Origin of the sequence: Dysosmobacter acutus, assembly GCF_018919205.1 — a bacterium.
Classification (GTDB): Bacteria; Bacillota; Clostridia; order Oscillospirales; family Oscillospiraceae; genus Oscillibacter; species Oscillibacter acutus.
The window spans coordinates 230,285-287,955 of the sequence record NZ_JAHLQN010000001.1 but is presented as its reverse complement, the minus strand read 5'-3'; the positions used below and the strand labels follow the sequence as shown (position 1 = coordinate 287,955).

Sequence of the window (57,671 nt, the reverse complement as noted above, 5' to 3'; positions counted from 1 at the left end):
CCGCGGCGTGCGCGTTGGCGGCGGTTTGCCTGACGGCCTGCGGAGCCTCCGGAGGCGGTACGGTTAAAGAAGGGCTGTACTACGACGCCTCCGGCATCTGCCCCGACGCGGTGCTGCTGACGGTCAACGGACAGGATGTGGCGGCGCAGCGGTATTTTTACTGGCTGACCTACACCTGCGACTATGCGGCCCAGGCCCTGGGCGATGGTCTGGACTGGAGCGAGGAGCGGGAGAGCGGTACGCTTGCGGACTACGTAAAAGAGGAGGCCCTGCGCCGCACAGCCCTCTACGCCGTGGTGGAGCAGTGGGCCCGCCAGGCGGGATGCGGGTTGACGGCTGAGGACCAAACCGCCATCGACGGCCAGTTTGCGGCCAACGCCCAGCAATACGGCGGCGAGGAGCAATACCTTACCCGGCTGGCTTCCATGGGTCTGGACCGGGAGAGCGCCGACTCCCTCAGCGCGGACTACTATCTCTACGGCCACCTGAAAGAGGCTTATCCCACCTCGTCGCTCTGCCCCGAGGGCAGCAGTCTGGAGGAGTATAAGGCCCGCTGCGCCACTGTCAGCTGGTGCGCCGTGCCCGCCGCGGCGGGAAAGAGCGCCCGGGCCAGGGCCGACGAGATCGCCGCGTCCGTCAACGGCGGCAGGCCCTTTGCAGAGGCCACCGCCGCTCTGGGCGGCGAGAGCGCCCAGAGCGTCACGCTGACGCCGGAGGACGCGCTGTGTGCCCAGGCGGCTGCGATCGCGGAGGGGAGCTGCGGCGCGGCGGAGACGGCGGAGGGAGTCTTTGTGCTGCTGCGCCAGCCCCTGGAGGAATCGGCGGCGGCCGGGGCCTTTTTTGATGAGGCGCTGAGCCGGGCCGCGGAAGAGGCGGAGATCACCTATGCCGACACCTGGGACACCATTGACGCCGCCTCCTACTATGAAAAGGTGACCGCCCTTCGGGAAAAGCTGTAAACGGTCCCCCTGGTTTTCGTCAAGTTGACGAAAACCAGGGGGTATTTGTCAATTATTTAACAAAATTTGAGGGGAGGACCAACACGCCCTTGACGGGAAAAGGATTCTTCTGTATAATAGCCACTGTAAGAGTTTGATAATAATTTAACAAAAGTAATCGTATACCTGAAGGAAAACCGCAAGAAACAGCATGAAATTCCCGTCAGACGGTTTGAAACGACACGGCAACTGTGATACACTGGCTCTAATAGCACTGGTACGCTTTGATACCGGATGAATTTTTAAAAATGGAGGACAATCATGAAAGATCTGTATGTTGTCAACTGCTGCAGAACCGCAATTGGTTCCTTTGGCGGCGCACTGAAGAACACCCCTGCCGCCGATTTGGGCGCCATCGTGGTGAAAGAAGCGCTGAACCGCGCCGGCGTCAGCCCTGAGCAGGTGGACGAGGTGATGTTTGGCTGCATCCTGACCGCCGCCCAGGGACAGAACGTGGCCCGCCAGGTGGCCATCAAGGCCGGCGTCCCTTACAGCGTTCCCGCCTACACGGTGGGCATGGTCTGCGGCTCCGGTATGAAGTCCGTTATCGAGGGCGCCCGCTCCATCCTGGCCGGTGACTCCGACGTGGTGGTCTGCGGCGGCACCGAGAACATGAGCGCCGCTCCCTTTGCCTCCATGGACGCCCGCTGGGGCGCCCGCATGGGCGACAAGAAGCTTGTGGACACCATGATCAAGGACGGCCTGTGGGACGCTTACAACAACTATCACATGGGCACCACCGCTGAGAACATCTGCGACATCTGGGGCATCACCCGCCAGGAGTTGGATGAGTTTGCCGCCTCCTCCCAGCAGAAGACCGAGGCCGCCCAGAAGGCAGGCCGGTTTGACGATGAAATCGTCGCGGTCCCCGTGAAGGTCAAGAAGGAGATCGTGGACTTCAAGGTGGATGAGTTCCCCCGGGCCGGCGTCACCGCCGAGGGCATTGCCAAGCTGAAGGGCGCCTTCCCCATCGGCCCCGAGTCTCCCAACCCCCAGGTGGTCCATACCTTTGAGCCCACCGGCGTGCAGGATGCCGCCGACAAGGGCACCCAGCGCGTCACCGCTGCCAACGCCTCCGGCATCAACGACGGCGCCGCCGCCATCGTGCTGGCCTCCGGCGAGGCTGTGGAGAAGTACGGTTTGAAGCCCATGGCCAAGTTAGTTGGCTGGGGCCAGGGCGGTGTGGATCCCAAGATCATGGGCGTGGGCCCTGTCCCCGCCTCCCGTCAGGCCATGGCCAAGGCCGGCGTGACCATCGAGGACATCGACCTGGTGGAGGCCAACGAGGCCTTTGCCGCCCAGTCTGTTGCCGTGGCCCGCGAGCTGCACTTTGACATGAGCAAGGTCAATGTCAACGGCGGCGCCATCTCCCTGGGCCACCCTGTGGGCGCCTCCGGCGCACGCATCATTGTCACGCTGCTCCACGAGATGCAGAAGCGTCCCGAGGCCAAGAAGGGTCTGGCCACGCTGTGCATCGGCGGCGGAATGGGCGTTGCCACTGTGTTTGAAAAGTGCTGATTGCTTCACCCTGAAAAAGAGGCGTCCGGCTTAAGCCGGACGCCTCTTTTGGCCGTAAAGCACCAATTACCCCGCTGCCATGCTCCTGAGCTGCGCGCGCAGGGCCTCCAGGTTGCTGCTGCAGAGAACCGGCAGGAAATCCGCCAGCCGATCCGGCTCAAACTCCCAACGGCTCAGGGCAAGCAGCAGGGAGATCAGCTCCCCATCAAACCGCTTTTTGATGGGCCTGGCCGAATTGCGCGTCCCGTAATGGTGAATTTATGCCTCAAACCGGCCGCGGATCAGGTGCCGTCCTTCCCAGACGGCCCGCTCTCCCTTGGCCACCACGCTCTCCACGGAGAAATCCTGACCGTAGATCACGAAGTCCGCGTCGGCGCCGGGGACCACGGAACCTTTGACGCCGCTTTTGTCCAGAACCCCTGCGGGGTTGGCAGTAACCAGGGTCAGCGCGTCCTCCAAAGGCAGCACCTCCTGACATACCAGGGCCTGGATCAGCTGGTGGAGCCCCCGGGGAGTGGAGTAGGTCAGACCGACGCACTCGCCCTTCTCATTGAACCGGGGCTGGCTGCCGTAGCCGTCGCTGGAGACAGTGAGGCCGGAAAGGGGCATGCCCTGCTCCAGGCAGTAGCGGATGTGACCGGCCAGGGTGACGTTTTCCTCCATGGTGCCGCCGGCGGTAAAGTCCATGGTTCCGCCCATCTTCACCAGGCGGATGCCGTCGTCCATCAGTTCTCTGCCGCGGAAGTTCATGTGGGTGGGCAGGAAGGTCTTGGCGGGCACATCGGAGTGGTCCAGGGCATAGAACACGGGGTCCAGCCGGCCTTTGCCGCTGCCCATGTGCATGGTCAGCAGGCCGCAGCAGGGGGCCAGCAGCCCGGCGCGGCGGACCGCGGTGGCCAGGGCGATCAGATCCTCGCCCTGGGGGTTGGAACTGCGGTGGTCGGATACGGCGATCTTGGCGCCGATAATCTCGGGGATGAGCACCATATCCCGCTCCACGCTGCCGGTGAGGGTGGTGGTGGGCCAGCCGTAGGAGCCGGTGAGCATATAGCAGGTCAGCCCTTCCTCGGTCAATGCCCGGGTCTTGGCCAGCAGATTCTCCAAACTGCGGGAGATGCCGTCGGTGCCCAAAAGGCCCACCACGGTGGTGACGCCGCAGTCCAGCAAAGTGGAGATGGAGGCCTCCGGCGTCCGGGAGGCCGGCCCCTGCTCACCGCCGCCGCCGGTCACGTGGACATGGAGGTCGATATAGCCGGGCACCAGGCGCTTTCCGCCCAGGTCAAAGCGCTCCACATCCGGGGCGCTGTCATAGTCCGTGATGGCGTCGTCGATGCGCGCGATGCGGCCGCCCTCCACAAGAATATCTTTTTTCCCAAGGTGAGATGGCGCATAGACATCGGCGTTTTGGAACAGTTTCAAGCTTGTTTCCTCCTATTCAAATGTACCCCTGACCAGAAGCTGTCCCCTTTGGAGCATAACGCGTCCGCGGGCGACCACGGTGGAGAGGGTAAAGTCGGGATTGAGCAGCAGAAGGTCGGCGTCGGAGCCGGGGCGCAGCGCGCCCTTGGCCGGATACAGGCCGTTGGCCTCCGCCACGTTCCGGGTGCACACGCCAAGGGCCGTCTCAAGAGGGACAGCCTGCTCCGTGACGGCGGCGCGCAGCTCCTCAAGCAAAGAGGACTGGGGGACCACCAGCAGCCGCCGGACATGGCCCTGCTCATCGTGGACCGCCATGGAGCCGTTGCCGTCGGAGCTCATGGTCACATGGCTCATGGGCACGCCGCCCTCCAGGCACAGCCGGATGGCCGCGGCGGGGGAGACGCAGCCTTCAAACCCGTCGCAGGCCCGAATGCCAGAGGTCAGGTCGATATAACCGCCCTGTTTGGCAAAGGCCATGCCCTCCTCCATCAGCCGGGCGGAGCGGTTGACGTGGGTGGGGATCAGGTGGCGGGCCGGAATCTCCGTCTCGTCCAGAAGGCGGAAGAGCATGGAGAGGCCCGCCTCCCCCACACCCATGTGGAACTGCACCACGCCGGCCTTGCCGGAGAGCATGCCGCCCAGGCGCGCCTGGGTCACCAGGCGCTTGAGCTCGCTGAGAGTGGGCTGGGAGCTGCGGTGGTCCGAAAGTGCGATCTCCCCCACGCCTAACACCTTGTCGACAAGGATGATGTCCCGGCGGACGTCCCCGGTCATGGTGTGCACCGGCAGCTCGTAGGAGCCGGTGAGCATATAGGCGCTGATGCCCTCGGCCTCCAGGGCCCGGACCTTAGCCAGCAGACTTTCGCCGTGGCGGGAGGTGCCGTCGGTGCCCAGTACGCCGATGACCGTGGTGACACCGGAGCTGATGACGGTGGAGAGCTGTACCTCCGGGGTGCGGCTGTAGGGACCCGCCTCGCCGCCGCCTCCAATGGCGTGGAGATGCTGGTCCACCAGACCCGGGCAGGCGATGAGCCCGGAGGCGTCGATCTCCTCCACCTTCAGGGCGGAGCAGCTCAGGTCAATGTGCTCCTCCATGGCCAAAATGACGCCCTGGGCAATCAGCAGGTCCCGGACGCCGATGTGCTCAGGCGAATAGACGTCCGCGGAACGGATCAGGAGCATGGATCAGTCCTCCTTTGCCATTTCCTCCGGTGTCAGCTTTTTGATGCCGATGCCGGTGAAGCCGTAGAAGATGGCAAACAGGAATCCGGTATAGCACAGCACGGCCCAGGGCAGATACTCCAGGGTCTCCACGCCCAGGGTGGCGGTCATATAGGCGCCCGCCGCGGACCAGGGGACAATGGGCACGGCCACGGTGCCGGCGTCCTCCAGGGTGCGGGAGAGGTTGACCGCGGCCAGGCCCCGCTTCTTATAGGCGTCGCGGAACATCTCGCCGGGGATCAGGATGGAGAGATAGGAGTTGCCGGTGGTCAGGGCCATGGTTAGGCAGGCCACCACGGTGCTGGCGATCAAGCCGCCGGTGGACTTGACCACGCTCAGCAGGTTCTCCAGCACCACGTCCAGGCATCCGGCGCAGCTCATGATGCCGGCAAAGCAGAACGCACAGAAGACCAGCAGCGTGGTGGACATGATGCTGGTCATGCCGCCGCCGTTGATAAGGCGGGTGACCTCCCAGATGACGGCGGAGGGGTCAAAACCCTCTGCGGTGACCATGGAGACGTCGAAGCCGCCCACGGTGGAGGAGAGGATGTTGGCCAGGGAGATGTGCTGGAAGGCAAAGGCCATGACGCCCGCCACGGCCGAGGACCCTAACATGACGGGGATGGTGGGCAGCTTCATTACGGACCCGGCCAGAATGATGACGGCGGGCAGCAGCAGAAGGATGTTCCAGTTGTACATGGTGTCAAGGGTGGAGAGCATGGTCTCCACGGTCTCGGGGTTGGGCACGGCGGCAACGCCGGTGCCGGAGCCCACGATGGCGTAGACGATCAGGGAGACCACGGTGGCGGGGATGGTGGTCCAGAGCATGTGCTTGATGTGGCTGTAGAGCTCGCTGCCGGCGGCAATGGGCGCAAGGTTGGTGGTGTCGGACAGGGGGGAAAGCTTATCGCCGAAATAGGAGCCGGCAATGACGGCGCCGGCGGTGGCGGGTAGGGACACGTTCAGGCCGGAGGCAATGCCCATCAGGGCCACGCCCATGGTGCCCACGGAGCCCCAGGAAGTGCCGGTGACGATGGAGACAAGGGCGCAGATCAAAAACGCCGTGACCAGCAAAAACTTGGGGTTGACGATCTGGATGCCGTAGTAGATCATCATGGGAATGGTGCCGGAGGCCTTCCAGGTGCCGATGAGGGCGCCCACGGAAATCAGAATCAAAATGGCGGGCATGCCCTTGGCGATCTTATTGGAAATTTCATTGAGCATCTCGTCCCAGGTGCAGCCCACCCGGACAGCAATCAGGGCGGCAATGGCCGCCACCACAATCAGCAGCGGTTCAGTGGACCAGCCCTTCAATCCCTTGCCGTAAAACAGGATCACCAGCATGGCGATGATGGGGATCAGCGCTTCCAGCAGGGTGGGCTTGCGCTTCTGGCGGACTTTTTTCTCTTTCATGGCAATTCTCCTTTTCTCTTTGATCTATCATCAGAACTTGGGGCCGCAGCGCTCCGCGCGGCGCATTCTTTATTTAGCAAAATGCGTGCCAATTTATAAAAACCAGAAAAACAGGGAGTTGATAAAAGTTTGTCCTGATTATTTTAACTAAAGATAGACAATATCGGACAAAAAATGGTACAATCCAATGGGAGGGATGAAGATGAAACGCTTGACGATCCTGTTGCGGGACCAGGGGACCGCTCTTCACACCGGGAAGCAGATGCGGGAGATCTTCGGCGAGGTGGCCAGGGTGAAGGTGGTAATAGCCGGGCCCATGGTGGCGGAGGGCTCGGTGGACGCCGACCTGGTGGTGATTTCCCGCCAGATGGAGGAGTTGATCCGGTACGTTCGGCCCGGAACCCGGGTGCTGGTGGCGGACCGGGCGGTGAACCCGGATCAGGTGCGGCGGCTGTTTGCCCTCCCCGCCGACTCCGATGTACTGGTGGTGAACACCACCCGGGAGCTGACGGAGGAGGCTATCGAGCAGATGGAACTCTATGAGGTGGAGGGGCTGCGCTACCACCCCTATTACCCGGGGATCCGGGAGTACCGGAAAAACTGCCCGTATGCGATCACCTTTGGGGAGATGGACGCGGTGCCGCCGGGAGAGTACCGCTCCGTGACGGACCTCCACAGCCGCTTGCTCAGCATGGAGGCCTGCGTCCTTATTGCCAGGGAGCTGGGTCTCTATGAGCAGCTGCGTGGAACGCTGACCGCCGGAAACATCCGTCCGATGATCCGGCTGACCCAGGATTTGGCGAAACTCCATATCAAGTATGCCCATACTTCCGAGGATTTACAAAAAATTATCGCCCTGATGGAGGACGGCGTCCTGGTGCTGGATCAGCAGATGCGCCCGATTTTCATCAATCCCATGGCAGAGAAGATGCTGGGATCCGGGGAAGGCCGCCTGCGGGCCCTGGTGGAGGAGCTGCGCGCCCACGGGGAGGATCCGCACTTTTTCCACCGCACCGGCAGCGACAGCTATTATGTGGAGCGGATATCCTCCTCCGGCGGCCGGGAGCGGACCACCATTGTTATGCTGCGGGATGTGAAGAAGATTGAGCGCATCGAAAACAGCTACCGCCGGGCCCTGACGGAAAAGGGGCTGGCGGCCAAATATGAGTTTAAAGACATCATCTACCGCTCAGCGGCCATGGGAGAGCTGATTCAAACCGCCCGGGAGTTTGCCCGGGGGGAGTCCACCGTGTTCCTCCACGGGGAGTCGGGCAGCGGCAAGGAGCTGCTGGCCCAGGCCATCCACAACGCATCGCCCAGGCGGAACGGGGCGTTTGTAGCGGTGAACTTCGCCTCCATCTCCCTTTCTCTCAGCGAGTCGGAGCTGTTCGGCTACGCCGACGGCGCCTTCACCGGCGCCCGGCGGGGCGGCAGAAAGGGGCTTTTTGAGCTGGCACACAAGGGCACGATTTTTCTTGATGAGATCGGCGATGCGCCGCTGGAGCTGCAGAAAAAGCTGCTTCGGGTCATTCAGGAGCGGAAGGTGCTTCCGGTGGGAGGGAGCAAGCTGATTCCCGTGGACGTGCGGATCATCGCCGCCAGCAATCAGGACATGGGGGCGCTGGTGGAGCGCCGGGAGTTCCGGGAGGACCTGTACTACCGGCTCAATGTGCTGCCGCTGTATCTGCCGCCGCTGCGGCGCAGGAGGGAGGACATCCTCCCCCTGTTCTCTCACTTCCTGAAGGAGTTCCGTGTGGACGGCGGGGAGCTTTCCCGGCAGGTCCGGACGGAGATAGAGGACTACCCCTGGCCGGGCAATGTGCGGGAGCTGCGCAATGTGGCGGAGTATGTCTCCAACTTTGCCCGCTTCGACCCCAATTGGCCGGACCGGCTTCCCGGCGTACTCCACCCCCTCTCCCACTCGGACGGGGCGCGGGAGGCGCAGGAAGGGCAGGGGACGCAGGAGGCACAGCAGGAGACGGACGATCCCCGGAGCGTCCGGGCGGTGCTGGAGCTGCTGGACCGCCCGCCCTACCGATTCTCCCGCCAGGTCCTGACCCGGGAGCTGGCGGAAGAGTATGGACTGTCCCTCAGCGAGAGCCAGGTCAAGGGCCTGGTGGGCCGGCTGAAGGACAGGGGCCTTGTAAACGCGGTGACCGGGCGGGGAACTTTTTTGCAGGCTGCGGGCCAGGAGCTGCTCCGCCGCTGGAGGGCCCGGGAGAAGCAGCTTTGAGCCTGGGGCAAAACCTCTTTTGTCCCGGAGAGCGCTTTTTAAGGCGCGGACCGGATGGAAGAGGGGGACAAAAGCGGCAAAAAGAGAAGGAGCGGCGTTCTCGCCGCTCCTTTTTTGCATGTCCGCAGGAAGTGCTCAATATATTATAAGGTATCGTTGTCCCACGGTTCACCGGAGTCGCCGCTGAGCGGATCGGAGCTGCCGTATCCCCGGCCCACGCCGCTGCTGGCCTTGGCCAGCTCATAGTAGCCCAGGTTGGTGGTGATCAGATAGGGGCGGACCCACAGGGCCACCAAGCCGGAGAGCACGCCGCAGATCACCGTCAGCACCGGCAGGGACAGAGGCATCGCCACATCATTCAAGATCATGCTGTTGACCACGGTATAGGGCAGCGTCATCAAAAAGCCCCATCCGATGAAGGAGAGGTCCAGCGTCAGAAGGGACAGCTTATAGCCGCTGGTCTGGCGTTTGCTCATATTCAGGGCGTCAAAGGCGCTGAGAGACGGGTCCTCACAGAGATTGTAAAAGGCAAAGCGGTAGCGGTACATAGCCACAATACCGGGGAAAAAGAACAGCATGGACCACAGGGAGATGAAGACGCCCTCTGCAAGAAACAGCAGGATGATCTTTCCCACAAAGGAGAATCCGTCAAAAAGAGTGGACAGCTCCATGTGCACGCTGTGGCGCACGCCAAGGCAGTAGACGGTCAGCCCCATGCCCAATACAAGCTCCACCAGATAGACAAAAATGGTGATGAAGGTGGGCAGCATCCCGGCGCCTGAGAGCACCGCCATGGCGCCTCCGGAAACCACACTGTCCAGTGTATCCAGCCCCAGGCAGATGGCAAGATACAGCGCCGTGATGGCAATGGGGGAGACGCTGGCCCCCTGGAGAATGGACTTGGCTTCCTCTTTCAGACGGCGACGATCAATGTACATGAAAACCTCCTGTGCCCGCGGCGGGCAGCTCTCTTATTCAGCGGCGGCACGGTTCCGGCGCCGCGCAAACAGTATCTGTTTCCTGGTAGCGTATCACAGATTGGGGGAAATGGCAAGACATGTTTCGAAAGGTAAAATTTGAAATCTTACCGGAAAAGTGGAGGAAGAAAAGGATTGTCTGTTACAAAAAATGTGACAAAAGTTTCACGAATCCGACAGGAAATCGCCGGAAACGTATGGACAACCACCTGAAATTGGTGTATGATTTAGCACAGTATGGGGCAGCGTGGCTGCCCAGGAGAAAAATGAGGTGAAGACAATGGCACAAGCTTTCTTTGGCGGCGTTCATCCCCACGACATGAAGGCCGCTACCAATGAAAAGGCCATCGAACAGCTGCCCGCCCCGGCAGAAGTGGTGATTCCCATGTCGATGCACTTTGGTGCACCGTGCACGCCGCTTGTCAAGGCTGGAGACCGCGTGAAGATTGGCCAGAAGATCGGTGAGTTCCACGGCTTGGGAGCCCCGATCCATGCCAGCGTTTCCGGTACGGTCAGGGCTGTGGAGCCCCGCCCCTATTCCATGGGCGGCGACATCACGTCCGTAATCATCGAAAACGATTTTCAGGACGAGATCAGCGAAGAGGTCCACGCTCCGGCGGACCCGGAGGCTCTCAGCGTGGACGAGATGGTGGAGATCGTCAAGAACGCGGGCATCGTGGGCATGGGCGGCGCCACGTTCCCCACCCACGTCAAGATTTCCGGCGGACTGGGCAAGGTGGATACCGTTATCATCAACGGCGCCGAGTGCGAGCCCTACATCACCGGCGACCACCGGGCCATGCTGGAGCGGCCGGAGGAGATCATCGGCGGCGCCGCCTATCTGGCCAGAATGTTCGGTGTGGACAAGGTGGTCATCGGCGTGGAGGACAACAAGCAAAACGGCATCGACGCCATGAATAAGGTCATCTCGGAGAAGAAGGCCCCCGTGGTGGTGGAGTCCCTGCGCTGCCGCTATCCCCAGGGCGGTGAAAAACAGCTCTGTCAGGCCATCACCGGCAAGCAGGTGCCCCCGGGAGGACTGCCCTCCAATATCGGCTGCGCCGTGTTCAATATCAACACCACCTGCGCCATCTACCGGGCCATCACCACCGGTATGCCCGTGGTGAGGAAGGTGGTTACCGTCTCCGGCTCCGGCGTGGTGGAGCCCAAGAACTTGGAGTGCCCCATCGGCACGCCGGTATCCAAACTCTTTGATGCCTGCGGTGGGCTGAAGGACGGCACCTATAAGATCATCGCCGGCGGCCCCATGATGGGTATGGCCCAGTATACCGCGGACATCTCCGTGGCCAAGGGCACCGGCTCCGTCCTGGCCTTTTGCGAGGACGAGGAGCAGACCGTGGAGAATCCCCAGTGCATCCGCTGCGGCAAGTGTGTGGACGCCTGTCCGGTGCACCTTGAGCCCCTCTTTTTATATCAGTATGCTGCCAAGGGCATGGTGGATGAGCTGAACGAGGCCAACATCATGGACTGCATGGAGTGCGGCGCCTGCGCCTACGTCTGCCCCGCCCGCATGCATCTGACCCACATGTTCAAAACCGGCAAGCAGCTGGTGAAGAACAAGGCTGCCGCCGAGCGGGCTGCCGCCGAGGCGGCCAAGAAGGCCGCGGAAGAGAAGAAGGAGGCGTAAACAAATGACAGACTACAAAAATTTGAAGCTGATTGCGACTTCTTCTCCCCACATCCGCTCCGCTGAGAACACCAAGTCCATCATGCTGGATGTGATCATCGCCATGATCCCCGCCCTGGCCTTCGCCGTTTACAATTTCGGCTGGGGCGCGCTGACGCTGACCGCAATCAGCGTGATCGGCTGTATATTCTGGGAGTGGGCCTACCGCAAGGTGCTGAAGAAGCCCCAGTCCATCGGCGACCTGTCCGCTGTGGTCACCGGTATGCTCATCGCGTTCGTGTGCCCCCCCCCCACCCCCTATTGGATGATCCTCATCGGGGACTTCTTCTCCATCGTGGTGGTCAAGCAGCTTTTCGGCGGCATCGGCAAGAACTTCATCAACCCCGCCCTGGCCGGCCGGGCCTTTTTGCTGGGCAGCTATGCCAGCGTCATGACCACCTGGATTGCCCCCGGCTCCAAGTTGGGCATTTTTGGCTCTGCGGCGGACGCCGTGACCGCCGCCACCCCCATGAAGTACCTCCACGGCGGTGATCTCGAGGGCCTGAAGGCGGCCGGAGTCAGCATCAACGACATGTTCGTGGGCACCATCGGCGGCTCCTTGGGCGAGGTCTCCGCGCTGATGCTGCTGTTGGGCGGCGTGTACCTGATCATCCGCAAGGTAATCACCTGGCACACCCCTGTGGCTTACATCGGCACCGTGGCCGTGCTGACCTATCTCTTCCCCAAGGGCGGCAGCGCCATGGAGTGGATGCTCTACAACATTTTGGGCGGCGGACTGATGTTGGGCGCCTTTTTCATGGCCACCGACTACGCCACCTCGCCCGTCACCCACAAGGGACAGCTGATCTTCGGCATCGGCTGCGGACTGTTCACTGTGTTTATCCGTTATTTCGGCTCCTACAACGAAGGCGTCTGCTACTCCATTATGGTTATGAACCTGCTGGTGGCCCTGATTGACAAGAACGTCAAGCCCGCTCGTTTTGGCGTCGTGAAATCCGACAAGAAGAAGGAGGCGGCTGCAAAATGAGTGCGCAAGTCAAAGAAAAAGTGGACATGGATCCCAAGTACCTCATCAAGCTGACCGTGACGCTGCTGGTCACCTGCATCATCGTGGCGGGCCTTCTGGGCCTGGTCAACAGCGTGACCAAGGGGCCCATTGAGCAGATCAATCTGGAAAAGACCAATGCGGCGCTGTCCTCTGTGTTCCAGAGCGCGTCCGCCCCTGAGTTCCCCAAGATGGAACTCACCGACGATATGAAAGGGGCGGTCGCCGCCACCGGCGCCACGCTGAAGGAGGTCTATGAGGCCAAGGACGGCGGCGCGCTGATCGGCCATGCCTTTAAGGTGGTGGCCTCCGGCTCCCAGGGCAACATTGAAATGGTGGTCGGCGTGGACGCCGAGGGCGCCGTCACCGGCGTATCCATTGTGAACCACTCTGAAACCTCCGGCATCGGCACCAAGGTCATGGACAACGAAAACGGCGTCCTTGATCAGTTCGCCGGAAAGAACGCCGCGGACGGCCAGCTTGAGGTGGGGGCCAACGTGGACGCCATCTCCGGCGCCACCGTGTCCAGCAGAGGCGTCACCACCGGCGTCAACGGCGCGCTGGCCGCGGCCGGCCAGATCGGCTGAGAGAGGGGAGTGGAATCATGAATTTTAAAAAGCAGTTTAAAGAGGGTCTGATTACCAACAACCCCGTCCTGGTCCAGGTTTTGGGCATGTGTTCCGCCATGGCCATCACCACGTCCTTTATGAACGGCCTGGGCATGGGCGTCAGCGTGCTTATCATTCTGACGCTCTCCAACATCGTCATCGCCGCCATCCGCAAGGTGGTGCCTGACAAGATCCGCATCGCCATGTTCATCGTGGTCATCGCCGGATTTGTCACCTGCGTGGATCTGCTGCTCCAGGCCTTTTTGCCGGATGTGGCGAACTCCCTGGGCGTGTTCATCCCCCTGATCGTGGTGAACTGCATCATCCTGGGCCGCGCGGAGTCCTTTTCCTACAAAAACGGCGTGCTGGCCTCTGCGGTGGACGGCATCTGCCAGGGCATCGGCTACACCGCCGTGCTGATGATTATGAGCATTGTCCGCGAGCTGTTGGGCGCCGGCACCTTCGGCGCCGGGCTCTTAGGGCCTGAAGCCAAGGGCATTCAGATCCTGCCCGCCCAGTTTCCCGCTGGTATGCTGACGATGCCCGTGGGCGGCTTCCTGGTGCTGGGCTGCCTGATCGCGGCCATGCAGTGGGCGCTTGCCAAGTCCAAAAAGAAGGAGGAAAGCAAGTAATGGAATGGGAAAAACTTCTTTCCATCACACTGGGAGCAATCCTGGTCAATAACTTTATCTTCTCCCAGTTCTTAGGTATCTGCCCGTTCTTGGGCGTGTCCAAGAAAGTGGATACCGCCGTGGGCATGGGCATCGCCGTGACCTTCGTCATGGGCCTTGCATCCGCCATCACCTGGGCGGTGAACCAGTTCATCCTGGTGCGCTTTGACCTGATGTACATGCAGACCGTGGCCTTCATCCTGGTCATCGCCTCCCTGGTGCAGTTCATTGAGATGTTCCTGCAAAAGTCCATGCCCGCGCTGTATACCGCCCTGGGCATCTATCTGCCTCTGATCACCACCAACTGCGCGGTGCTGGGCGTTGCGCTGCTGAACATCCAGAACAACTACACCTTCATTGAATCTGTGGTCTACGGCATCACCGGCGGCTTGGGCTTCCTGCTGGCCATCGTGCTCTTTGCCAGCATCCGGGAGCGGCTGGTGTTCGCAGACTATCCCAAGGCGTTCGAGGGCTTTCCCATCGCCCTGATCACCGCAGGTCTGATGGCCCTGGCATTCATGGGCTTCTCCGGCCTGAAGGTCTGGTAAGGAGGCGCGTGATGAATATTTTAGCTGCAATTTTGGTGCTCGGCATCCTGGGCGCCGTATTTGGCCTGGTTCTGGCCGTGGCCTCCAAGGTGTTTGAGGTGAAAAAGGACCCCCGGCTGGAGGAAATCCTTGGTCACCTGGCGGGCGCCAACTGCGGCGGCTGCGGCTACCCCGGCTGCGGCGGCTGTGCCGCCGCCATTCTGGAGGGCAAGGCCCCTGTGACGGCCTGCGCCCCTGCCGGAGCGGAAAACGCCGCTGCCATTGCCCGGATCATGGGCCAGGAGGCTCCCTCCGGCGAGCGTCAGGTGGCCTTTGTCCGCTGCAACGGCGGCACCAACGCCAAGAAGCGCTTTGAGTACCGCGGCGTGCAGGACTGCCTTTCCGCCACCAAGGTGGCCGGCGGCTCTCTGGAGTGTAATTTTGGCTGCCTGGGCTTTGGCTCCTGCGTGGCTGCCTGCCAGTTTGACGCCATGCACATCGGAGCGAACGGAGCTGCCGTGGTGGACAGCGACAAGTGCACGGGCTGCATGGCCTGCGCCGCCGCCTGCCCCCGGAAGCTGATCACCTCCGTTCCCGCTTCCAAAAAGGTCCATGTGGCCTGTGCCAACCAGGATAAGGGCAAGGCCGCCATGAGCGTCTGCTCCAATTCCTGCATTGGCTGCGGCCTGTGCCAGAAGGAGTGTAAGTTCGGCGCCATCAATGTGACGAACGGCGTGGCGGTCATCGACTACGATAAGTGCAAGGGCTGCAAGATCTGTACCAAGGTCTGCCCCCGGGACGCCATACTGCCCATCGCCTCCGCGGAGGAGAAGGAAAAGTACAAGGCCATTAAGAAGGCCCAGGCGGAAAAGGCCAGGGCTGCCGCAGAGGCAGCGCCTGCCGCCAAGTCCTGACCGTTGTCTGAAAAGCACCCGGCTTTCCGCCGGGTGCTTTTTTTTGTTCAGGGGTTGCAATTTGACGGTGCTGAGCTATAATAGACTGCAACAAGGCAGAGTAGGAAAGCATGTGTAAGTCCTCACAAGGACCAGTGCCGGTGAGACGGGGAGTTGTTCACCGGACGAAAAGACTTGATCTGCAGTATGCTTTCCGCATCCCGCTGCCGCATATGAGAGATGTGGTGGCGCCTTCCTCTGTGCGGTTTTCCGGATTCCGGACTGCCAAATTCACACAGAAGGAAGGTATTTTTATGCTCATTCGCGAAAAACATCTCTTCGCCTCCCCCCTGTCCAAGGGCTATTGGACGGAGGCCGCGGTCAGCCTGAGGGACCTTCGGTGCATGCTGTTTGCGGCACTGATGATCGCCGCATGCATCGTGCTCTCCCGGTTTAAGATTCCCATGGGGGAAAACCTCAGCATCAGCATCACGTTTTTGGCCAGGGCTCTGTGCTCTTTGGTCTACGGGCCGTTGGGCTGCCTTATTTTTGCCGCCGCCGAGGATACGCTGAGCTTTTTCGTCAGCTCCGGCGGTTACCCCTACTTCCCCGGCTATATGCTCACCACCATGATGGGCTGCTACATCTACGCTCTGTTTTTCTATCGCTCCAAGATCACCGTGAAGCGTATCATCCTGGCCAAGGTGCTGACCAATATTCAGAATGTGCTGCTGGGCTCGCTCTGGAGTGCCATCCTCTACTCCAAGGGCTATCTCTTTTACATGACTGCCAGTCTGGTGAAAAATGTTCTGTACCTCCCCGTACAGATTCTTCTGATGGTCATGCTCTTCCAGCTGCTGCTGCCGGCCATGCAGCGCCAGCACCTGATTCCCGCCCAAATGGAGGGCGACCGCATCCCTTGGTAAAGCCAACCGGCCGCCAACCGGTGAAAAAAGCTCCTCTGCCGCATCAAGCGGCAAGGGAGCTTTTTTGATGTGATGGGAGGGAAAAGGGTTATTGGGAACCCTCCCGGATGCCGCGCCATACCGTCTCCGGCGTGATGGGAAGGGAGGCGCAGGATACGCCAACCGCCTGAAAGACCGCGTCCGCAATGGCGGGGCAGGGCGTGTTGATGACCACCTCGCCGATGGATTTTGCCCCAAAGGGGCCGGTTGGTTCCCAATCCGGCTCAAAGGCAATCCGGATGGGAGGCGCGTCGGGCCGGACGGGAATCTTGTACTGCAAAAAGGAGTTGGTGCGCAGCTTTCCCTCAGGCGAACAGCTGACGGCTTCATAAAGGGCCATCCCGATCCCCTGCAGAATCCCCCCCTGGGCCTGCACCGTGGCCAGGGCCGGGTTGATGACCGTCCCGCAGTCCACTACCCCAAGAAAGTCGGTTACAGAGACTTTTCCCGTGGCCGTATCTACCTCCACTTCTGCAAAGCCGGCCATCAGGGGGGGCGCCGAATAGGTGCAGCAGTGCTGGGCGGTGGCAGTGAGGAAACGGCAGTCCGGCCGCAGAACCAGTTGGGCGCCCAACTGTTGGAGGCTCAGCCGGCGGGAGGGGTCGCTCCGCTCAAAGACACCGCCTTCGTCCAGATCACAGCGCTCCGGTAAAAGATTCAGGCGCCGGCTCCCCTCCTCCAACAGCTGCTCTTTCAGCGCGGAGGCCGCCTTGACCACGGCCTGACCGGTGACATAGGTGGTGCTGGAGGCGTAGGAGCCCTTATCATAAGGGGAGTGGTCGGTGTCCACGCCCTCGGTGACCACTTGGTCGACGGAGCAGTTCAGCACTTCCGCCGCCATCTGGGCCAGAATGGTGTCGCAGCCGGTGCCGATGTCTGTGGCGCCGATGTGAAGGGTGTAGTAGCCGTTGTCATTTAAGTGCACCGTGGCGCAGCAGACGTCCTTCATGGGCACGCCCGAGCCCTGCATGGTAACGGCCATGCCGGCTGCCCGGACCTTTCCGCCGCCGACGCTGCGGGCATGGCGGCGCTCGTCCCAGCGGAACAGGCGCTTTCCGGTCTCAATGCACCGGTCCAGGCCGCTGCTTTGCAGCACGTCACCGAAATAGGCCGGCATCACCTCTCCGGCGTGGGGGATGTTTTTCAGCCGCAGCTCCGCCGGGTCCAGGCCCAGGGCATGGGCCACGCGGTTTGCCATGCTTTCCACGGCAAAGCATCCCTGGGTGGCGCCAAAGCCCCGGCAGGCTCCGGCGGGCATGGTGTTGGTGTAGACAAAATCAGCCCGGTGGCGAAAGGCGGCGTGGGCGTACAGGGGAATGGTTTTGTGGCCCACCAGCAAGCTGGTGGGGAAGGACTGCTCCCCGTAGGCGCCGCCGTTGCCCAGGGCGTAGAGCTCGATGGCCCGGACCACGCCGTCCCGGGTGGCGCCCATCTTCACCTGAAGCCGCATCTGGTGGCGGCTGTTGGAGGCGGTAAAGCACTCCCGCCGGGTGAAAACCAGCTTGGCGGGGCGGCCCGTGGCCACGGTGACTGCGGCGGCCAAGAGCTCCGAGACGATGGACTGCTTTGCGCCGAAGCCTCCGCCCACCCGCGGCTTGATCACCCGGACCCGGGACTGGGGCAGGCCCAGAGCCGCCGCGGCAATGCGGCGGATGTGGAAAGGCACCTGGGTGGAGCTGACAATGGTCAGCCTTCCCTGATAATCAAAGTAGCAGCAGGTGCGAAAGGTCTCCATCATGGCGTGGGCGGCGGCCTGGGTGTAGAAGGTGTCCTCCAGAATCAGGTCACAGTCCTCAAACGCCCTGTCCACATCACCGTACTCCGCGCTGTGGCTGCACAGGAGATTTCGTTTTACGTCGCCGCCGATGGGGACGTTGTTGTGGTAATCCGCCTCCGGATGCACCACCACGGGCGCGTCCAGGGCCTGCTCGAAATCCAGCACGGCGGGAAGCACCTTATATTGCACCCGGATTCGGCGCAGCGCGGCTTCCGTCGCCTGTTCCGTCTCCGCCGCAACAATGGCCACTGGATCGCCCACATAACGCACCCGGTCCTCCAGGATGTAGCGGTCATAGGGCGAGGATTCCGGCGCGCACTGCCCGGCATAGGTGCAGCGTATTTTGGGAAGATCGGCGTGGGTCAGGACGCAGACCACACCCGGAACCGCAAAAGCGGCGGTGGAGTCAATGGAGCGGATGAGCGCGTGGGCATGGGGGCTGCGAAGGACTTTGACCCACAGGCTACCTGACGGAGAGAGATCGTCCGTATAGGAGGCCGTGCCGCAGGTCAGGGCCGCGGCGTCCTTTTTCCGGCAGGACTGGTTTACCGTCTTCACAGCCGATTCCCCCTTTCCCGGTGCAGATACCGGCGGATGGCGGTCAGCTGGCCGGCGTAACCGGAACAGCGGCAGAGGTTCCCCGCCAAATAGGTGCTGATTTCACTATCGTCGGCGCCGGGGTTTTCCCGCTCCAGGGCCAGTACCGTCATAATGAGGCCGGGACTGCAGTAGCCGCACTGCTCGGCGCCCTCCCTGGAGAGAAACCGGCCCACCTCCTCAGCTTCTTCCCGCACGCCTTCGATGGTGGTGACAGAGGCGCCGGCCGCCCGGGCCGCGGGATAGGAACAGGAGAGGACGGGAATGCCGTCCACCCAGACCGTGCACGCGCCGCAGCTTCCGGTGTCGCAGCCCTCCTTGGAGCCCATCAGGCCCCGGCTTCGCAGATAGTCCAGCAAAGAGGCCCCGGGGGCGATGTCCCCCTGCCAGGGCTGTCCGTTGACCGTGATCAAGATCCGCATGACATCTCCTCCTTCTGCGCCTGGATGCACCGCTCCACCAGCACCTGGCACAGTGCGGCGCGATACTGGGCGCTTCCCCGCAGGTTGGAGCCGAACCGCAGCTCCCGGGCTGCGGTTTCGGCCGCAAGCGGCGTTCCTGCTGCAAGCTGCTCCGCTGCCTTGGGAGCCAGTGCGGCCACGGCGGGCCGGGCGCCCACCGCGATGCGCCACCGCCCCAGCCGGCGGCCTACGGCGGCATTGAGAACAGGGAGGTCGGTGGCGGTGAGGCGAAAGGACGCAAAGGAGGCCCGGGCGTCCGCGGGGATGCGGACGGCAGTGAGCACATCCCGTTCCCCGTGCCGGAAGGTTTTCAGGAAGTCCTCCAGGGAAAGGCGCCCGGCCTGGCAAAGATCCACCTCCGCTTCCAGCGCCAGCAGCGCCGTGGCAAGGTCGGAAAAGCCGAACCGGCCGTAGAGACTGCCGCCAAGGGTGGCGCAGTTTCGAAACTGCACGCCCACAATGCCGGCGGTGCACTCAGCAAAGAGGGAGCCAAAGCGGCTGCGGAGCAGGGCGCTTCGTTCCAGCTGCCGCAGGGTGCAGCAGCCGCCGATGCGGAAAAATCCGTCCGCCTCCTCAATCTGGTCCAGGCCCAGGCGGCTTATATCCACCAGCGTCCCATAGGGGCGGCGCTCCAGCCGCAGCCAGCACCCGCCGCCGATGATCCGGTTGGCGGGGCTTTTTCGCACCAGGGCGCAGGCCTCCTCCACGGATTCGGCAAATACATATTCCCGGATAGATAACATGAAAGTCTCCTTTCCACACTCAATCCTTGTCAAACAGGGGCAGGAAGGTCTGAGAAGGACCGTCCACCAGCCCCAGATCGGTGATCAGCGTCCCCGGCAGGACGGGCAGGGCCATGGTGGCATGCTTGAGCAGGTAGCAGCTGCCGTCGCTGATGGAGGAGAGGGCCTGTTCCACCGCCGCAATCTGGGGAACTATCTCCCGGGCGCACCGGTCGGACATCAGCCCCATCACCGGCAGGGGCAGCACCGCCAGCACCTTACCCTCTGCCGCCACGGCAAAGCCGCCGCCAATGGATTTAACCGCCTCCATGGCCAGGAAGGCGTCCTCCGGATTGGTGTAGACCAGGGTCAGGTTGTGACAGTCGTGGGCCACCGTGGAGGCCAGGGCGCCGCGCAGGATGCCGAAGCCCCGCATGACGCCGATGGTGCGGCGTGGACGGCCGTAACGGTTGCACACACAGCAGTACTGCGTGTTCTCCAGGCCGGAGAGCTCCACATAGCCTCCGCGGACGGGAAGGGGCTCATAAAAGCCCTGATTGAAGGGGGAGCCCTGGTACTTGCTGTGGATCACCAGGGTGCGCACGGTTTGCGCGGCGCCCTCCGGAGCTTTCAGACGGAAGTCCTCCGGCGAGGCGAGGTAGCCAAGCTCCATGGGGCAGGGGACCGGAGCCGGGGCGGAGCGGTCGTCCTCAGCGCAGTAGACCCCGTCCCTTGCAACAAGGGAGCCGCCCACAAAGACAGCCTCCGGCGTGCCGCCGTCCAGGGCCCGCAGCAGCTGCAGGTCCGCCGCATATCCCGGCGCCACGGCGCCGATATCCCGGAAGCGGTATTCCCGGGCGGCGTTGTAGGTGGCGCAGCGGTAGAGCTCCATGGGGTCGGCGCCGCATTCGATGGCCTCCCGGATCACCCGGTTGATGTGGCCCTCGGTCAGGAGGCGCCTGGCGTGGACGTCGTCGGTACAGATGGAGACGCTGTCCTTCCAGCGCTGGGTGCGGACGGCCTCAAGGTTCTCCGCCAAATGGTTGGAGAGGGAACTGCTCTTGAGGTTGACGTGCATTCCCAGCCGCTGCTTCAAGGCGCATTCCTGGCGGCTTCGGCATTCATGATCGCTCTGCGCGCCTGCCAGAATGTAGGCGTTGAGACCCTGGCCCATGAGCCGGGGCGCGTGGCCCTGGATGAACACATCCCGCTCAAGTCCCTTTTGTACGATGCCCCGCATCCGCTTTTCATCCCGGCACACGTTTACGTAGTCCATCACCTCTCCGATGCCGGCCACGCCGGGAAGCTCCAGCAGTGCGCCAATCTCCTCCGGGCCAAAGGCCGCGCCGCTCTCCTCAAGGCCCGGGACGGAGGGCACGCAGGAGGGGGCCAGCACGTACTGGCGCAGGGGCGTTTTCCGGCTGTTGTCCAGCATGAAGCGGACGCCTGCAATCCCGGCGACGTTGGCCGTCTCATGGGGGTCGGTCATCACGGTAGTGGTGCCGCAGGGCAGGACGGTCCGGGCAAAGTGCTCGGGGATCATCATGGTGCTCTCCACGTGGATGTGGGTGTCGATAAAGCCGGGCAGAAGGATGGCGCCCTTGCCGTCGTAATACCCCCTGCTTTTCCCCGCGTCCTCCGTTTCCCCCTCCCGGACGCAGACGATGACGCCCTGAAAGATGTCCACGCTGCCGGGGGTCAGGGCGCCTGTAAACACGTCGAAGATCACTACGTTGCCGACCGTCAGGTCACAGGGCACCTGGCCGTTGGCTGCCGACAGCAGCGCCGGGCGGTCCTTGTTTGGATCAACCTGCATGATTTCCCTCCTCCTTGATACCGGCCATCAGGGCGCCTAAGGTTTCCCGGGTGGCCTGGGACTGGGTGAGATCAGCCATGATGCGGCCGCTGAAGATGACCAGAATGCGGTCGGACAGCTCCATGATCTCCTCCAACTCTGTGGATACCACCAAAACCGCGGTGCCGCGCTGGCGGGCGGCGATGATGCTGTTTTGGATGTAGCGGGTGGCGCCGATGTCCAGTCCCCGGCTGGGGTGGACGGCAATGAGCAGCCTGGGGTCCCAGTCCAGCTCCCGGCCAACCACCATCTTCTGCTGATTCCCTCCGGAGAGCTCCTGGACCGCCTGGTCCAGCCCGGCCATGCGCACCTGGTACTCCTGACAGATGCGGCTGCCGCGCTGGCGGGCGGCCTTCCAGTCGATGAGCCCACGGCGGCAAAGCGGCACCTGGTCGTAGTGCATGAGCACCATGTTGTCGCCGATGCTCATCTCCTTGACCACCGCCATCTTCAGGCGGTCCTCAGGGATGTGGGCCACGCCCTGACGCAGCACCTGCTTCGCGCTTTTGCAGGGCTTGCCCTCCACCAGAGCCTCCCCGGAGGAGGGGCGCAGCAGACCGGTGATACAGCGGATCAACTCCGACTGGCCGTTGCCGTCCACGCCGCAGATGCCCACAATCTCCCCTTCCCGGACAGAGAAGGAGACGTCCCGGACCGCCTCCACGCCGTCTGGGCGCACATAGGAGAGGTGCTCAACCTGCAAGACCGGGTCGCCGGGCTTCGCGGATTCCTTGCTCAGGCCCAGCTCCACCTCCCGGCCAACCATACGCACCGCCAGGTCGTGGCGGTTTACCTCGGGTGTGATGGGCATGGTGCAGACGGTTTCTCCCTGGCGCAGGATGGTGCACCGGGTGCACACGTCCATGATCTCCGGCAGCTTGTGGGTGATGAAGAGGATGGTGCAGCCCTGAGCGGACAGCTGGCGCATCATGCGGAACAGCTCTTGGACCTCCCGGGGCGTCAACACGGCGGTGGGCTCGTCCAGAATCAGAAGGTCCGCCTTTTTATAAAGCGCCTTGAGAATCTCCAGCCGCTGCTGCTGGCCCACGGACAACTGCTCCACCCGGCACCAGGGATCGATATCCATGCTGTAGCTGTGGGCCAGCTCCGTGAAGCGCCGGGCCTGCTCCTTCAGATTCAGCACAAAGGGGTTTTCGGCTCCGCCCAACACCACATTTTCAATAACGGTCTGCTCCGGGATCAGCATAAAGTGCTGGTGCACCATGCCGATGCCCTGGGCAATGGCGTCGCCGGAGGAGAAAAAGCGCACGTTTTGGCCCCGCAGAAGGATTTCCCCGCTGTCCGGTGCGTACATGCCGTAGAGAATGTTCATCAGCGTGGATTTTCCGGCGCCGTTTTCGCCTAAGATGGCGTGGATCTCCCCCTGTTCTACACTCAGGTGGACGTCCTTGTTGGCGGCGGTTGTCCCGAAGGATTTATAGATGTGGTTCATTTCCAAAAAAGCCATATGGACTCCCTCCTCAGCGCACATAGTTCCGGCCGCTGCACACCGGGCGGTTGGACCTGCGGCGGTAGGCGCAGATGGCCAGCAGGGTGATGGCGTAGGGCAGCATGGCCCAAACCTCGGTGGGGATGCCGGTGCTGGCCACCTGAAGGCGGTACTGAAGCGCCTCGCTGGCGCCGAAGAGCAGCGCGGCTCCCATCACACCCAGAGGAGAGTAGTTGCCGAAGACCACCGCCGCCAAAACCATGTAGCCCCGCCCGGCCACCATACCCTCGGTGAAAAAGCTCAGCTGGCCGGTGGAGAGAAACGCCCCGGCCATGCCGGACATCAGTCCGGTGAACAAAATAGTTCCCACCTGCACCCGGTGCACCGGGAGCCCCACGGTGTCGCAGGCCCGGGGGTTGTTGCCCACGCTGCGGACAATGAGGCCCAGGTTGGTCCGGTGCATCACAAAGGAGCACACGGGCACCAGGGCAAAGGCCAGATAGACAGGGACAGGCTGGCGGAAAAGCGTGCCCACCACCGGGAGACTGCTCAAAAGCGGGATGGCCACCGGTTCAAAGGTATCGATTCTGGGGATCATGCCGTTGAGGCCAAATACGGTGCGAAACACCAGCACCGTCAGACCGGAGGCCAGGATGTTGAGCGCCACGCCGGTGACGGTCTGATTGGCCTGGAGCCCTACGGTGAAAAAGGCAAACACGGCGGACAGCAGCACCGCGCCTGAGATTGCAAGCAGCAGTCCGATCCAGACCGAGCCGCCGGCGTAGGAGCCTACCACCGCCAGCAGCGCTCCGGTGAGCATAAGCCCCTCGATCCCGATGTTGACGATGCCGGCGCGTTCGCCGAATACGGCTCCCATTCCCGCCAGCAGATAGGTGGCGGCCATCATGACCACGGAGCCCAAAAAGACGCCAAGCGAGTTCATGAACGCACCTCCTTTGCACCTTTTCTGCGGAAAAGTCCCGCCCAGACCTTCCTGGTATAGAGCTTGCGGCCCACCACAAAGAGGACGATGAGCCCCTGCATCAGATAGATCACCGCGCTGGGGACGTTGGAGAGCATCTGCATCTTGTTGGAGCCGTTGCTCATCATGCCGAATAAAAAGGCGGAGAGCAGGATGCCCAGGGGTTGGTTGCCGCCCAACAGGGCCACGGCGATGCCGTCAAAGCCCAGATTCCCGGCAAAGGACTGCATCAGCCGCTTCTGGATGGCCAAGAGCTCAATGCCCCCGGCAAGGCCGGCAAATCCGCCCGCCAGGACCATGGCCAGAAGCTGGGTCCGGCGCACATCCATGCCCGCGGTCCGGGCGGCGGACGCATTGGCGCCCACCACCCGCAGCTCATAGCCCCACTTGGTCTTCTTCAGGAAGAAGCCGTAGAACACCAGCGCCAGCAGGGCAAGGAAGATGCCGATGTGGAGGCGGGTGCCTGTGAGGAGCTTGGGCAGCACGGCGCTGCCCAAAATGGCCTTGGACTGGGGAAACTGGGTGATGGCGTCCAGGTCCTTCATAGGCCCGTCCACCAGACAGTTGACCAGCTCCATGGCGATTTCGTTGAGCATGATGGTGGTGATGAGCTCATTGGCCTGAAAGCGGTTTTTCAAAAAACCCACCACCGCGCCGCCCGCCGCGCCGCCGGCAAACCCCGCGGCCAACGCCAGCAGGAGATGGAGCGGGGCGGGAAGGCCCGGCACATAGACGCCCACCACTGTGGCGCACAGCGCGCCTAAGTACAGCTGCCCGGTGGCGCCCAGGTTCACCATACCGGAGCGCAGCGCCACGGCAAAGCTCAGTCCGGTGAAGATCAGTGGCACCGTCTTTACAATGCTTTCACTGAGGGCCGATACGCCGCCAAGAGAGCCGAAAATCAACTGGTAATACGCGTCCAGCGGATCATAACCCATGGCGTACATCACCGCGCCGGTGATGCAGCATGCCAGAAGGATGGACCACAGGGCGGTGAAAAAACCGCTGGCTCTGCCAAAAATTCCGTTCAAACGACCAGCCTCCCATAACAGGATAAAATACCCAAATGCGGCAGTGCGGGATTGCACTGCCGCATGGGCTGAAAAAACTGCGCTTTGTTGTCAGGCTTTGGGCACGTCGATCTTGCCCGCGGCCAAGTCCTCATAAATGGACTGCACCTGGGACTGGACCTCGTCGGTGGCCTTGTCGTTGGCCTGCCACTCGCCCATGTAGACCACGCCGTCCTTGGCGGTGTACTCATAGAGTTCGGTGGGCAGTTCGCCGGCCAGATACTTTTCATACATGTTGTAAACCGGCACGCCGTTGTCCATGATGACGGAGGTCAGCAGCGTGGAGGGGGCGATGCTCTCATAGCCCGGTCCGGGAGCCACGCAGCATACGCCGTTTTCCTCGGCGGCCTCAATGGGGCCGGAGCTGGCGGCATTGGCGTTGGCGGCGATGATGTCCGCGCCGGCGTCAATCATCGCCTTGGCCGTCTCCTTGGCGGCGGCGGTGTCGGAGGAATTGCCGGTGATGACGGAATTGACCTGGGCGTCGGGATTCACATAGGACACGCCGTACTTGTAGCCAGCCTCGGCGTTGAGCAGCGGGGTGATCTTCACGCTGGAAACCAGACCCACGGAGTTGCTCTCAGTGGTCAGGCCCGCCACAACGCCCATCAGGAAGCCCTTCTCCGCGTCGGACATCTGGAAGCTGTAGACGTTGCCCTCAATGGTGCTGCCGCTGATGATGATGAATGTGGTGTCGGGGAAATCGGGGGCCACGGCCAGGGTCTGCTCTTCAAAGATGTTGCTGCCGATGTAGATGAGATCGTAGCCGGAGCTGGCGTAGGTGCGGATGCTGTCCTCCACCTGGGCGGTGTCCACCTTCTCCTGATAGGACACCTCCGCGCCTGCTTCCTCGATCTTCATCAGACCGTCATAGGAGGTGTAGTTCCAGCTCATGTCGGTGATGGCGCCGGGCAGGATCATGGCCACCTTGTGGGCCTCTTCGCCGGAGGAGGATGCGGCGCCGCTGCCGGAGCCGTCCGCGCCGGGAGCGGAGGAGGAGCCGCCGCTGCCGCCGCAGGCTGACAAAGCCAGCAGCATGGTCATTGCAAGAAGTGCGCACCAGAGTTTTTTCAGTGTTTTCATGTTCCCTACTTCCTTTCAATTTTCCGGATTGTTCAGAGAGCTATAAGGTACAAAGGTCAAACCTTATAAACAAATAAAAAGCAGTCCCCACCTGCGGTGAGATGCTTACAGATTGGCTTCCTGGCTGCGGAAAAGCTGAAAGCGGATGCGGCTTGTGTCATAGAAGGCCTTCCCAAAGATGGCTGGGATGTTGTCCTGGTCAAAGGCGCAGGCCTCCAGGCAGAGCATGCTGCGGCAGGCCATGGCACTTTTGTGGCACAGCTGTGATTCCATCTCCTCCCTTGAAACAGAGGAGATGTCCACGATATCGTGGGTGATGACCTTTTCCGCCTGAAGGTAGAGCAGGCCGAAGTTGTTGTGGCTGGCCCAGTCCTCTTCACTTGGCAGTTGGGGAAAAAGAGAGGCGGGAACCCAGGCAATGCTCAAAATGACAGGAAGTTTGTCCGCGAAGTAGAGTTTTTCCACCCGGATCAGCAGGGCGCCCACCGAAAGGTGCAGGTGCTTGACAATGGACTCCGAGGCGGCCTCCTGCCGGACGGAGAGGAGCTTCATCCCGGGATCGTACCCGTTTTGCTGGATGACGGAACTGAATTCCGTCATTCCCCCGATGTTGGCCCGGATCCGCAGGGCCTCGGGGTTGATGAATGTGCCCTTCCCGTGGATCCGCAACACAAGCCCCTCCTGCTCCAGGTCCTGGAGGGCGGTGCGGATGGTGCCGCGGCTGACGTTCAGCCGCCTGGCCAGGTCCTGCTCCGGAGGCAGCTTGCCGCCCCCGCTCAAATCCATATCAAAAATGCTCTGCCGCAGGCTCTCCTTTGCGTTGTCGCTCAGAGCCTTTTTGATCACCGGCTGCAGCATGACAATCCCCCAGACGTATTAAGGTTCGACCTCTTCTGCGCTTATGTTTTTATCATACTATTTCCGCTCTTTTCCTGTCAAGCTGACTAAATACCTATCTTTCCCCGTCTTTTTTGTGCGATTCGCATGGATTTGTAGAAAATGGGAGCAGTTTAAAGGAATTGCTTATGGACTTTATAAGCGGACGAGAACGCGGCGCAGCACGGGCGGAAACAAACGATACAGAAGCCGGCGGGAGGCCGTGGAGGAAGAAAAGGAAAAGCGGTATTTTTTTGCCGAAAGAGAAGTTTACATAATGGTGTGGAAAACCGTGTGGAAAATGTGCATAACTCCTGTTTACAAAGTGTTACAAGAAATTACAGATTGTTTATGTCACCTGTTTCTTCCCGCCCATTCGGCACCAAAAATGAAAAATCGAAAGGAAAGGCCCAAAGGGAACCCTTGCCAGAGGGGAAAAAATACGTTATGATAAAATAGATCAAATAGGAAGTGGCGCAAAAGCGCACGCGCCATGGATTCTGGAGGATATATGGGCAAAGCAAAAAGCTACGGCAATGAGAGCATTTCCTCGCTGAAGGGAGCGGACCGGGTCAGAAAACGCCCCGGCGTCATCTTTGGCTCCGACGGGCTGGAGGGGTGTGAACACGCCGTATTTGAAATCCTGTCCAACTCCATCGACGAGGCCCGGGAGGGCCACGGCAGGGTCATCACCGTCACCCGGTACGGCGACCATTCCGTGGAGGTGGAGGACTGCGGCCGGGGCTGCCCGGTGGACTGGAACCCCAAGGAGAACCGGTACAACTGGGAGCTGGTGTACTGTGAGCTGTACGCCGGCGGAAAATACAATAACAATGAGGGGGACAACTATGAGTACTCCCTGGGCCTAAACGGGCTGGGCGCCTGCGCCACCCAGTACGCCTCCCGCTATATGGACGTCACCGTCTGGCGGGATGGGTTTGAGTACGCCCTGCACTTTGAACGGGGCCAGATTGTGGGGGAGCTGTCCAGGACGCCGTTGAGCCGGAAAAAGACCGGCACGCGCCACCGGTGGCTGCCGGACCTGGACGTGTTCACGGACATCGACATCCCGGCGGAGTTCTTCACCGACGTCTTAAAGCGCCAGGCGGTGGTGAACGCCGGCATCACCTTCCGGTTTCGAAACGAGGTGGGGCCGGGGAAGTTTGAGACCGCGGAGTTTCTCTATGAAAACGGCATCAGCGACTACGTGGCGGAGCTGGCCGGGGAGGACGGCCTCACCGCGCCGGTCTTCTGGCAGGCCGAGCGCCGGGGCTCCGACCGGCCTGACAAGCCGGAGTACAAGGTGAAGCTCAGCGTGGCCTGCTGCTTTTCCAACAAGGTGCACATCATCGAGCACTACCACAATTCCTCTTGGCTGGAGCACGGCGGCAGCCCGGAGAAGGCGGCCAAGTCCGCCTTTGTCAGCGCCATTGACGCCTATCTGAAGCAAAACGGGAAGTACCAGAAGAGCGAATCCAAGGTCACCTGGGCCGACGTGGAGGACTGTTTGGTGATGGTGTCCTCCAACTTTTCCACCGCCACGTCCTATGAAAACCAGACAAAAAAGGCCATCACCAACAAGTTTGTCCAGGAGGCCATGACCGACTTCCTGCGCAGCAATCTGGAGATTTACTTCATTGAAAACCGCTTTGACGCGGAAAAGATCGCCGAACAGGTGCTCATCAACAAGCGCAGCCGGGAGAGCGCGGAGAAGGCCCGGCTGAACATCAAGAAGAAGCTCTCCGGAAGCATCGACATTGCCAACCGGGTGCAGAAGTTTGTGGACTGCCGTTCCCGGGACGTGGACAAGCGGGAGATCTACATCGTGGAGGGCGACTCCGCCCTGGGCAGCGTCAAGCTCAGCCGGGACGCGGATTACCAGGGGATCATGCCGGTCCGGGGCAAGATCCTCAACTGCCTGAAGGCGGACTACGGCAAAATCTTCAAGAGCGAGATCATCACGGACCTGGTGAAGGTCCTTGGCTGCGGGGTGGAGGTACAGAATAAGCACGTCAAGGACATGGCCTCCTTTGACCTTGGAAACCTCCGGTGGAACAAGGTCATCATCTGTACGGACGGCGATGTGGACGGCTTTCAGATCCGGACGCTGATCCTGACCATGCTCTACCGCCTGACGCCCACACTGATCCGGGAGGGCTATGTCTACATTGCGGAGACGCCCCTTTTTGAGATCAGCTGCGGCGACAAGACCTGGTTTGCCTACTCCGATCAGGAGAAGGTCAGCATTCTCAAGGAGCTGGAGGGCAAAAAGGTGAAGGTGGACCGGTCCAAGGGACTGGGTGAGAACGACCCGGACATGATGTGGCTGACCACCATGAATCCGGAAACCAGACGGCTGATCCGGGTGATGCCGGAGGATGTGGAGGAGACGGCCCGGGTGTTTGACCTGCTGTTGGGGGAAAACCTGCCGGGCAGAAAGGATCACATTGCCGAAAACGGATACAAGTATCTGGAAATGGCGGATATTTCGTAGGGCTGCGTTCCACAAAGTCCTGTCCCGGCGGCCGGAGGGAGAACCGGCGCTGGTTCATCCACAGGGAATATTGGCCGAACCGGCCTGAAAGAGAGGAACTGAATATGAAAAGGATTATTTCCGCATTGCTCTGCCTGCTTCTGACGCTTTCACTGACGCTGCCTGCTTACGGCTATGAGGACACGGACCCGCCCCAGTGGCAGGAGTGGGGCTTCGACTCCCTGGAGGAGTGCGTGGAGTACTACTACGACGGTGACCTGGAGGCCTATTATGAGGACATCTCCTATGAGGTGGACTATGCCAACTGGAAAAAGGCCCATGACGCCGAGATCCAGGCCTTTGACCCGGACAAGTACTGGGCCGAGGAGTACTGGGCCGGAGACTATTACCAGAGCAAAGAGGACTACATGCTGGAAATGGGCTTTGAGAGCGAGGAGGAGCTCAACGAATACCTGCTGGACGACTACCTCTGGGAGATGTGGTGGGCCGATGAGACGGCAAAAGAGGTGGCCGAGAGCAAGAAGGCCCTGGGCGGTGTGCCCGGCCAGTTGGGCGTGATGCTGGACGGCAGCTATTTGAAGTTCGACGCTCAGCCGGAGCTGAAGGACGGCCGGACCATGGTGCCCTGCCGCCAGGTGCTGGAGGCCATGGGCGGAACCGTCTCCTATGAGGACGGCATGGCGGTCTGCCGGCTCAAGGATGCGTCTGTCACCGCCGGCGGCAAGACGGTGGAGGGCGACGCGGCGCTTTATTTCAAGGCCGGCAGCGATGTGGTCATCGTCCGCGCGGGCGGCCAGGAGCTTAACGTGCAGATGGATGCCAAATGCTACTTTAAAAACGGCCGCACTTACATCCCCGTCCGCTTTTTCGCCCAGACCCTGGGCTGCGATGTGTTTTACGATTCCCTTTTTGAAACAGCCGTGCTGCTGAACCGCCAGGCTCTGGTGGATGAGGTGGACAGCAGCTTTACCGTGCTCAACCGGCTGCTAAAATCCCTGGCCCGGGACCCCTCCAAAAATTACAGGACCGCTGCCTCCCTTGGTGCGGACCTGACGCTGCTGGATTCCATCAACGGCAACAAGACCTACAACATGGATGCCTCGTTGGAGTTGGTTCAGAGCGCTGACGCCGCCAGCGTCACCGGTCGGCTGGACCTGGCCGCCTTGGGCAAGTTGGAGGAGTTTGACCAGCTCTTCGCGGGAATGACCTCCGCCCAGCTCAGCGGCCTGAAGTCGGCGCTTGCCAATGTGAAGTTCAAGCTGATCTACGATGGCAAAGAGGGTATGATGTACCTGAACCTGCCCCTGCTTGCTTATCTGCCGGAGACGGAGTTCGCGGAGGACGACTGGGTCGCCATCCCCGCCATGGGGCTGAATTTGAACGAGGGTGCCTCCAGTGTGGGCAGCCTGATCTACACCTCCGCCACCGGGCTCAGCGGCGCTGATGAAGGCGGTGTTTACTACAATGCGGTGCACCTCTATCAGGAGATTCAGGAGTATGCCGACGAGGCCGCCGTGCTGTTGGGCGACGGCTGCTTCCAGGGCGAGGGCGGCTACGATGTGCTCCACTACGGTATGGAGGACTATCAGGCCTACCTAAAGGAGACCTATGGCGAGGACGCAGACTACTACAATGAGTTTAACAAGCTCAGCGCGGACCTGCGCATTGCCCGGGACGGAGCGGCCACCTTCAAGGTGGAGATGCAGAGCCAGGATGCGGGCTATTTCATCCCTGTGATGCTGGTCACCGCCGACGGCAAGGTGTCTTCCACCGGCGTCAACATGAATCTGGTGATGAAGCTCAAAAACACCATGGACCTGGAGATTCGCTACACGGCGTCCACCAGCGAGACCCAGCAGACCCCCGGCAAGCTGCCTGCCGATGCCAATGTCATCAACTCCTATGGCTACGACGAGGAGCCCCTGCCCGCGGAGGAGACCATCCTGTAAGGCATTGTTCACGGAATGATTCCGCAAGGCCCCGCCCGCAAAAGCGGGCGGGGCCTTGCTGCCGGAAACGGCATGAGGGAAAAGGGCGGGAAAGAAGACAAAAGCGCTGCCCTTCGACAGCGTTTGTTGTCATTCCCGGGAAAAAATGATATAATACCCTAATACGTAAATTTAAAAATCCGGCTGTGCGACCGCAGTTCGGCTCAATCCAGAGGTAGTCTATGAAGAAAAACGACAAAACCCCGAAAAAGACCTCCGTGGTCCCCCCCAATGTGCTGGGACTCCAGGCGGCGGTGGTGGAACAGCCCATCACCGACACCCTGGAGGTCAACTACATGCCCTACGCCATGAGCGTCATCGTCTCCCGGGCCATTCCGGAGATCGACGGCTTCAAGCCCTCCCACCGAAAGCTCCTCTACACCATGTACAAGATGGGCCTGCTTACCGGCGGCCGCACCAAGTCCGCCAACATCGTGGGCCAGACCATGCGATTGAACCCCCACGGCGACGCGGCCATCTACGAGACCATGGTGCGCCTTTCCAGGGGCTACGGCGCGCTGCTGGCGCCCTTTGTGGATTCCAAGGGCAACTTCGGCAAGGTCTACTCCCGGGATATGTCCTACGCCGCCAGCCGGTATACGGAGGCAAAGCTCTCCGCTATCTGCGCGGAGCTCTTCCGGGACATCGACTCCGATACGGTGGATTTTGTGGACAACTACGACAACACCATGAAGGAGCCGGCACTGCTGCCCACCACCTTCCCCAACATCCTGGTGTCCGCCAACTCCGGCATCGCCGTGGGCATGGCCTCCCAGTTTTGCGGCTTCAACCTGCGGGAGGTCTGCCAGACCGCCATAGCCTACCTGAAGAATCCGGATTGCACCCTCTCCGACACCCTGGTAGCGCCGGACTTTCCCACCGGAGGCGAGCTGATTTACAGCGCGTCCTCCCTGGAGGAGATTTACCGCACGGGCCGGGGCGGCGTCCGGGTCCGGGCCAAGTACCGCTATGTCAAAGAGGAGAATCTCATTGAGATCTATGAGATTCCCTATACCACCACCACGGAGGCGATCTTAGACAAGGTGGCGGAGCTCATCAAGGCGGGCAAGGCCAAGGAAATCGCCGACATGCGGGATGAGACGGACCTCTCCGGACTGAAGCTGGCCATCGACCTGAAGCGGGGCGTTGACCCGGACAAGCTGATGGCCAAGCTCTTCAAGCTGACCACGCTCTCCGACAGCTGCAGCTGCAACTTCAACGTGCTCATCGCCGGACAGCCCAAGGTCCTTGGGGTCCGGGAGATTCTGGAGGAGTGGACGGCCTGGCGCACCGAGTCCGTCCGGCGCCGGGTATACTTTGTCCTGAACCGGAAAAAGGACAAGCTGCACCTGCTCAAGGGCCTCAGGCGCATCCTGTTAGACATCGACAAGGCCATCAAAATCATCCGGGAGACGGAGGAGGAGTCCGAGGTCATCCCCAATCTGATGATCGGCTTCGGCATTGACCAGGTCCAGGCCGAGTATGTGGCGGAGATCAAACTGCGCAACATTAACAAGGAGTATATCCTCAAGCGGGTGAAGGAGACCGAAGCCCTTCAGGAGGAGATTGAGGACCTGGAAAACCTGCTGGGGAGCCCTCAGCGGGTGAAAAAGGTGATCATCGACGAGCTTGCCGAGGTGGAGAAAAAATATGGCGAGGACCGCAGGACCACCCTGATCTACGGCGACGAGGTGGAGGAGTACACGGAGGAGGATGAGGTGGAGGACTATCCCGTCAACCTCTTCCTCTCACGGGAGGGGTACTTCAAAAAGATCACTCCCGCTTCGCTCCGCATGAGCAGCGAGCAGAAGTTCAAGGACGGTGATGCTCTCAGCCGCCAGATGGAGTCCACCAACTGCGCGGAGATCATGTTCTTCACCGACCGATGCCAGGTGTACAAGACCCGCCTGAGCGAGTTTGACGATGCGAAGGCCAGCGTCCTGGGCGACTACCTGCCCGGCAAGTTAGGCATGGACGAGGGAGAGAGCGTGGTGTACGCCTGCCTTCCCGGGGACTACTCCGGCCAGGTGCTGTTCTTCTTTGAAAACGGCAAGGCCGCCCGGGTGGAGCTGAGCGCCTACCGCACCGCCTCCAACCGGCGAAAGCTCACCGGGGCATACTCCGACAAGAGTCCGCTGGTGGCCATCCGGGAGCTGAAGGAGGACTGCGAGATAGTGCTCTACTCCTCGGAGCCCAGGGCCCTGATGGTGTCCACCGCCCTGCTTGTGCCCAAGACCACCCGTTCCACCCAGGGCGTGGCGGTGATGAAGCTCAAGCCCAAGTACCGCCTGGAGCGGGTGGCTGCGCCGGAGGAGACCCCTATTGTCAACCACAGCCGCTACCGGGTGCGCCAGATTCCGGCGGCCGGCGCGCTGCTCCGGGAGGAAGATCAGGAGGAACAGCAGCTTGAGCTGCTGTAAAAAGAAAGGGGATGGCATGATGTTTGACAAAGTGAGCAAGGCGCTGAAAAGCCGCGGCTTTGCGGTGAGCCGGTTTGGTACGGCGGCCGAGGCGGCGGACTACCTGAACCAATCCATCGACGGTAAGACGGTGGGATTCGGCGGGTCTGTCACACTGCAGGAGATGGGCCTTTACGAGACCCTGGGCAGCCACAATGAGGTGGTCTGGCACTGGAAGGGCGGGCCGGAGCTGCGCAGGGAGGCCATGACCACTCAGGTGTATCTGACCTCCGTCAACGGCCTGGCGGAGACTGGGGAGCTGGTTAACATCGACGGCAGCGGAAACCGGGTGGCCGGGTCGTTGTTCGGCCACGAGAAGGTCTATCTGGTGGTGGGGCGGAATAAGATCGCCCCCACATATGAGGAGGCGCTGTGGCGGGCGCGGAACATCGCCGCGCCGAAAAACGCCAAGCGCCTGGGGGCCAAGACCCCCTGCGCCGCCAAGGGCGACCGGTGCTACGACTGCGCCGGCCCCGGCCGGATCTGCCGGGCGCTGGTGGTGCTGTGGGAACCCATGACCGGCATGGAGACCGAGGTCGTGCTGGTGGATGAGGAACTGGGCTATTGATCCGCTGGTGAAGACAGATTACGCAAGGGAGGGACAGGCGTGAAGACACGTGGAATGCCGGCGCTGCTGGCACTTTGCCTGCTGCTTGGCGGCTGTTCCCTCCTGGAGCGGGAGTTCAGCTCCGTGGAGCCTCACAACAGCCGGTATTGGGAAAGTGAGGCCGATACGCTGCGGGCGGAGAACTATCAGGACCTGGTGAACGATCTGCTGCTGTTAGTGGGACAGCACACGGAAAACGCTGTCATCCGCCTCTATGACTATGAGGACGACATGACTGTGTCCGAGGCGCTGGAGCAGGCCTCCAGCGAGGTCCAGCAGGAAACGCCCATGGGCGCCTACGCGGTGGAGTACATCACCTCCGCAAGCCAGGCCCAGCGGGGCTACTATGAGATCACTGTGTCGGTGCGCTACCGCCGAACGGCGGAGCAGATTCAGTCGGTGGTCAATGCCACCAGCCCAACGGCGCTGCCGGAGCTCTTGAACGCCGCCCTCCGGGAGGGCAAGACGGAGCTGGCGGTGCGGATCGGCTATTTCAACGGTGAACAGGCCACAGTGGAGCGGATGCTCTCCGAACTCCGGTCCCAGCAGGGGCTGAGTGAGGAGGACCCGCCCTGGGGCGCCTATTACTACCCCAGCGAGACGGATGTGGGGCTGATCGAGTTTGTGCTGGACGGCTCCTTTGCGCCGGAAGAGGAGACTCCGTCTGCAAATGCGGAAGAAGTAACGGATGAAATTGAAAATCTGTCTTGACAAATTGAGAAACGTCTGCTAAAATCATTTTTGCTGTGCGGGCGTAGCTCATCTGGTAGAGCGCCACCTTGCCAAGGTGGAGGTAGCGAGTTCGAGCCTCGTCGCCCGCTCCAAAAAGAGAGTCAGGTGATCCCTTGTGGCTTACCTGACTCTTATTTTTGTAAAAATAATTTAGCTTATAAATTGTGAGTATTTTACTCGATATACTCACAGCTGTTGGAGGAGAACACGTGAACTTTAAGTCTACAATTATTGCCGAAAAGGAAATTGAAAAAATACTTAATATGTCCGAAGATCACTTTAACGATTTAAAAGGAAGACGAATTAGTCCAAGTAAATTGTCAGAGTGTATTTCTTCTTTTGCCAATGCAAGTGGTGGAGATATTTATTTAGGAATTGAAGAACTCGACAAGAATAATGGCGTACGAACTTGGAATGGATTTGAGAAAATCGAAGATGCCAATGCATTTGTTCAAATGATAGATGGACTTACCCCACTTGCCAATAATTATGATATTAGTTTTTTAGAGCACCCTATATTACATACATTTGTTATCCAAATTTCGATTATGAAATCTGGCAGTATTGTTTTTGCTACGAATGATATACCGTATATTCGCAGGGGTGCGCAGAAGCTTCCTGTTGACACACCAGAAAAACTACGCCGCCTTGAATTAGATAAAGGTATTGTTCAATTTGAAAACGAACCGGTAGCAGAATCATCCATTACTGATTTAACAGAATCTAAAATATTTGCGGATTTCATGTCGGCTATAATTCCTAATGTAGAAAAACACACATGGATTCAAAAGCAAAAGCTTTGTAAAGAAAATGTACCAACTGTTGCAGGAATTCTTTTGTTTGCTGAAGAGCCGCAAATTACTTTACCTAAAAGATCCGCTATTAAAGTCTTTCGCTATAAGACCTCTGGAATTGCAGATAGAGATATGTTAGCTACTCAGCCGTTATCAATTGAAGGGTGTGCATATGATCAGATATATTCGGCTGTGCGCACCACAAAAGAAATCATTGAAAGTATGAAAAAGCTTGGTGAAGGTTTCGAAGCAATACAGTATCCTGAGGAAACTTTACATGAAATCATAACCAACGCTGTTATTCATAGAGATTATAGTATTGCAACAGATATTCAAATAAGAATATTCGATAATAGGATTGAAGTAGAAAGCCCAGGAAAACTACCGGGACACGTTACTGTTCAGAATATTTTAAATGAGCAGTCCGCACGCAATCCAAAAATTGTAAGAATTATTAATAAGTTTCCTGATCCCCCTAATAAAGACGTAGGGGAAGGCCTGAATACGGCCTTTGAAGCCATGACAAAACTCAGGCTACGAGTTCCAGAGATCTTTGAAAAAGATAATTCTGTTATTGTAATTATTCGGCATGAACGGCTTGCTTCACCCGAAGAGATAGTTATGGAATTTATGAAGAGCAATATTGAGATCAATAATAGTAAGGGAAGAGAAATCACCGGTATAAAGTCTGAAAACGCTATGAAGAGAGTCTTCTGGCGGCTACGAGATCAAGGCTTATTAGAACCGGTTCCTGGAAAACGAGGCCCTGCATTTGCATGGCGGTTAAAAAGAGTCAAATAATTATGTATGCAATATGCGCTTGCTTCTACCATGAATCTTTTGTTTTATATGGTCTTTTGGACTTATTGTTATGAATACTTGTAACGGTGCTGAAAAAACTGTTTGGTGTGAATCTCCGTCTTTGAGGAGACTTTATAACTGGACAGTTTTTCCTGTACTTCCATGAAAGAGCTGATTCACTTGGCTCTACTACGAAGAAGACGTGAGGTACGGTTATCGATTTTGCACAGTAGAGGCAAAAGAGAAGGTGTTTTGTCATATGACAAAACACCTTCTCTTTTTTAGGTTCTGCGCGGCTCAGCGCCAGGTGACCTGTAAAGGGTTGCGGGGCACAGTGCGGTGCCAGGTCACCGCCGGGTAGCCGACGCACAGGATGGCGCAGAGCCGGCACTCCTCCGACAGCCCCAGATAGCGCTGCAGCTCCGGCGACGCCGCCACGGCGCGCTCGCCGTATCCAAGGTACAAAGCGCCAAGCCCCATGGCATGGGCCATCAGCTCAATGGAGCAGGCCGCAATCCCCCCGTTGAGCTGCCGGCCGGAGAGGATAAAAATGAGGTGGCTGCACCCATAGGTCAGGGTGTCCGCGCCGGTTTGGCGGTACTGGAGGCAGCGTTCCTCCAACTCCCGGTCGCCGATGTCCCGCGCATGGACCAGAAAACCATCCCAGAGCTGATCCAGCACAGAGGGCATTTCCCGATGCACCACCACGTAGCGCACGTCCTGATTGTTGCAGGCGGTGGGGCTGTAGCGCCCGGCCTGAAGCAGCTGGACAATTGCGTCCCGGGGGACGGAGCGGCTCTGGAACTTTCGGGTGCTGCGCCGAAAGCGGATCATGTTCAGCAGATGCTCCGGCTCCACGTCAAAGGTTCCGGGGTCGTACTCCTGAACCGAGTCCATGTCGCACTGGGGCATGGAGACGGCGCACTGGGGGCAGACGGCCAGACAGTGCCCACAGCCGCAGCAGCTCTGGTTGAGGAAGACGGGCCCCTCCTCTGTCATGGAGATCTCATGAAACTCACAGATGTCGGCGCACAGGCCGCATCCCACACAAAGACCGCGGTCAATCTGAATCATATGCATCCTCCTCTTTTCCTGCCTGATAAAGCCATTATAGCCGCTTTGGGCGGAGGACGCAATGCGGATCCGCGTTTGCGCTTGCGCAATTTTTATGATATTGTGGCGGTATCAAGTAAAAAGAGGGAGGCATATGCTGTGTCTGAAGTTTTGATTCTTTCTCAGGAGACGATCGGCCGGGTGCTTACCATGTCCGATGCCATCCGCGGCGTGGAAGAGGCGTATTGCCAGAAATCCACCGGAGCCGGCTGTCTCTTTCCCCTGATTTGCCACGTGTTTGAACCGGAGCGGGCGGATTTGGATATCAAGTCCGGCCACCTGGCCCGGAGCGGGATATATGGCCTGAAGATGGTGTCTTGGTTTGGCGACAATGAGAAGAAGGGCCTGCCGGCCCTGTTCGGCACCACCTTGCTGTTTGACGATTCCACCGGCGTGCCTGTGGCGCTGCTCAACGCCGGCGCGGTCACAGGGATGCGCACCGGCGCGGCGGGCGCCGTGGGGGCCAAGTATCTGGCCCGGAGGGATTCCCGGCGGATGCTGATGGTGGGGACAGGCGCCCAGGCGCCCTACCAAATCGCGGCTGTGCTGCTGGCCATGCCGGGCATCGACACGGTGGAGCTGTGCAGCCCCCGCAGCCCGTCCAGGGCCGCGGATCGCCTGGACGCCATACGGCAGGCGGTAGAGGAGCTGCTGAACGGCGGGCGGGCGGAGCCCTACATCATTGCCGCCGCGGAGAATTTGGAGGAGGCCGTGGGCCGCAGCGACGTGATTGTCACCGCCACGCCGTCCCATCAGCCCCTGATCCGGCGGGAGTGGGTGCGCCCCGGCACTCATTTCAGCTGCGTGGGCGCGGATATGGCCGGCAAGCAGGAGCTGGACGGGGCTATCCTTGGGGACGCCCGGATTTTTGTGGATGATCTGACCCAGGCGGTCTCCGTGGGTGAGTGTGAGATGGCCATCCGCCAGGGCCATCTGGGCCCGGAGGAGATTGCGGGGGAGATCGGAGACCTCATTGAAGGCGCGCTGCCCGGACGAACCGACAGGGAGGAGGTCACGGTCTTTGATTCCACCGGAATCGCGCTTCAGGACCTGGTGGTGTCCAAGGTGGCGGTGGAGCGGGCAAAGGAACGCCGCCTCGGCGTCACAGCGGAGCTGTAGGTAAATTGAAAGGCAGGAACAGAAAATGAAAATCGACGCATTTCAGGTGGAGCAGTGGCTGACCGCCTACGAGACAAAAGTAAAGTACAACATCACCAAGACCAGCGCCGTGCCAGTGACGATAGAGGAACTGTTTCAGATGATGGGGGAGGATTTGGAGGCGTTCTGGCGGGACTTTTCCCGGCGGAAGCTGTCCTATGGTGACATCAACGGAAACCCGGATTTTCTCCGGGGCGTGTGCGGACTTTATCGTACTCTCTCCCCAGAGCACATCATCCCCACCCATGGCACCTCCGGCGCAAACCATCTGCTGATTTCCGCCGTTGTGGAGCCGGGAGACCATGTGATTTCCGTTAAGCCCACCTATCAGCAGCTCTATTCCATCCCGGATTCGCTTGGCGCCAAGGTGGACATCCTCCACCTGCGCAGGGAGAACAACTATCTGCCGGACATAGAGGAGCTGCGGTCCATGGTGACGGAGAAGACCAAGCTGATCTGCATCAACAATCCGGACAATCCCACCGGTTCCCTGATGGACAACGCCATGCTCCGGGAGGTGGTGGAGATCGCCCGCTCCTGCGGCGCGTATCTGCTCAGCGATGAGGTGTATCTGCCCATGCGCCCCAAGGGCGTGGAGATCGACTGCATCGCTGACCTTTACGAGAAGGGCGCCAGCACCTGCAGCATGTCCAAGGCCTACTCCCTGGCCGGTCTGCGCATCGGCTGGATCGCCACAAGGAGCAAAGAGCTTCTGAAGGCCTGTGCCTCCCATCGGGAGTATACGCTCATCAGCTGCGGCCTCTTTGACGAGGCTGTGGCGGCGCTGGCCCTCAGGCATGTGGACAAGCTGCTGGAGAAAAACCTGAGGCTGATCGCCGAAAACCTGCCCGTTGTGGACCGCTGGGTGGCGGGCGAGCCTCATATCTCCTATCTCTATCCCCAGGCGGGTACCACGGCGCTGCTGCACTACGATATGGATATCGACTCAGTCACCTTCTGCCGCCGACTGATGGAGGAGACCGGGACCTTTATGGTGCCCGGGGACTGCTTCGACGAGCCCAAGTCCCTTCGGCTGGGATTTGCCATTGATCCGGAGGTGCTGCGCTCCGGTCTGGCGGAGCTTCATGAGTTCTTGACACAATTTTAACAAAACCGGCAGAAAATTTTACAGTTTTATGCAGTTATATGAAAATTTCGGAGAAGAAAATGTCAATTTTGACAAATATTGTGTCAAAATCCTAAAATACTGTCAATAAATTTTTATAATGACCCCCTTCTGACATAATGCATTCTGATTGGTTACGGTTAGATTATCTAAAATAAATAAGTGAATTTGGGGGAGTTTGCCCAAAAGACATAAAGTTTTATTATGTGTACTTTTTGGCACCTGACTTGCTTGTTATTGGGAAAGGCGATGAAAGGCCTCTGGCGGCAGACGCTGTTTGTGTGTGCAATTTTTCCGGTAAAAGCGGGCCGGGGTTGGTCAGCCGGCTGTGCTGTTTTCGGAAAGTTGTAATATAAAACTTTATTACAGGAGGGAAAACAAATGTCAGACAAAAAAGAGAAAGAGAAAAAAGCGCCGCGTGAAAAGCGCAAGCCCACAAAGTTAGAGGCCATTTCGGCCATCATATTCCTTCTCATCTGCTTTGGCTTGGGCGCTGCCTATGGCCTGAACTACGTGCCTTTGATGGTGGTTGTGGGCGCCTATGCCGCGTTCATCGCCAAACGCTGCGGCTACACCTGGGGAGAGATGGAAGCCGCCGTGGGACAGAGAATCGGCAAATCGGTGCCTGTGATCACGATCCTTCTGGCCATCGGCTTTATGTTAGGCGGACTGATGTTCTCCGGTACGCTGCCCATGCTGATTTACTACGGCCTGCAAATCGTCAGTCCCCGGTGGATCGCCTTGTGCGCGTTTTTGCTGTGCTGTATCTTCTCCACCGTGACCGGCACCTCCAACGGTTCCGCATCCACCGCCGGCCTTGCCATGATGGGACTGGCCATGGCCATGGACAACGTGAACCTGGGTCTGGTGGCTGGCGCCTGCTACGCCGGCTCCCAGTTCGGCGACAAGCTGTCTCCGCTGTCCGATACCACGGTTCTGGCGTCTCTGACCACGGACAATGATATCTTTGATCACATCGCCCACATGGCAAAGACCGTGGTCCCTGCCGCTGCCATCTCCATTATCATCTACATCATCATCGGACTGACGACCCACACCACCGGCAGCGTTACCAACGAGACCACCACGGCGCTGCTTTCCACGTTGAGTGAAATGTTCAAGTTCAACGTGATTTTGCTGATCCCCGTCATCTTTATCCTCTGGGGGTCCCTCACCAAAAAGCCCACCACTTTGATCCTGTTCGGCTCCGGATTTATTTCCATCCTGATCGGCATCTTCTATCAGGGCTTTTCCCCGGCCGACGGCATCAATGTGCTCTACAGCGGCTTCAGCTCCGACATGGTGCTGGCAGCTCACCCCAATTTCAACGTGGAAACCATGAGCGAGGCGGCCAAGACGCTTTTGGAGCGCGGCGGAATTTCCGATATGAATAAGACCTTTGTGGCCACATGGCTGTGCTTCTACTTTGCGGCCATCGCCGAACTGTGCGGATGCCTGGATGTGCTGTTGGACACCCTGATGGGCTTTGTCCACTCCACCGGCAGCCTGATCCTGACCACCGGCATTTCCGTGGTGGTGCTGATCATGGTGGGCGGCAGCTCCACCGTGGCGCTGCTCTTAGGCGGCAACATGTTCAAGAGCAAGTATGAGGAGATGGGCGTCAATACGCTGAACCTGTCCAGAACACTGGAGGACTTCGGCACCGGCTGCTCCGGCTTCTTCCCGTGGACCTCTTCCGGTATCCTATACGCCGGAGTGCTGTTCTCCTCCAACCTGACCTTCCTGAAGTATTCCTTCTTCAGCTGGATTGTATGGATTCTGGCTATTTTCTACGCCTTCACCGGAATTGGCATGAAGACCAAGCCTACCGCCAAGCAGATAGAGGCCCAGAAGCTGAAGGAAGAGACCTTACAGCGGTAACAGGGAGACAACAACATGTATTCAGATATTCACATTCACACCTCATTTTCCAGCGACTCCAACACCCCCATAGAAGACCAGGTGGAGCGGGCCATCCGCCGCGGCATGAAGCAGATCTGCATCACGGACCATCAGGACTACGACTACCCGCCTTGGCACAGCATCTATCTGCTGTCCGAAACAGGGGATGTGGACAGTTACCTGAAGAAGCTCCAGGAGGTTCAGGCAGCCTATGCCGACCGGATTGAGATGCTGATCGGCATTGAGTTTGGACTTCAGCCCCATCTGGTGGAGCGGCATAACCGGGAGTACGGCCAGTATCCCTTTGACTATGTCATCGGCTCCACCCATTGCTTCAGCGGGCGGGATACGGAGGACCAGACTCTATACAAGGGACGGTCCAAGGAGGAGGCCGTCCGGGAATACTTCCAGACGGAGTTGGATAATATCACACTGACGGATGGATTTGACTCCATCGGGCACTTGGACTTTGTCCTGCGGGATATTCCCGGGAAGAACGAGGGCTTCACTTACCGCCAGTATGGAGACATTCTGGATGAGCTGCTGAAAACGGCCATCCGGAAAAACAAGGCTCTGGAACTGAACACGAAATCCCTGGTCATCGGCATGCGGGACTCCAGTCCCGGCGCCGACGTGTTCAGACGCTACCGGGAGTTGGGCGGCGAGCTGGTGACCCTTGGCTCTGACGCGCACTTCCCGGAGCGGATTGGAGGATGCTTTGATATTGCCGGCGAGATTTTAAAGGATGCGGGATTCAAGTACTACTGCATCTACAAAAAACACCAGCCGGTCTTCCTTCCGCTTTGAGATAAGCCCGCGGCAGCATGTCTGCCGCGGGCCTTTTTCCCCGGTATACTCTGACGGAAAGGATGACAGAATGGAAGAATTGGAGTATTTGAGAGAACTCAATACGGCGTCTGTATGTTTGCGTCTGACATTGGCGGTGGTATTTGGCGGAATCATCGGCATGGATCGGGAGCATAAGCGCCGTCCGGCGGGATTTCGAACCTATATGCTGGTCTGCCTGGGCGCGGCGCTGACCATGGTGCTGAGCCAATACGAGGAATTGATGCTGCGCACCGAATGGGCGGATGCATTCGACGCCGTTGGCGTGAAGACCGACGTCACCCGCTTTGGTGCCCAAGTCATCAACGGAATCGGCTTTTTAGGCACCGGCACCATCCTTGTGACAGGACAGCGGGAGGTGAAGGGTCTGACCACGGCGGCGGGGCTCTGGGCCTCGGCCTGCATGGGCCTTGCCATCGGTGCCGGTTTTTATGAATGCATGCTTCTGGGCTTCGTCGCCATTTTCCTCAGCATCCGGCTTTTTCCCTGCATTGAGGACCTGGCCATGGCCAATTCCCGGAACATGAACCTCTACGTGGAGTTCGTCTCCCTGGAGCGGATGGGGGAGTTCATCAGCGAAATCAAGGCCAGAGGCATCCGGATTTTTGATGTGGAGATCGAGCGGTCCATGGACCACAGGCATCTGCAGCATTCCAGCGCGGTATTCTATCTCTATCTGCCCAAAAAGCAGTCCCATACCCAGTTGGTGACATCCCTGTCCTGCTGCCCGGATGTCTATGCCATCGACGAGATCTGAAAGGAGAAGCCATGCTGGAGTGTTTTTCCTCCCTTCGGGGAATGGACTTATGGGGCATCAGCGCAAGGGTTGTGCTGGCGGTGCTCTGCGGCGGACTGATCGGCATCGAGCGGGAGCACAAGCGCCGCCCAGCCGGATTCCGCACCCACATCCTGATCTGCCTGGGCGCCGCTATGACCACCGCCACCGGACAGTACTTATATGTGGTCATGCGATACCCCACCGATGTGGCCCGGATGGGGGCGCAGGTCATCGCCGGAGTCAGCTTTATCGGCGCCGGAGCCATTATTATGACCAAGCGCCGCCGGGTGCGGGGACTGACCACCGCCGCCGGGCTCTGGGTGGCGGCCATCGTGGGGCTTTGCTGCGGCGCCGCCTTTTACGAAGGGGCTCTCTATGCCACCGTGCTGGTGCTGGTAGCGGAGGTGTTCTTTTCCCGGCTGGAGTATCGCCTTTTGCGCAACGTGCGGGAGATCAATGTATACGTGGAGTACGCCAGCCCCTCCTGCCTCACGGGGATCATGGAGCACTGCCATACCTCAGGCGTCAAAGTGGTGGACGCGGAGATCACCAAAAAGGGCGGGGAGTCCAACAGCGCCTGCGCGATTTTCACGCTGCAGACGCGAAAGGGCTCCGACCACGGCCGCATCCTTCAGGAAATCGCCAGGGCCGAGGGCGTTCTCTTAGCGGAAGAGGTATAGCGTCTGAGAGCGGTCTGGCTTAGAATAGCGGCGGAGACGGAAAAACACGTCTCCGCCGCATTGCGCATCACCGCACGATGAGCGTTAGCCGCTGCCCAAGGCGGGAGAGCAGCTCGTTGGTGATCGTGCCGCAGGAGACGGCAAGCCGCTCCGCTGAGATGCAGTGGGGGCCGTCCTGGCCGATGAGCGTTACCACGTCGCCGGCCGCCGCATCGGCACAGTCCGTCACATCCACCAGCAGCTGGTCCATGAACATCCTGCCCACCATGGGGCAGCGCTGGCCGTGAATCAAAACCGTGCCGCCCCGCTGGGGCAGGTCCCGGGGCAGACCGTCGGCGTAGCCGATGGACACCGTGGCCAAACGGGTCTCCCGCCGGGTCTGGAAGACCTTGCCATAGCCGGCCCACTCCCCCGCGTCAAGGGTGCGCACCGAGGCAACGCGGCTTTTCAGGGACAGCACCGGCTGCAGCGCCAGGGGGTGGTACACGGCGGAGCTGCTGCTGTAGACGCCGTAGAGCGCGATTCCAATCCGGGCATAGTCGCAGCGCTGGGGAGGAAGATTCCAAACCGCATAGCTGGACTGGATATGGACCTTGCCCGGACGGCAGCCCATGAAGCGCAGGGCGTCCACTGCCTCCTGAAACTGCTCCAGCTGAGAGCGGGTGCGCTCCATGTCCTCCTTGCAGAGGCTGTCGCAGTCGCTTAAGTGGGAGAAGGTTCCGTCAACACGAAGGTGCCTGAGCCGATAAAGGCGCGCCAGCTGCTCGTGGTCTCCGGCGTCGACGCCCAGGCGGTGCAGCCCCGTATCCACGGCTACGTGGACATGGAGCGGCAGCTTCCGGGCGGAAAGGGCCTGGGCATGGGAGAGGTCGGCTACCGCCTGGGTCAGGCGGTAGCGGAAGAGAAGGGGCGCTTCCGTGGGATCGGTATACCCAAGGATCAGGATGGTCCCCCGGATTCCCGCCCTGCGCAGAGCGACCCCCTCCGCCAGGCAGGCCACGGCAAATTCGCGGATGCCCTGGCGCTGAAGGGCGCGGGCCACCGGAACCGCGCCGTGGCCATAGGCATCGGCCTTGACCACCGCCATCAACCGGCAGCCGGGGCTCAGGACGGAGCGCAGGGCCTTTGCATTGGTTTCAAGGGCGCCGATATCTATCTCCCGCCAGGCACGGGCATCCTTTCGGGGCCGGCGGGGCAGGAGGATAAGCGCCGAGAGCAGGCAGCTCAGCGTCAGTACGGCGGCGAAATGGAAAAGGCTGTTTTCTATCAGCAGACCATTCAGGCGGAGAACTTTTGCCCCGCCCCGGACCAGTACGATGCACCAAGGATGCAGCAGGTAGATCAGCGCGGACAGGCGGCGGCCGGTCCGGTTTTCTCCGCTGTTCGCGCTTAAGAGAAGGGAGAACAGGAAGACCATGCACAGAGGCAGAAAGAGGTACATGCTGTCGTGGCGCTGTACGCCAAAGCTGCGGAGCAAAAACGCCTCGGCTGTCATGGCCGCAAAGGAGGATGCCAGCCCCGCGGCGGCGACCGCGGGCCGGAGCGAGATGCCCACCGCCCCAAGCAGCAGGAACAGCGGCGCGAAAAAAAGGCCGTTGCGGGTGTGGGAGAAGAGCTGGAACACGCCGTCATAGAGGGCCTTTAAGCCGGGAATCTGAACCGCCAGACCATAGTAGCTGTCTCCGCCCAGTCCAACAAGGTAGAGAAGAGCCGCCCCGGTAAGGGCCAAAGGCAGCTTTAGGCGGAGAAGCCCCTTGGCAAGAAGAACACCCACAACCAGGGCGGGAAAATACCACAGGTGGTAGAGCGTGCCCTCCACCAGCAGCCGCCTGACCCACTCCCACGGGGAAAAGCCGCCCTGGTACCAGTTGAGGGGCAGGTAGAGCAGCACTGCGCCACCATAGAGCGCCAGAGTCTTTTTGAGAAATGACCTGGTGGAGACCCAGCCCTTTTGAGCGAGAAAGTACCCGCTGACCATGAAGAAAAAGGGCACCGCCACTCTCCCAAGGATGCGGGTGAGGAAGAAGTCCCCCGCCTGCGTATAGCTTGTTAAGGGGGAGGTGTGAATGGCCACCACCAGAACGGCGGCCGCCACCCGGAAGAGGTCCAGGGCGGCATGGGAGCTGCGCTGTTTCATCATCCCGCCTCCCATACCGTCACCACAAAACCGGAGGCGTTGTCTCCGGATATCTGGCAGCAACCCTCTTCCGGCAGGGAAATCTCCGTTTCCTGCCCCATGCAGGGGACATAGCGGACCTCCACGGCCCTGCCGTTATCCAGGACGCAGCGCCGGGGCGTCTGGGCCAGAAAGCCGGAATACTCCTCCAGGCACAGGCCCTGCTCCGTCATCAGCGCGGCGTGGGGAGCGCCCACGTACCGGAAGTGCCAGGGCTCCGCCGCGATTCCCGTCAGGTGGGTCTGATGGGCCTGATAACGCTCAATAAAGCCGTACTTTACCGACGCGGCGCGAAAGCGGCCCCAGATGCCGTGATAGGGGAAGTCCGGACGGAGGAAGTCAATGTGGGGCGCGGCCCTGCCCAGGTCGACGGCCAGACCGGTCTGGTGCTCGCTGCACCCGGGATAGGCCACGTATTGCGCCGTGAACGCCTCCCCCTCCTGGTGGAGAGTCTCGTCCCAGATGCGCCGCTGCTCTTCCGCGCTGCGCCAGCCGGACACGGGGACGATCTGCGCTCCGCCGTTCAGCGACTGGATGCAGGCCGACAAAAGGGCGGCGGCCTGCTTTTCCAGCGCCACCGCCGGACACCGGGAGTCCACCGGGACGCATTCCGGCGGCGGAGCGGGCCGGAGGGGATGACTGCGGTTGACCAGGATCAGCGGCCCCCGGCCAAGCCGGTCCCTTGTGATGGTGACGGTCCTCATCGCTCCACCCCCAGTTCGATCAGGCGGCTCACCAGGTCTGTGAAGCTCAGTCCGATGCCTCCCATCATGGTGGGATAGCGGCTGTGGGCCGTAAAGCCGGGGATGGTGTTGACCTCGTTGAACACAATCTCTCCCTGCGGCGTGAGGAACAGGTCCACCCGGGCGAAGACCCGGCAGCCCAAGGCTCTGTAGATGCGCCGGGCCGTCTCCTGAAGCTCCGCGGCCTTTTGAGCGCTGATGCGGGCCGGACAGTGGATGGCTGAGGTTTTCAGGGTGTACTTCTCCTCAAAGTTGAAAAATCCCTGGCTCAGCTCGATCTCGTCCACCAGGCCCACAGTCAGTTCCCGGTTTCCCAGCACCGCTACGCCAACTTCAAAGCCGGGGACGGCCTCCTCCATGAGAATCTGGCTGTCGTGGGAGAAGGCCTGGGCCGCCGCGAGGCCAAGCTGCCCCGGCTCCTCCACCCGGGTGACGCCATAGGAGGAGCCGGCCCGCACCGGCTTGATAAAGAGCGGATAGCCAAGCCCGGAGGCCGCCTGGCGGATTGCCGGCAGCTGGGCGCCGCAGTCAAAAACCGCGCTGCGGGGCACCCGCACGCCGGCCAGGGCCGCTATTTTGTGGGATCGGTCCTTGTCCATGCACAGCGCGCTGGAGAGCGTCCCGCAACCCACAAGAGGGACTCCGGAGAGCTCGAATATCCCCTGGACGGTGCCGTCCTCGCCGTTTTTTCCATGGAGCACCGGAAATGCCAGGTCAAAGGACAGGGCCCGGGCGCTGCCATCCAAGAGCAAAAGGGCGTGGCTGTGCCGGTCCAGGCGCAGGGTGCAGGGAATGCAGGAGGATCGGTCCTCCTGCCAGGAGTCCTCCGGCAGAGCCTCCAGAGGTCCGGTGTAGAGGAGCCACGTTCCGTCCCGGGTGATGCCCACCGCCAGGGGGCGGTACCGCCGGGGGTCCATATGGGTCAGCACCGCGTAGGCGGACTGGAGGGATACGCCGTACTCGTCGGAGCAGCCGCCAAAGAGAACAAGAATGGTTTTTTGTGTCATCTGAGAGTACCTCCTTGCAAAAAAATCGCCTTTCCTTGTCACCTGAATGGTAACAAAGAAAGGCGATGGATATCTGTGTCATTTCCTGAGGAATCCTTGAAAAATTCCTGTGCAATTCTTGCGATTTTCTTACGGCTGGGCATTGCCGGGAAGAAGAATGTCAAAGGTGATGCGGTTATCCGCGCTGTGAGCCCGGATGCGCCCGCCGTGAAGCTCTACAATCTCCCGGGCAATGGCAAGTCCCAGGCCCGCGCCGCCGGTCTGGCTGGTCCGGGCGGCGTCCAACCGGAAAAACTGCTCAAAAATGCGCTCAAGCTTCTCTGCGGGAATGGTCTTGCCCTCATTGGTGAAGGAGAGCGCGATCTCCCCCTTCTCCTGCCGGGCCGTGATCTCCACGGCCGTCCCCGGAAAGCTGTAGTAAAAGGCGTTGCGCAGCAGATTGTCAAAGACCCGGGCCAGCTTGTCCGGATCGCAGTCATAGACCAGGGACCGGGGCAGATCCAGGCGGCAGGTGAGCTGCTTTTCAGCGAACTGGGGCGCAAACTCACTGGCCACCTGCTGGAGCATGCGGGTAAGGTCCACGGGAGAGGTCTCCAGCTCCAGGTGGGTCAGGTTGAAGCGGGTGATGTCGAAAAATTCGTTGATTAGGTCCTCAAGACGCTCCGCCTTGTCTAAGGCAATGCCGGTGTAGCGGCACCGCAGCGCGTCGGAGAGCTGGGGCTCGTCCCGCAGCAGCGTCAGATAACCGATTACACTGGTCAGGGGCGTTTTGAGATCGTGGGCCAGGTAGACCACAAGGTCATTTTTTCGCTGCTCCGCCTCCCGGGCCGCCTGGGCGTCCCGCAGGGCCTGCTGACGGACCAGATTCAGTTCGTCCTCAACGTTTTGCATGGCCGGCGGCAGCACAATGGCCGCGTCGGTGGGCTGGGCCAGCTGCTCCGCGGCGGCGATCACCTCGTCCAAATAGCGCAGAGGCTTTCGGAAAAAGAAGTAGGTGATTACGGCCCATCCGCTTATGAGGCAGAGCCCCCCCACCAGCAGAATATACTCCCTGACCCATTGGAGGGGCCTGTATAACAGCTCATCCCCATGCCAGGTGATGGAGTTGCAGACCCGCCAGCCAACCAGAACAAAGCCCACAAAGCCCACGACAAATACGATCATTGCGACCAAGTATTGCAGCATCAGGCTGTTGGACAGCTGGCTGCGATAGGTTCCCTTCCTACTCAATGGTATACCCCACCCCCCACACGGTCTTGATGAATTTGGGCTTGCGGCTGGGCTCATGCATCTTCTCCCGCAGCCGGGCGATGTGGCTCATAACCGTATTGTTGCTGTCCATGTATTTTTCACCCCAGACGGCCTCAAAGAGCTCCTCGCTGGACACCACCTTGCCCCGGTGCTCACAGAGGTGCCAGAGGATGGAAAATTCCAGAGGGGTCAGCGGCAGCTCCTGGCCGAAAAGGCTGCACTTGTGGGTGGCTTTGGAGATCTGAAGTCCGCGAACATCATACTCCGTGGCCTCCTCCTGAGGCGCGGAGGCCGTATTGTAGCGGGTGTAGCGGCGCAGCTGGGTCTTGACCCGGGCCATCAGTTCCAGCGGGTTGAAGGGCTTGGTGATGTAGTCGTCGGCGCCTAAGGTGAGTCCCATGATCTTGTCCATATCCTCCACCCTTGCGGTGAGCATCAAAATGGGGAAGAGGTGGTTCTCCCGGATTTTCTGGCACAGGGCAAAGCCGTCCATGTCCGGCAGCATCACATCCAAAATGGCCAGGTCCGGCTCCGTGTGCTCCACACAGTCAAGGGCGTCCGCGGCGTTGTGGAACTTGTGGACGCCGTACCCCTCGTTTTTCAGATAGACCTCTACCAGATCGGCAATGGCCGCCTCATCGTCAACAATCAAAATCTCTGCCATGGCTCATTCCTCCATCGGATTGCATGCACTGAGCAGCATATGTCCCATTATACCGCCGGAGGAGAAAAACCACAATCGTTTTCAAAAGTTGGGCTTGAGGGGCCGGGTTTTCTGAAAGGCTGCGTGCAAATGGGAAACAGCTGTGCTATCATAAAGGCAAACCTGTTTTTCGGCTTGCGGAAATGAACCGCCCTTGCCATGGCCGGGCCGCCGATTGGATGGAGGGGAAGGCAAAACTACTACAGGAGGGAACACGATGAGTCAGATGTTTTTGGAGCAGACCATGCTTGGGATGACGTGGGAAGAGGTGGAGGAGGCCGCCCGCCGCCGGGCGGTTGTGCTGCTTCCTGTGGGTGTGGTGGAGGCCCACGGGCCCCATCTCCCCCTGGGCACCGATATCTATACGTCGGTCATCCAGGCTTTTGCGGTTATGGAGTCCTGGAAGCGGGAGGGCATCTCCTCGCTGGTGGCGCCGCCATTCTACTGGGGCGGAATCCAGGCGCTGACCCGACAGTTTCCCGGCTCCTTTACGGCCAGCAGGGAGACCATCGTCCGCTTGGTGAAGGAAATACTGGAGAGCCTTGACAGAGCAGGCTTTGAGCGGGTCGTGTTTTTCAACGTACACGGCGACAATTTCCACCAGGAGGCCATGATGGAGGCCGTCCGGTCGGCCAATAAGGAGCTTTCCCTCCGGGCCTACTGGCCGGTTTATGAAAACGAACTTTCCCGCAGGGGGCTCCGGGGAGATGAGGACTTTGCAATTGTGCTGCATTTTGAGGAAGAGGACTTTTATACGGTTCAGCGGGAGGGATCGGACGGGTTTGACGTCCACGCCGGCGCCTTTGAGACGGCCGCCATGCGGGAACTGATTCCGGAGCTGGTGCGCGAGACGGCGATCCCCTCCCTGAAGCCCACGCAGCTACGGGGAGAACAGATCGGAAAGTGGCGGTCGGGAAACCGGGAGGACCGGGATTTGATTCCCCAGGGCTACTGCGGCGACCCGGCGCTCAGCGCGTACCTCCGCTACGACGCGGAGCGGCACCACGCGTGCCTTGCCCGGGCCCTTGCGCTGGCACTGAATCTGCCGGGCGGAGAACGGCTCTGATGGGCGGGGCCGGCGGCCTATGGGAGAAAAAGTTTTAAAAGAGGAAGCACGCAAAAGGCGTGCTTCCTCTTTTAAAATACAGTGGATGAAGGATGAGTGCGAACAGGGCTGCGGAAGGGAAAACGCCGCCCCATTGGTTTTCGGAAAACTTTTCCTATACGACAGATTTTACACGGCCGGCTTCTGACGGACCAGCGCAATTACGCAGATGCTCCGCATTTTTTATTGTTTCATCAAATGAACCGCAAATCCGCCGATTTCATCATGCAGATAGACATTTACAAGTTCTCCCCGCGCGTTATATTCGGCGGTTCCGTCAATGTCCAGCTGGACGCCCTTCGCCTTCAGGTCCGCCAGCGCCTGTTCCATATTGGATACCCGAAGTCCTATGTGGCCGTTGGTCCCCCGGAATGGGATGCGGATGCACTCAAACATTGCCCCTGCAAAATAGGACTTGCTTCCCGATTTGATTTCCAGCCCGAACAGGTCCGCCAACTGACTCGCTGTTTTTTGGGCCTCAGATTCGCTTCCCAGATTGATTCCAATATGCGCCAACTCGTAAATAGGTTTGCTTTTCATAAAGACACCTCAAAGCCATCCCAGGCTCCTGGCAGGTTACTTCCAATATTCGTCTATGTGAGCGGCAATATCCAGGGCTCGGGTAATCATTTCCTCACGGTAACGGGTGGTATACGCATCGTAATTGTCTTGGGGATCTCGGCTGTAGGTGGTTTTGAACACGCCGGTGCGCTTCATGTAGTACTTGTGGTAGATGCGGTTGAGTCCCGGCTGGCGGGTGAAACAGACGCAGGGCAGGGAATCAAAGAACAGCCTCGCACCAGCTTCCCGGCTCTTGTTATGGTACAGCTTGTAGATGTTGCTGAAGATTTCAAACATGCCCGAGGGCATCAGCCCATCCAGCCCGCGGTCATATCCTTCCAGGGAGTGATGGCTCTCATCCGCGCCGTAGTACAGCATCTCGTTGCCGGTGGCGGCCTTCAGCGCCGTGCATTTTCGGTTGGCCACCTGTAGGTCGCATTTGAGTGCGCGCACAGATTCCAGTTCATTGAATAACCGTGCGGCCACCTCCACCGGGATGCCATCCCCGCTCTCGAGGTCGTCATCCTGCAGACAGAGAAAGTCCGGGTGCAGGGCATCCACCGCCTGGACCAGTTTGATATAGTCCTCGGCAGGACCCTTGCGGGGGCTCCAATGCGTATTGATATTGAGGCCGTCGGCTCCCAGGTCCAGATACAGTTTGCTCTGCTCCACCAGTTCCTTTTCTGTGGGCCCGGGCAGGTTGGGCATCAGGAACAGTTGATCCCCACAGATTTTTTTCGCGGTGGTGAACAGACTGATCTGTTCCTCCAGCGTCAGGTATTTGATCTCGCTGGCGCCACAGGGCACTAAAAATCCAGTCAGCCCGGCATCAAGGCCCCACTGAAACTCCCTCTCCAGGGATTCATAGTCGATATTGCCGGCCTCGTCAAAGGGTGTGATCACGGTTGCAATCACACCGCGCGGTTCCGTCTTTCCTTTCATCTTTCCATATCCTTTCCGAAAATCAGTTCATCCCGCGCCGCTTATCCGCATCCAGCGTTTCGGCGATCGCGCTGACAGCCGCATTGCTAAGCCCGCAGAAAGGCGCTCGGCAGGGCCCCACCGGAAATCCTGCAAGATTGGTAGCTTTTTTTGTAATGGTATTGGGATTTCCGTATTTAAAGCAGTTCCGGATGGGCCGGATGGATTCCTGTGCGGCCCGGGCGGCCTCCAAGTCCCCCTTCTTAAAATTCTGGTAGATAGAAACCATGACGTGGGGGTAAATATTTGCAACGGCAGTGATTCCTCCGCAGCCTCCGGCCAGCAGATTCCAAAAGATCAAAGAGTCATTTCCGGACAGTACACTGAAAGATGAGCTGTCTGTTTTTTCAATATACTGAAGCATGTTGTCAAAGTTGCCGCTGGAATCTTTGATGCCGACGATCCCGTCCACCTGGCTCAGCTTGGCCACCGTATCCGGCGCCAGGTTATTGCCGGTCCGGGCGGGCATGTTGTACAGTACAATCGGCAGGTCCACTGCTTTTGCCAGAACTGTGTAGTGGCTGGTCAATTCATCCTGAGAGATGGCGGCAAAATAGGGGCTGATCACACTGAGCACATCCGCGCCGCAGTCCGCCGCGATTTGGGACATCCGGATGGTTTCCCTGGTCCCGGGCATTCCTGTACCTGCATAGACGGGCACCCGGCCATTGACCTGGTCGACCACGGTCTTGATGACTGTGATTTTTTCCTCTTCACTGAGAATATACGCCTCGCCGTTTGTGCCGAGACAGAAAACACCGTTGGCGCCGGCTTCGATATGGCGCTCCACCTGACGCCGAATCTCTTCTGTGTTAAGGCTTTCATCGTCATGCATGCATGTTACCATGGCGGCGATGATCCCCTGCGGTTTGAAGGACATATCTTTCCTCCTCGCTTTCCTCTAATTTGGAGCGGCTGTGGAAACCGGGGATTCCTGCGTTTCCCGGGAATTGTCCCCGCTGTGCTTGTTTCTGTTTCGACGGATCACCTGCTCCACGATGATGGCGACAGCGATGGCAATGCCGATATAGTCGCTGATGGCCTCCGGGATACAGGTGCAGACGCCCGCGATCACCATGGCAATCCGCTCCCAGGCCTTAAAGGGAATAAAAATATAGCCAGCTAATCCCGTGGTCAAAAATATGGTGCCCATGGCCAGGATACCCGTGTCATGAATGATATCGAACAGGCTGCCCTCCATCAGGATACCGGGCTGATACACAAATACGAACGGCGCAAGAATTGCGCACAGCGCAAAGCTGAATGCTTTCCATCCGGTCTTCCAGGGGAAGGCGTCCGCGATGCCTGCCGCGGTATAGGAAGCCACGCAGACCGGAGGCGTAATCTGCGCGAAAATGCCGAAATAGAACAAAAACATATTGGCGGCCAAAGGCGAAATCTCCATGGCCCGCAGCGTGGGGTAAAATAGGACATATGCCGTCAGGTAGGCGGCCACAGTGGGAAGCGCCATGCCAAGGAACATACAGCCGATCATGGCAATTATCAGACCGATCCACATTAATCCCCTGTCCCCCAAGGAGGTGATCACGCCGGAGAGCCGTGTGGCAAGTCCGGAAATGGTGACAATGCCAATGATGATGCCGCAGCCGTTAATTGGCTGGGAGATGCCGGATGAAAGCTTTGTGGCATTGAGGAGCTGGTCGACGATATACAGGGGGCCATGGCGCATCTGGGGGCTGACGATATTGATGATCAAAACCGCGGCGATCGCACAGAGGGCGGCGCGCTGCAATGTGTATCCGATGCCGATGACAATCATCAGGACAAGGATGGGAGAAAGCAGGTAAAGCCTGGGCAGGATTGGCTTTGACTTGACCTGCATGGGCTTGTAATTGGTAAGTTTCGCCCGCTTTTTCGCCAACAGATGGACCAGAAGCAAAATGGCCATGTAATAGATGCAGGCGGGCAATGTGGCTGCCGCGCATATTTTCAGATAGGAAATGCCCAGCAGTTCCGCCATAATGAAGGCGCCGTCGCCCATGATGGGAGGCATAATCTGCCCACCTGTGGAGGCGCAGGACTCAATCGCTCCTGCTTCCTCCGGCTCATAGCCAACGCTTTTCATCAAGGGGATGGTAATAACTCCGGTACCGGCCACATTGGCCGCGGCGCTGCCGGAGATCATGCCCATCAGGCCGCTGGAAATCACGGCGGCTTTGGCGGGTCCGGAGTTGTCCTTGGACTTGGACCCAAGACTCATGCCAAGATCGATCAGGACCTCGCCGCCTCCACAGGTGGCGAACAGCGCGCCGAAGACCATGATCCAATACAAGAACCCGGAGCCGGCGCCTGCTGCCTGTCCGTAAATACCGTTATTCCCCATGATCAGCAGATCCACCAGTTTCTCAAAGGTCATGCCGTCGTAATGGAGGATTCCCGGCAGATAGCGGCCGGCAAACGCGTAGGCCAAAAACACCAGGCAGAAGACGGTCAGGGCCTTGCCCACAGTGCGGTAGATGGCGCAAATGATCATAACGACCAGCAGCACGCATTCCACCTTGTCCACCAGCAGGACGGGATCCAAAAAGGGGATGCGCCTCAGGATCCGGCTGTACTGGGAAAGCGTATACCAGATATGATAGGGAAAGGTTACAAAAACGAACCAGTCTATGGCGGTATTTCCAATGTTCACAAACTTTGATTTTCCATCTCGTTTCGCGGGATTATATAAAAAGCAGATAAGGCCGGTAAAAGAGACATAGATGGGGCGAAGAATCAATGGAGGCAGGGGATCAATAAAGGTTCGGTAAAGCTGAAAGAGCAAATATGCAAGGGTTGCCCAGACCGCAGCAGTTGCGCGGGGCGTTTCCCGGATCAGCGTCTTCCGGATGTGCTCTCCCACAGAGAGCCTTTCCTTGTTTTCTGTAGCCATATGGATTCACCTTTCATTGTGTGGATCAGCACGGCGGTATTCGGAGGGAAGGAGGGCCTTCCCTCCGAATATTGACACTATGTTTTACCTGTGCACGCCATAGCGCGGAAATTCGTTCAGGCGGGCTCGCCGACGTAAGTTCCGGCGTTATCCAGAACGCCGATTTCCTGATAGTATTGAACAGCGCCGGGATGCAGGGGGACCACGGTGACGGAGGTATCTACGATTTCTTTATAGGTGAGGCCACGAATAGAAGGAATCTCCTCGGCGAATTCATCCAGGTGTTCGCAGAAAATCCTGGTCAACGTATAAGCGGTCGCCTCGTCCAAATCGGTGCTGCAGATGAAGCTGGCACCGATGGCGGCGGATGGAGTGTCTTCTTCAAAGCGGTCAAACGCACCGGCATGAATGGTGGCGTTGCCAAACCCCCTGTCGATAAAGCCCTGGATAAGCTCATCGTCAATGGAGGTCATGATGACGTCGGTGGAGATGGCCAGTTCCGCGATTGAGGAGGATTCCTCAGAGCAGTGGCCGATCATCATATCGGCCTGGTTGTCCTGGAGCATCTCGCAGCAGGCGTCGCCGCTGGTGGTGACGATACGGCCGCCCCAGGACTCAAATTCCTCGAACGTATAGCCCAGGATTTCAAAGGTGTACTTCATGCAGGTGTAGTCGGAAGAGCCGACGTCTTCACAGCACAGAACGGCGGGATATTTGTTTTCCAGCACTTCCCGGATAGAAGTGTAGCCGGTCTTGTCATTGAATTTTTTGGTGGTGATCATCATGACGAAATCCATGGTTTTGACGCCCCACAACGCGCTGATATTGGTGTAGGGACCCCGGCTTTCCAAACCAACGGTGGCGGCAGATGCATTTTCACCGTCGCCCAAATCACACGAGCCCGCCTCGATCAGATAGCCTACAGAGGAATTGCCGGTGGAAATGGTCTCTTGCGTGATAGAAGAACCGGAAGGCAGATATTTTAAGAGCAGATTGATTTTTGTCGCGGCGTTGGTGTAGTTGGATGTTCCAGCGCCCTGGGTTGCATATTTCAATGACACAGGGGAGGTCAGCCACAGGGGATTGTCTACCGCTGAACCGGAGGATTCACTGCCCTTGCTCTCGGCGGGGGGATCGGATGTACCGCCGCAGCCGGCTGCAAAAGAAAGTATGGTTGCCAGGACAAGAATCAGAGCAAAAAATTTTTTCATATAAAATCTCCCTTTCTTTTATATTCACCACTCCCATATCAGGAGAAATGATCCTGTTTCCCGGAGAAATTTGCCAGCTGAATGGCGTAATCTATGGCGTTGACAAGGCTCAGCTCATTAGCGCGGCCGCTGCCGGCATGTCCGAATCCGGTGCCGTGGTCCACGGAAGAACGGATTATGGGCAGCCCAAGCGTCACATTGACTCCGGCTACGGCCTCCCAGCGCTGCGCCTCCCTGTTGTATACAAAGCCCTTGACCTTCAGAGGGATATGGCCTTGATCATGGTACATAGCCACTACAATATCATACCAGCCGCCGAGCGCTTTGGAAAACACGGTGTCCGGCGGGGTGGGCCTTTTCTCGGGGATGTGGATGCCTTCCGCCAGGGCGGCATCTATGGCCGGCTGAATTTGCTCTATTTCCTCGGTTCCGAACATGCCGTTTTCACCGCAGTGGGGATTCAGCCCGGCCACACCGATTCTTGGGGTTTTGATACCCAGCGCCCTGCAGCCGGCATCGGCAATGCGGATGCACTCCAGCACCCGGTCCTTCT

The 57,671-nt window shown here is 59.6% G+C and carries 49 protein-coding genes, 1 tRNA gene and 1 riboswitch (2 of these 51 running past the window's edge); of the genes, 25 read left to right on the top strand and 25 right to left on the bottom strand.

Annotation, left to right across the window (positions count from 1 at the left end; all coding sequences use genetic code 11):
* Both KQI82_RS01335 and KQI82_RS01330 read left to right on the top strand, forming a co-directional pair.
* Positions 1 to 959: the 3' portion of a hypothetical protein gene (locus KQI82_RS01335; RefSeq protein WP_216557625.1), read on the top strand. 16 nt of this gene lie to the left of the window's left edge; the window shows 959 of its 975 coding nt (coding positions 17-975); the start codon falls outside the window, past its left edge; its stop codon occupies positions 957 to 959.
* Positions 960 to 1,259: 300 nt separating this feature from the next.
* Positions 1,260 to 2,516 (top strand): acetyl-CoA C-acetyltransferase, encoded by a 1,257-nt coding sequence (locus KQI82_RS01330; RefSeq protein ID WP_216557622.1) that lies wholly within the window; start codon positions 1,260 to 1,262, stop codon positions 2,514 to 2,516.
* A 258-nt stretch (positions 2,517 to 2,774) separates the two neighbouring features.
* Here the strand turns inward: KQI82_RS01330 and iadA (KQI82_RS01325) are convergent, their stop codons facing one another.
* The 3 genes from iadA (KQI82_RS01325) to nhaC are packed head-to-tail and all read right to left on the bottom strand — an operon-like array spanning position 2,775 to position 6,569.
* On the bottom strand, positions 2,775 to 3,935 hold the full coding sequence (gene iadA / locus KQI82_RS01325; RefSeq protein ID WP_216557618.1) for a beta-aspartyl-peptidase: 1,161 nt from the start codon (positions 3,933 to 3,935) through the stop codon (positions 2,775 to 2,777).
* A 12-nt stretch (positions 3,936 to 3,947) separates the two neighbouring features.
* Positions 3,948 to 5,117, bottom strand: coding sequence for a beta-aspartyl-peptidase (gene iadA, locus KQI82_RS01320; RefSeq protein ID WP_216557615.1), 1,170 nt, complete (start codon positions 5,115 to 5,117; stop codon positions 3,948 to 3,950).
* Between the two features lie 3 nt (positions 5,118 to 5,120).
* On the bottom strand, positions 5,121 to 6,569 hold the full coding sequence (nhaC, locus tag KQI82_RS01315; protein WP_216557612.1) for a Na+/H+ antiporter NhaC: 1,449 nt from the start codon (positions 6,567 to 6,569) through the stop codon (positions 5,121 to 5,123).
* Positions 6,570 to 6,771: 202 nt separating this feature from the next.
* Here nhaC and KQI82_RS01310 point away from each other — a divergent pair, with 202 nt between their 5' ends.
* Entirely contained in the window at positions 6,772 to 8,802 is a 2,031-nt protein-coding gene (locus tag KQI82_RS01310) for a sigma-54 interaction domain-containing protein (RefSeq protein ID WP_216557609.1), read from the top strand.
* 143 nt (positions 8,803 to 8,945) lie between these two features.
* On the opposite strand, the gene KQI82_RS01305 is transcribed toward KQI82_RS01310, so the two are convergent.
* Positions 8,946 to 9,740: a DUF975 family protein gene (locus KQI82_RS01305; RefSeq protein ID WP_216557606.1), complete on the bottom strand. Its 795-nt coding sequence runs from the start codon at positions 9,738 to 9,740 to the stop codon at positions 8,946 to 8,948.
* Positions 9,741 to 10,059: 319 nt separating this feature from the next.
* Between KQI82_RS01305 and rsxC the strand changes: the two genes are divergently transcribed.
* From rsxC to KQI82_RS01270, 7 genes are all read left to right on the top strand, one after another.
* Entirely contained in the window at positions 10,060 to 11,427 is a 1,368-nt protein-coding gene (rsxC, locus tag KQI82_RS01300) for an electron transport complex subunit RsxC (RefSeq protein ID WP_216557603.1), read from the top strand.
* Between the two features lie 4 nt (positions 11,428 to 11,431).
* Entirely contained in the window at positions 11,432 to 12,454 is a 1,023-nt protein-coding gene (locus KQI82_RS01295; RefSeq protein WP_216557600.1) for an RnfABCDGE type electron transport complex subunit D, read from the top strand.
* A complete protein-coding gene (locus tag KQI82_RS01290) occupies positions 12,451 to 13,059 on the top strand; it encodes an RnfABCDGE type electron transport complex subunit G (protein ID WP_216557597.1) in 609 nt (202 codons plus the stop codon). Before KQI82_RS01295 ends, KQI82_RS01290 begins: the two co-directional genes overlap by 4 nt.
* 17 nt (positions 13,060 to 13,076) lie before the next feature.
* Entirely contained in the window at positions 13,077 to 13,712 is a 636-nt protein-coding gene (rsxE, locus tag KQI82_RS01285; protein ID WP_216557594.1) for an electron transport complex subunit RsxE, read from the top strand.
* A complete protein-coding gene (rsxA, locus tag KQI82_RS01280) occupies positions 13,712 to 14,299 on the top strand; it encodes an electron transport complex subunit RsxA (protein ID WP_216557591.1) in 588 nt (195 codons plus the stop codon). The genes rsxE and rsxA overlap by 1 nt, the downstream gene beginning before the upstream one ends.
* An 11-nt stretch (positions 14,300 to 14,310) precedes the next feature.
* Positions 14,311 to 15,192 carry an RnfABCDGE type electron transport complex subunit B gene (locus KQI82_RS01275; protein WP_216557588.1) on the top strand — a complete coding sequence of 294 codons (882 nt, stop codon included), beginning with the start codon at positions 14,311 to 14,313 and terminating at the stop codon, positions 15,190 to 15,192.
* Between the two features lie 94 nt (positions 15,193 to 15,286).
* A riboswitch (THF riboswitch) is annotated at positions 15,287 to 15,400 on the top strand.
* 85 nt (positions 15,401 to 15,485) lie between these two features.
* Positions 15,486 to 16,097 (top strand): folate family ECF transporter S component, encoded by a 612-nt coding sequence (locus KQI82_RS01270; protein ID WP_216557586.1) that lies wholly within the window; start codon positions 15,486 to 15,488, stop codon positions 16,095 to 16,097.
* Between the two features lie 88 nt (positions 16,098 to 16,185).
* Here the strand turns inward: KQI82_RS01270 and KQI82_RS01265 are convergent, their stop codons facing one another.
* The 9 genes from KQI82_RS01265 to KQI82_RS01225 all read right to left on the bottom strand — a co-directional run bounded on the left by KQI82_RS01265 (position 16,186) and on the right by KQI82_RS01225 (position 26,991).
* Positions 16,186 to 18,471 (bottom strand): xanthine dehydrogenase family protein molybdopterin-binding subunit, encoded by a 2,286-nt coding sequence (locus KQI82_RS01265; protein ID WP_216557583.1) that lies wholly within the window; start codon positions 18,469 to 18,471, stop codon positions 16,186 to 16,188.
* Entirely contained in the window at positions 18,468 to 18,932 is a 465-nt protein-coding gene (locus KQI82_RS01260) for a (2Fe-2S)-binding protein (protein ID WP_216557580.1), read from the bottom strand. The genes KQI82_RS01265 and KQI82_RS01260 overlap by 4 nt, the downstream gene beginning before the upstream one ends.
* Positions 18,920 to 19,714: an FAD binding domain-containing protein gene (locus KQI82_RS01255; protein ID WP_216557577.1), complete on the bottom strand. Its 795-nt coding sequence runs from the start codon at positions 19,712 to 19,714 to the stop codon at positions 18,920 to 18,922. Before KQI82_RS01255 ends, KQI82_RS01260 begins: the two co-directional genes overlap by 13 nt.
* Before the next feature lie 19 nt (positions 19,715 to 19,733).
* Positions 19,734 to 21,509 (bottom strand): adenine deaminase, encoded by a 1,776-nt coding sequence (locus KQI82_RS01250; RefSeq protein ID WP_216557574.1) that lies wholly within the window; start codon positions 21,507 to 21,509, stop codon positions 19,734 to 19,736.
* Positions 21,499 to 23,016 (bottom strand): ABC transporter ATP-binding protein, encoded by a 1,518-nt coding sequence (locus KQI82_RS01245; RefSeq protein WP_216557571.1) that lies wholly within the window; start codon positions 23,014 to 23,016, stop codon positions 21,499 to 21,501. Before KQI82_RS01245 ends, KQI82_RS01250 begins: the two co-directional genes overlap by 11 nt.
* 13 nt (positions 23,017 to 23,029) lie before the next feature.
* Entirely contained in the window at positions 23,030 to 23,941 is a 912-nt protein-coding gene (locus tag KQI82_RS01240) for an ABC transporter permease (RefSeq protein ID WP_216557569.1), read from the bottom strand.
* Positions 23,938 to 25,011 (bottom strand): ABC transporter permease, encoded by a 1,074-nt coding sequence (locus KQI82_RS01235; protein ID WP_216557566.1) that lies wholly within the window; start codon positions 25,009 to 25,011, stop codon positions 23,938 to 23,940. The genes KQI82_RS01240 and KQI82_RS01235 overlap by 4 nt, the downstream gene beginning before the upstream one ends.
* Before the next feature lie 90 nt (positions 25,012 to 25,101).
* Positions 25,102 to 26,133, bottom strand: coding sequence for a BMP family protein (locus tag KQI82_RS01230; RefSeq protein ID WP_216557563.1), 1,032 nt, complete (start codon positions 26,131 to 26,133; stop codon positions 25,102 to 25,104).
* 105 nt (positions 26,134 to 26,238) lie between these two features.
* Complete coding sequence (locus KQI82_RS01225) at positions 26,239 to 26,991, bottom strand: GntR family transcriptional regulator (RefSeq protein WP_216557560.1); 753 nt, start codon at positions 26,989 to 26,991, stop codon at positions 26,239 to 26,241.
* A gap of 529 nt (positions 26,992 to 27,520) precedes the next feature.
* Between KQI82_RS01225 and KQI82_RS01220 the strand changes: the two genes are divergently transcribed.
* The 7 genes from KQI82_RS01220 (at position 27,521) to KQI82_RS01190 (ending at position 36,884) form a co-directional block, all read left to right on the top strand.
* A complete protein-coding gene (locus KQI82_RS01220; RefSeq protein WP_216557557.1) occupies positions 27,521 to 29,503 on the top strand; it encodes a DNA gyrase/topoisomerase IV subunit B in 1,983 nt (660 codons plus the stop codon).
* A gap of 104 nt (positions 29,504 to 29,607) precedes the next feature.
* Entirely contained in the window at positions 29,608 to 31,452 is a 1,845-nt protein-coding gene (locus tag KQI82_RS01215; protein WP_216557553.1) for a copper amine oxidase N-terminal domain-containing protein, read from the top strand.
* 221 nt (positions 31,453 to 31,673) lie between these two features.
* On the top strand, positions 31,674 to 33,911 hold the full coding sequence (locus KQI82_RS01210; protein WP_216557550.1) for a DNA gyrase/topoisomerase IV subunit A: 2,238 nt from the start codon (positions 31,674 to 31,676) through the stop codon (positions 33,909 to 33,911).
* 16 nt (positions 33,912 to 33,927) lie between these two features.
* Positions 33,928 to 34,518 (top strand): lactate utilization protein, encoded by a 591-nt coding sequence (locus KQI82_RS01205; RefSeq protein WP_420908119.1) that lies wholly within the window; start codon positions 33,928 to 33,930, stop codon positions 34,516 to 34,518.
* 39 nt (positions 34,519 to 34,557) lie between these two features.
* Positions 34,558 to 35,268 (top strand): hypothetical protein, encoded by a 711-nt coding sequence (locus KQI82_RS01200; protein ID WP_216557547.1) that lies wholly within the window; start codon positions 34,558 to 34,560, stop codon positions 35,266 to 35,268.
* Between the two features lie 37 nt (positions 35,269 to 35,305).
* Positions 35,306 to 35,381 (top strand) — tRNA-Gly (locus tag KQI82_RS01195).
* Positions 35,382 to 35,498: 117 nt separating this feature from the next.
* Positions 35,499 to 36,884: an ATP-binding protein gene (locus KQI82_RS01190; protein WP_216557544.1), complete on the top strand. Its 1,386-nt coding sequence runs from the start codon at positions 35,499 to 35,501 to the stop codon at positions 36,882 to 36,884.
* Between the two features lie 297 nt (positions 36,885 to 37,181).
* Here the strand turns inward: KQI82_RS01190 and KQI82_RS01185 are convergent, their stop codons facing one another.
* Positions 37,182 to 37,958 carry a nitroreductase family protein gene (locus tag KQI82_RS01185; protein WP_216557541.1) on the bottom strand — a complete coding sequence of 259 codons (777 nt, stop codon included), beginning with the start codon at positions 37,956 to 37,958 and terminating at the stop codon, positions 37,182 to 37,184.
* 138 nt (positions 37,959 to 38,096) lie between these two features.
* Between KQI82_RS01185 and KQI82_RS01180 the strand changes: the two genes are divergently transcribed.
* The 7 genes from KQI82_RS01180 (at position 38,097) to KQI82_RS01150 (ending at position 44,487) form a co-directional block, all read left to right on the top strand.
* The gene (locus KQI82_RS01180; RefSeq protein WP_216557538.1) at positions 38,097 to 39,116 is read left to right on the top strand and encodes an ornithine cyclodeaminase family protein; all 1,020 of its coding nucleotides are present in this window, start codon (positions 38,097 to 38,099) and stop codon (positions 39,114 to 39,116) included.
* 25 nt (positions 39,117 to 39,141) lie between these two features.
* Entirely contained in the window at positions 39,142 to 40,263 is a 1,122-nt protein-coding gene (locus KQI82_RS01175; protein ID WP_216557535.1) for an aminotransferase, read from the top strand.
* Between the two features lie 184 nt (positions 40,264 to 40,447).
* Positions 40,448 to 40,507: an OapA N-terminal domain-containing protein gene (locus KQI82_RS15925; RefSeq protein WP_216633585.1), complete on the top strand. Its 60-nt coding sequence runs from the start codon at positions 40,448 to 40,450 to the stop codon at positions 40,505 to 40,507.
* 155 nt (positions 40,508 to 40,662) lie between these two features.
* The gene (locus tag KQI82_RS01165; RefSeq protein WP_216557532.1) at positions 40,663 to 42,162 is read left to right on the top strand and encodes a Na+/H+ antiporter NhaC family protein; all 1,500 of its coding nucleotides are present in this window, start codon (positions 40,663 to 40,665) and stop codon (positions 42,160 to 42,162) included.
* 15 nt (positions 42,163 to 42,177) lie between these two features.
* A complete protein-coding gene (locus tag KQI82_RS01160) occupies positions 42,178 to 42,990 on the top strand; it encodes a histidinol-phosphatase HisJ family protein (protein WP_216557529.1) in 813 nt (270 codons plus the stop codon).
* Positions 42,991 to 43,108: 118 nt separating this feature from the next.
* Positions 43,109 to 43,786: an MgtC/SapB family protein gene (locus KQI82_RS01155; protein ID WP_241426582.1), complete on the top strand. Its 678-nt coding sequence runs from the start codon at positions 43,109 to 43,111 to the stop codon at positions 43,784 to 43,786.
* A gap of 11 nt (positions 43,787 to 43,797) precedes the next feature.
* Entirely contained in the window at positions 43,798 to 44,487 is a 690-nt protein-coding gene (locus KQI82_RS01150; protein ID WP_216557523.1) for an MgtC/SapB family protein, read from the top strand.
* Between the two features lie 67 nt (positions 44,488 to 44,554).
* Here the strand turns inward: KQI82_RS01150 and vanT are convergent, their stop codons facing one another.
* The 5 genes from vanT to vanR form a co-directional block, all read right to left on the bottom strand.
* Complete coding sequence (gene vanT / locus KQI82_RS01145) at positions 44,555 to 46,627, bottom strand: serine racemase VanT catalytic subunit (protein ID WP_241426581.1); 2,073 nt, start codon at positions 46,625 to 46,627, stop codon at positions 44,555 to 44,557.
* Positions 46,624 to 47,367 (bottom strand): D-alanyl-D-alanine carboxypeptidase family protein, encoded by a 744-nt coding sequence (locus KQI82_RS01140; RefSeq protein ID WP_216557520.1) that lies wholly within the window; start codon positions 47,365 to 47,367, stop codon positions 46,624 to 46,626. Before KQI82_RS01140 ends, vanT begins: the two co-directional genes overlap by 4 nt.
* Positions 47,364 to 48,413: a D-alanine--D-serine ligase VanG gene (gene vanG, locus KQI82_RS01135; RefSeq protein WP_216557517.1), complete on the bottom strand. Its 1,050-nt coding sequence runs from the start codon at positions 48,411 to 48,413 to the stop codon at positions 47,364 to 47,366. The genes KQI82_RS01140 and vanG overlap by 4 nt, the downstream gene beginning before the upstream one ends.
* A gap of 129 nt (positions 48,414 to 48,542) precedes the next feature.
* Entirely contained in the window at positions 48,543 to 49,643 is a 1,101-nt protein-coding gene (locus KQI82_RS15920; RefSeq protein WP_241426580.1) for a sensor histidine kinase, read from the bottom strand.
* Entirely contained in the window at positions 49,636 to 50,328 is a 693-nt protein-coding gene (gene vanR / locus KQI82_RS01125; RefSeq protein ID WP_216557514.1) for a VanR-ABDEGLN family response regulator transcription factor, read from the bottom strand. The genes KQI82_RS15920 and vanR overlap by 8 nt, the downstream gene beginning before the upstream one ends.
* Before the next feature lie 256 nt (positions 50,329 to 50,584).
* On the opposite strand from vanR, the gene KQI82_RS01120 reads away from it, so the two are divergent.
* Positions 50,585 to 51,433 (top strand): creatininase family protein, encoded by an 849-nt coding sequence (locus KQI82_RS01120; protein WP_216557511.1) that lies wholly within the window; start codon positions 50,585 to 50,587, stop codon positions 51,431 to 51,433.
* Between the two features lie 222 nt (positions 51,434 to 51,655).
* Here the strand turns inward: KQI82_RS01120 and KQI82_RS01115 are convergent, their stop codons facing one another.
* The 6 genes from KQI82_RS01115 to pdxA all read right to left on the bottom strand — a co-directional run.
* Complete coding sequence (locus KQI82_RS01115) at positions 51,656 to 52,012, bottom strand: VOC family protein (RefSeq protein ID WP_216557508.1); 357 nt, start codon at positions 52,010 to 52,012, stop codon at positions 51,656 to 51,658.
* A gap of 36 nt (positions 52,013 to 52,048) precedes the next feature.
* Positions 52,049 to 52,975, bottom strand: coding sequence for a dihydrodipicolinate synthase family protein (locus KQI82_RS01110; protein ID WP_216557505.1), 927 nt, complete (start codon positions 52,973 to 52,975; stop codon positions 52,049 to 52,051).
* 22 nt (positions 52,976 to 52,997) lie between these two features.
* Positions 52,998 to 53,894, bottom strand: coding sequence for a 4-hydroxy-tetrahydrodipicolinate synthase (gene dapA, locus KQI82_RS01105; RefSeq protein ID WP_216557502.1), 897 nt, complete (start codon positions 53,892 to 53,894; stop codon positions 52,998 to 53,000).
* 21 nt (positions 53,895 to 53,915) lie between these two features.
* Complete coding sequence (locus tag KQI82_RS01100) at positions 53,916 to 55,907, bottom strand: TRAP transporter permease (RefSeq protein WP_216557499.1); 1,992 nt, start codon at positions 55,905 to 55,907, stop codon at positions 53,916 to 53,918.
* Positions 55,908 to 56,023: 116 nt separating this feature from the next.
* Positions 56,024 to 57,118 (bottom strand): TAXI family TRAP transporter solute-binding subunit, encoded by a 1,095-nt coding sequence (locus KQI82_RS01095; protein WP_216557496.1) that lies wholly within the window; start codon positions 57,116 to 57,118, stop codon positions 56,024 to 56,026.
* A gap of 38 nt (positions 57,119 to 57,156) precedes the next feature.
* A protein-coding gene (gene pdxA / locus KQI82_RS01090; RefSeq protein ID WP_216557493.1) for a 4-hydroxythreonine-4-phosphate dehydrogenase PdxA crosses the window boundary here: on the bottom strand, positions 57,157 to 57,671 show its 3' end. It continues 592 nt past the right edge of the window; only the last 515 of its 1,107 coding nucleotides appear in the window; its start codon lies off the right edge, out of view — the gene reads right to left on this strand; it ends in the stop codon at positions 57,157 to 57,159.

What these genes read in the sequence shown, in the direction of transcription:
- KQI82_RS01175 (WP_216557535.1), top strand. Translation starts at nt 39,142, where the DNA reads ATGAAAATCGACGCATTTCAGGTGGAGCAGTGGCTGACCGCCTACGAG.
- KQI82_RS01230 (WP_216557563.1), bottom strand. Translation starts at nt 26,133, where the DNA reads ATGAAAACACTGAAAAAACTCTGGTGCGCACTTCTTGCAATGACCATG.
- dapA (WP_216557502.1), bottom strand. Translation starts at nt 53,894, where the DNA reads ATGTCCTTCAAACCGCAGGGGATCATCGCCGCCATGGTAACATGCATG.
- KQI82_RS01240 (WP_216557569.1), bottom strand. Translation starts at nt 23,941, where the DNA reads ATGAACTCGCTTGGCGTCTTTTTGGGCTCCGTGGTCATGATGGCCGCC.
- KQI82_RS01295 (WP_216557600.1), top strand. Translation starts at nt 11,432, where the DNA reads ATGACAGACTACAAAAATTTGAAGCTGATTGCGACTTCTTCTCCCCAC.
- KQI82_RS01150 (WP_216557523.1), top strand. Translation starts at nt 43,798, where the DNA reads ATGCTGGAGTGTTTTTCCTCCCTTCGGGGAATGGACTTATGGGGCATC.
- rsxC (WP_216557603.1), top strand. Translation starts at nt 10,060, where the DNA reads ATGGCACAAGCTTTCTTTGGCGGCGTTCATCCCCACGACATGAAGGCC.
- KQI82_RS01185 (WP_216557541.1), bottom strand. Translation starts at nt 37,958, where the DNA reads ATGATTCAGATTGACCGCGGTCTTTGTGTGGGATGCGGCCTGTGCGCC.
- vanG (WP_216557517.1), bottom strand. Translation starts at nt 48,413, where the DNA reads ATGACACAAAAAACCATTCTTGTTCTCTTTGGCGGCTGCTCCGACGAG.
- KQI82_RS01275 (WP_216557588.1), top strand. Translation starts at nt 14,311, where the DNA reads ATGAATATTTTAGCTGCAATTTTGGTGCTCGGCATCCTGGGCGCCGTA.
- KQI82_RS01255 (WP_216557577.1), bottom strand. Translation starts at nt 19,714, where the DNA reads ATGTTATCTATCCGGGAATATGTATTTGCCGAATCCGTGGAGGAGGCC.
- KQI82_RS01260 (WP_216557580.1), bottom strand. Translation starts at nt 18,932, where the DNA reads ATGCGGATCTTGATCACGGTCAACGGACAGCCCTGGCAGGGGGACATC.
- KQI82_RS01215 (WP_216557553.1), top strand. Translation starts at nt 29,608, where the DNA reads ATGAAAAGGATTATTTCCGCATTGCTCTGCCTGCTTCTGACGCTTTCA.
- KQI82_RS01290 (WP_216557597.1), top strand. Translation starts at nt 12,451, where the DNA reads ATGAGTGCGCAAGTCAAAGAAAAAGTGGACATGGATCCCAAGTACCTC.
- KQI82_RS01140 (WP_216557520.1), bottom strand. Translation starts at nt 47,367, where the DNA reads ATGAGGACCGTCACCATCACAAGGGACCGGCTTGGCCGGGGGCCGCTG.
- KQI82_RS01220 (WP_216557557.1), top strand. Translation starts at nt 27,521, where the DNA reads ATGGGCAAAGCAAAAAGCTACGGCAATGAGAGCATTTCCTCGCTGAAG.
- rsxA (WP_216557591.1), top strand. Translation starts at nt 13,712, where the DNA reads ATGGAATGGGAAAAACTTCTTTCCATCACACTGGGAGCAATCCTGGTC.
- KQI82_RS01305 (WP_216557606.1), bottom strand. Translation starts at nt 9,740, where the DNA reads ATGTACATTGATCGTCGCCGTCTGAAAGAGGAAGCCAAGTCCATTCTC.
- KQI82_RS01270 (WP_216557586.1), top strand. Translation starts at nt 15,486, where the DNA reads ATGCTCATTCGCGAAAAACATCTCTTCGCCTCCCCCCTGTCCAAGGGC.
- nhaC (WP_216557612.1), bottom strand. Translation starts at nt 6,569, where the DNA reads ATGAAAGAGAAAAAAGTCCGCCAGAAGCGCAAGCCCACCCTGCTGGAA.
- KQI82_RS01205 (WP_420908119.1), top strand. Translation starts at nt 33,928, where the DNA reads ATGATGTTTGACAAAGTGAGCAAGGCGCTGAAAAGCCGCGGCTTTGCG.
- KQI82_RS01225 (WP_216557560.1), bottom strand. Translation starts at nt 26,991, where the DNA reads ATGCTGCAGCCGGTGATCAAAAAGGCTCTGAGCGACAACGCAAAGGAG.
- KQI82_RS01110 (WP_216557505.1), bottom strand. Translation starts at nt 52,975, where the DNA reads ATGAAAGGAAAGACGGAACCGCGCGGTGTGATTGCAACCGTGATCACA.
- KQI82_RS01115 (WP_216557508.1), bottom strand. Translation starts at nt 52,012, where the DNA reads ATGAAAAGCAAACCTATTTACGAGTTGGCGCATATTGGAATCAATCTG.
- vanT (WP_241426581.1), bottom strand. Translation starts at nt 46,627, where the DNA reads ATGATGAAACAGCGCAGCTCCCATGCCGCCCTGGACCTCTTCCGGGTG.
- KQI82_RS01330 (WP_216557622.1), top strand. Translation starts at nt 1,260, where the DNA reads ATGAAAGATCTGTATGTTGTCAACTGCTGCAGAACCGCAATTGGTTCC.
- rsxE (WP_216557594.1), top strand. Translation starts at nt 13,077, where the DNA reads ATGAATTTTAAAAAGCAGTTTAAAGAGGGTCTGATTACCAACAACCCC.
- vanR (WP_216557514.1), bottom strand. Translation starts at nt 50,328, where the DNA reads ATGGCAGAGATTTTGATTGTTGACGATGAGGCGGCCATTGCCGATCTG.
- KQI82_RS01160 (WP_216557529.1), top strand. Translation starts at nt 42,178, where the DNA reads ATGTATTCAGATATTCACATTCACACCTCATTTTCCAGCGACTCCAAC.
- KQI82_RS01210 (WP_216557550.1), top strand. Translation starts at nt 31,674, where the DNA reads ATGAAGAAAAACGACAAAACCCCGAAAAAGACCTCCGTGGTCCCCCCC.
- KQI82_RS01095 (WP_216557496.1), bottom strand. Translation starts at nt 57,118, where the DNA reads ATGAAAAAATTTTTTGCTCTGATTCTTGTCCTGGCAACCATACTTTCT.
- KQI82_RS01165 (WP_216557532.1), top strand. Translation starts at nt 40,663, where the DNA reads ATGTCAGACAAAAAAGAGAAAGAGAAAAAAGCGCCGCGTGAAAAGCGC.
- KQI82_RS01100 (WP_216557499.1), bottom strand. Translation starts at nt 55,907, where the DNA reads ATGGCTACAGAAAACAAGGAAAGGCTCTCTGTGGGAGAGCACATCCGG.
- KQI82_RS01250 (WP_216557574.1), bottom strand. Translation starts at nt 21,509, where the DNA reads ATGCAGGTTGATCCAAACAAGGACCGCCCGGCGCTGCTGTCGGCAGCC.
- KQI82_RS01310 (WP_216557609.1), top strand. Translation starts at nt 6,772, where the DNA reads ATGAAACGCTTGACGATCCTGTTGCGGGACCAGGGGACCGCTCTTCAC.
- iadA (WP_216557615.1), bottom strand. Translation starts at nt 5,117, where the DNA reads ATGCTCCTGATCCGTTCCGCGGACGTCTATTCGCCTGAGCACATCGGC.
- KQI82_RS01120 (WP_216557511.1), top strand. Translation starts at nt 50,585, where the DNA reads ATGAGTCAGATGTTTTTGGAGCAGACCATGCTTGGGATGACGTGGGAA.
- KQI82_RS01245 (WP_216557571.1), bottom strand. Translation starts at nt 23,016, where the DNA reads ATGGCTTTTTTGGAAATGAACCACATCTATAAATCCTTCGGGACAACC.